53 protein-coding genes and 3 pseudogenes (2 of these 56 only partly in view) are annotated in these 56522 nt (G+C 65.3%); 21 read left to right on the forward strand and 35 right to left on the reverse strand.

The annotated features are described in order from the left end of the window. The 3 genes in view from AK36_RS04465 to AK36_RS04475 are tightly spaced (at most 45 nt apart) and all read right to left on the reverse strand, a layout consistent with a single transcriptional unit that may run on beyond the window. Positions 1 to 317: the start of a threo-3-hydroxy-L-aspartate ammonia-lyase gene (locus AK36_RS04465; protein ID WP_011882283.1), read on the reverse strand. It extends 661 nt beyond the left edge of the window; 317 of the gene's 978 nt are visible here — the first part of the coding sequence; its start codon is at positions 315 to 317; the stop codon falls past the left edge of the window. Positions 318 to 362: 45 nt separating this feature from the next. Next, complete coding sequence (locus AK36_RS04470; RefSeq protein ID WP_045577953.1) at positions 363 to 1001, reverse strand: helix-turn-helix transcriptional regulator; 639 nt, start codon at positions 999 to 1001, stop codon at positions 363 to 365. After that, positions 998 to 1519, reverse strand: coding sequence for a YbaK/prolyl-tRNA synthetase associated domain-containing protein (locus AK36_RS04475; RefSeq protein ID WP_011882281.1), 522 nt, complete (start codon positions 1517 to 1519; stop codon positions 998 to 1000). Before AK36_RS04475 ends, AK36_RS04470 begins: the two co-directional genes overlap by 4 nt. A 396-nt stretch (positions 1520 to 1915) precedes the next feature. On the opposite strand from AK36_RS04475, the gene AK36_RS04480 reads away from it, so the two are divergent. Then, the gene (locus tag AK36_RS04480; RefSeq protein ID WP_011882280.1) at positions 1916 to 3502 is read left to right on the forward strand and encodes an isocitrate lyase; all 1587 of its coding nucleotides are present in this window, start codon (positions 1916 to 1918) and stop codon (positions 3500 to 3502) included. A 680-nt stretch (positions 3503 to 4182) separates the two neighbouring features. After that, positions 4183 to 6048, forward strand: coding sequence for a phosphoenolpyruvate carboxykinase (GTP) (locus tag AK36_RS04485; RefSeq protein WP_045577954.1), 1866 nt, complete (start codon positions 4183 to 4185; stop codon positions 6046 to 6048). Between the two features lie 166 nt (positions 6049 to 6214). Here AK36_RS04485 and AK36_RS04490 read toward each other — a convergent pair whose 3' ends face one another. The 5 genes from AK36_RS04490 to AK36_RS04500 form a co-directional block, all read right to left on the reverse strand. Then, positions 6215 to 7879: an acid phosphatase gene (locus tag AK36_RS04490; RefSeq protein ID WP_034195090.1), complete on the reverse strand. Its 1665-nt coding sequence runs from the start codon at positions 7877 to 7879 to the stop codon at positions 6215 to 6217. A 660-nt stretch (positions 7880 to 8539) separates the two neighbouring features. After that, the gene (otsA, locus tag AK36_RS04495; RefSeq protein ID WP_045577955.1) at positions 8540 to 9946 is read right to left on the reverse strand and encodes an alpha,alpha-trehalose-phosphate synthase (UDP-forming); all 1407 of its coding nucleotides are present in this window, start codon (positions 9944 to 9946) and stop codon (positions 8540 to 8542) included. Positions 9947 to 10090: 144 nt separating this feature from the next. Further along, on the reverse strand, positions 10091 to 10393 hold the full coding sequence (locus AK36_RS32595) for a hypothetical protein (protein ID WP_144410625.1): 303 nt from the start codon (positions 10391 to 10393) through the stop codon (positions 10091 to 10093). Between the two features lie 6 nt (positions 10394 to 10399). Beyond that, the gene (locus tag AK36_RS33665; protein WP_155121973.1) at positions 10400 to 10561 is read right to left on the reverse strand and encodes a hypothetical protein; all 162 of its coding nucleotides are present in this window, start codon (positions 10559 to 10561) and stop codon (positions 10400 to 10402) included. Positions 10562 to 10780: 219 nt separating this feature from the next. Then, the gene (locus AK36_RS04500; RefSeq protein ID WP_045577956.1) at positions 10781 to 12802 is read right to left on the reverse strand and encodes a TonB-dependent receptor; all 2022 of its coding nucleotides are present in this window, start codon (positions 12800 to 12802) and stop codon (positions 10781 to 10783) included. A 474-nt stretch (positions 12803 to 13276) separates the two neighbouring features. On the opposite strand from AK36_RS04500, the gene adhP reads away from it, so the two are divergent. Continuing rightward, entirely contained in the window at positions 13277 to 14305 is a 1029-nt protein-coding gene (gene adhP, locus AK36_RS04505) for an alcohol dehydrogenase AdhP (protein WP_014724850.1), read from the forward strand. Between the two features lie 67 nt (positions 14306 to 14372). On the opposite strand, the gene AK36_RS04510 is transcribed toward adhP, so the two are convergent. From AK36_RS04510 to AK36_RS04520, 4 genes are all read right to left on the reverse strand, one after another. Next, complete coding sequence (locus AK36_RS04510) at positions 14373 to 15857, reverse strand: sialidase family protein (RefSeq protein WP_080938646.1); 1485 nt, start codon at positions 15855 to 15857, stop codon at positions 14373 to 14375. Positions 15858 to 15953: 96 nt separating this feature from the next. Next, positions 15954 to 16292, reverse strand: coding sequence for a hypothetical protein (locus AK36_RS32600; protein ID WP_144410626.1), 339 nt, complete (start codon positions 16290 to 16292; stop codon positions 15954 to 15956). Further along, on the reverse strand, positions 16289 to 16720 hold the full coding sequence (locus AK36_RS04515) for a MarR family winged helix-turn-helix transcriptional regulator (RefSeq protein WP_011882272.1): 432 nt from the start codon (positions 16718 to 16720) through the stop codon (positions 16289 to 16291). The genes AK36_RS32600 and AK36_RS04515 overlap by 4 nt, the downstream gene beginning before the upstream one ends. Further along, complete coding sequence (locus tag AK36_RS04520) at positions 16717 to 17634, reverse strand: alpha/beta hydrolase family protein (protein ID WP_045577958.1); 918 nt, start codon at positions 17632 to 17634, stop codon at positions 16717 to 16719. The genes AK36_RS04515 and AK36_RS04520 overlap by 4 nt, the downstream gene beginning before the upstream one ends. A gap of 299 nt (positions 17635 to 17933) precedes the next feature. Here AK36_RS04520 and AK36_RS04525 point away from each other — a divergent pair, with 299 nt between their 5' ends. Next, on the forward strand, positions 17934 to 18899 hold the full coding sequence (locus AK36_RS04525) for an ABC transporter substrate-binding protein (protein WP_080938647.1): 966 nt from the start codon (positions 17934 to 17936) through the stop codon (positions 18897 to 18899). Positions 18900 to 19174: 275 nt separating this feature from the next. Here the strand turns inward: AK36_RS04525 and AK36_RS04530 are convergent, their stop codons facing one another. The 16 genes and pseudogenes from AK36_RS04530 to AK36_RS04600 all read right to left on the reverse strand — a co-directional run bounded on the left by AK36_RS04530 (position 19175) and on the right by AK36_RS04600 (position 34567). Further along, entirely contained in the window at positions 19175 to 20107 is a 933-nt protein-coding gene (locus AK36_RS04530) for an ABC transporter substrate-binding protein (protein WP_045577959.1), read from the reverse strand. A gap of 34 nt (positions 20108 to 20141) precedes the next feature. After that, a complete protein-coding gene (locus AK36_RS34590) occupies positions 20142 to 21926 on the reverse strand; it encodes an amino acid ABC transporter permease/ATP-binding protein (RefSeq protein WP_080938606.1) in 1785 nt (594 codons plus the stop codon). Positions 21927 to 21993: 67 nt separating this feature from the next. Then, positions 21994 to 23352 (reverse strand): LLM class flavin-dependent oxidoreductase, encoded by a 1359-nt coding sequence (locus AK36_RS04545; protein ID WP_034195085.1) that lies wholly within the window; start codon positions 23350 to 23352, stop codon positions 21994 to 21996. Positions 23353 to 23359: 7 nt separating this feature from the next. Continuing rightward, positions 23360 to 24409 (reverse strand): LLM class flavin-dependent oxidoreductase, encoded by a 1050-nt coding sequence (locus AK36_RS04550; RefSeq protein ID WP_045577960.1) that lies wholly within the window; start codon positions 24407 to 24409, stop codon positions 23360 to 23362. 35 nt (positions 24410 to 24444) lie between these two features. After that, positions 24445 to 25386: an ABC transporter substrate-binding protein gene (locus AK36_RS04555; protein WP_011882265.1), complete on the reverse strand. Its 942-nt coding sequence runs from the start codon at positions 25384 to 25386 to the stop codon at positions 24445 to 24447. A 67-nt stretch (positions 25387 to 25453) separates the two neighbouring features. Beyond that, the gene (locus AK36_RS04560; RefSeq protein ID WP_014724858.1) at positions 25454 to 26014 is read right to left on the reverse strand and encodes a GNAT family N-acetyltransferase; all 561 of its coding nucleotides are present in this window, start codon (positions 26012 to 26014) and stop codon (positions 25454 to 25456) included. Positions 26015 to 26385: 371 nt separating this feature from the next. Continuing rightward, on the reverse strand, positions 26386 to 27069 hold the full coding sequence (locus tag AK36_RS04565; RefSeq protein WP_045577961.1) for a hypothetical protein: 684 nt from the start codon (positions 27067 to 27069) through the stop codon (positions 26386 to 26388). Between the two features lie 65 nt (positions 27070 to 27134). Then, positions 27135 to 28169 carry a succinylglutamate desuccinylase/aspartoacylase family protein gene (locus AK36_RS04570; protein ID WP_011882262.1) on the reverse strand — a complete coding sequence of 345 codons (1035 nt, stop codon included), beginning with the start codon at positions 28167 to 28169 and terminating at the stop codon, positions 27135 to 27137. Positions 28170 to 28376: 207 nt separating this feature from the next. Further along, on the reverse strand, positions 28377 to 28652 hold the full coding sequence (locus AK36_RS04575) for a hypothetical protein (protein WP_045577962.1): 276 nt from the start codon (positions 28650 to 28652) through the stop codon (positions 28377 to 28379). A gap of 246 nt (positions 28653 to 28898) precedes the next feature. Further along, the gene (locus tag AK36_RS04580; RefSeq protein ID WP_011882260.1) at positions 28899 to 30452 is read right to left on the reverse strand and encodes a sensor domain-containing diguanylate cyclase; all 1554 of its coding nucleotides are present in this window, start codon (positions 30450 to 30452) and stop codon (positions 28899 to 28901) included. A 536-nt stretch (positions 30453 to 30988) separates the two neighbouring features. After that, a complete protein-coding gene (locus AK36_RS33895; RefSeq protein WP_014724861.1) occupies positions 30989 to 31141 on the reverse strand; it encodes a hypothetical protein in 153 nt (50 codons plus the stop codon). 429 nt (positions 31142 to 31570) lie between these two features. Beyond that, a pseudogene (locus AK36_RS32605) lies at positions 31571 to 31654 on the reverse strand (peptidoglycan-associated lipoprotein); the annotation flags it as partial. Positions 31655 to 31748: 94 nt separating this feature from the next. After that, entirely contained in the window at positions 31749 to 32894 is a 1146-nt protein-coding gene (locus AK36_RS04585; protein ID WP_371464382.1) for a porin, read from the reverse strand. Positions 32895 to 33481: 587 nt separating this feature from the next. After that, positions 33482 to 33676, reverse strand: a complete 195-nt coding sequence (locus AK36_RS04590) for a hypothetical protein (protein ID WP_045577964.1) — start codon at positions 33674 to 33676, stop codon at positions 33482 to 33484. A 193-nt stretch (positions 33677 to 33869) separates the two neighbouring features. Beyond that, on the reverse strand, positions 33870 to 34094 hold the full coding sequence (locus AK36_RS04595; RefSeq protein ID WP_011882255.1) for a hypothetical protein: 225 nt from the start codon (positions 34092 to 34094) through the stop codon (positions 33870 to 33872). A gap of 269 nt (positions 34095 to 34363) precedes the next feature. Next, entirely contained in the window at positions 34364 to 34567 is a 204-nt protein-coding gene (locus tag AK36_RS04600; protein WP_006485974.1) for a cold-shock protein, read from the reverse strand. 224 nt (positions 34568 to 34791) lie between these two features. Here AK36_RS04600 and AK36_RS32610 point away from each other — a divergent pair, with 224 nt between their 5' ends. The 5 genes from AK36_RS32610 to AK36_RS04620 all read left to right on the forward strand — a co-directional run bounded on the left by AK36_RS32610 (position 34792) and on the right by AK36_RS04620 (position 39054). After that, positions 34792 to 35076: a hypothetical protein gene (locus AK36_RS32610; RefSeq protein WP_124259677.1), complete on the forward strand. Its 285-nt coding sequence runs from the start codon at positions 34792 to 34794 to the stop codon at positions 35074 to 35076. After that, on the forward strand, positions 35073 to 36002 hold the full coding sequence (locus AK36_RS04605) for a TauD/TfdA dioxygenase family protein (RefSeq protein WP_034195078.1): 930 nt from the start codon (positions 35073 to 35075) through the stop codon (positions 36000 to 36002). The genes AK36_RS32610 and AK36_RS04605 overlap by 4 nt, the downstream gene beginning before the upstream one ends. A gap of 43 nt (positions 36003 to 36045) precedes the next feature. Beyond that, positions 36046 to 37101 carry an ABC transporter substrate-binding protein gene (locus AK36_RS04610; protein WP_011882253.1) on the forward strand — a complete coding sequence of 352 codons (1056 nt, stop codon included), beginning with the start codon at positions 36046 to 36048 and terminating at the stop codon, positions 37099 to 37101. Positions 37102 to 37174: 73 nt separating this feature from the next. Further along, positions 37175 to 38170, forward strand: coding sequence for an ABC transporter ATP-binding protein (locus AK36_RS04615; protein WP_045577965.1), 996 nt, complete (start codon positions 37175 to 37177; stop codon positions 38168 to 38170). After that, complete coding sequence (locus AK36_RS04620; protein WP_045577966.1) at positions 38167 to 39054, forward strand: ABC transporter permease; 888 nt, start codon at positions 38167 to 38169, stop codon at positions 39052 to 39054. The genes AK36_RS04615 and AK36_RS04620 overlap by 4 nt, the downstream gene beginning before the upstream one ends. A 294-nt stretch (positions 39055 to 39348) precedes the next feature. Here the strand turns inward: AK36_RS04620 and AK36_RS04625 are convergent, their stop codons facing one another. After that, positions 39349 to 40758 (reverse strand): aminotransferase-like domain-containing protein, encoded by a 1410-nt coding sequence (locus AK36_RS04625; protein WP_045577967.1) that lies wholly within the window; start codon positions 40756 to 40758, stop codon positions 39349 to 39351. A gap of 212 nt (positions 40759 to 40970) precedes the next feature. Here AK36_RS04625 and AK36_RS32615 point away from each other — a divergent pair, with 212 nt between their 5' ends. The 11 genes and pseudogenes from AK36_RS32615 to AK36_RS34715 all read left to right on the forward strand — a co-directional run bounded on the left by AK36_RS32615 (position 40971) and on the right by AK36_RS34715 (position 50460). Further along, positions 40971 to 41153, forward strand: coding sequence for a hypothetical protein (locus AK36_RS32615; protein ID WP_059474881.1), 183 nt, complete (start codon positions 40971 to 40973; stop codon positions 41151 to 41153). A gap of 123 nt (positions 41154 to 41276) precedes the next feature. Further along, entirely contained in the window at positions 41277 to 41657 is a 381-nt protein-coding gene (locus tag AK36_RS04630; protein ID WP_224383340.1) for a LysE family translocator, read from the forward strand. Between the two features lie 194 nt (positions 41658 to 41851). Beyond that, a pseudogene (locus tag AK36_RS04635) lies at positions 41852 to 42031 on the forward strand (hypothetical protein); the annotation flags it as partial. 1340 nt (positions 42032 to 43371) lie between these two features. Beyond that, complete coding sequence (locus AK36_RS30245; RefSeq protein ID WP_140993534.1) at positions 43372 to 44181, forward strand: hypothetical protein; 810 nt, start codon at positions 43372 to 43374, stop codon at positions 44179 to 44181. Between the two features lie 147 nt (positions 44182 to 44328). Then, positions 44329 to 44739 carry a group II truncated hemoglobin gene (locus AK36_RS30685; RefSeq protein ID WP_059559668.1) on the forward strand — a complete coding sequence of 137 codons (411 nt, stop codon included), beginning with the start codon at positions 44329 to 44331 and terminating at the stop codon, positions 44737 to 44739. A gap of 732 nt (positions 44740 to 45471) precedes the next feature. Continuing rightward, positions 45472 to 46266, forward strand: a complete 795-nt coding sequence (gene tetH, locus AK36_RS04650; protein ID WP_045577970.1) for a thiosulfate dehydrogenase — start codon at positions 45472 to 45474, stop codon at positions 46264 to 46266. Positions 46267 to 46436: 170 nt separating this feature from the next. Continuing rightward, positions 46437 to 48485 (forward strand): c-type cytochrome, encoded by a 2049-nt coding sequence (locus AK36_RS04655; RefSeq protein WP_052691542.1) that lies wholly within the window; start codon positions 46437 to 46439, stop codon positions 48483 to 48485. Positions 48486 to 48976: 491 nt separating this feature from the next. Continuing rightward, complete coding sequence (locus AK36_RS04660; protein WP_249175894.1) at positions 48977 to 49201, forward strand: YgaP family membrane protein; 225 nt, start codon at positions 48977 to 48979, stop codon at positions 49199 to 49201. Positions 49202 to 49293: 92 nt separating this feature from the next. Further along, on the forward strand, positions 49294 to 49641 hold the full coding sequence (locus AK36_RS04665; RefSeq protein ID WP_045578425.1) for a carboxymuconolactone decarboxylase family protein: 348 nt from the start codon (positions 49294 to 49296) through the stop codon (positions 49639 to 49641). A 208-nt stretch (positions 49642 to 49849) separates the two neighbouring features. After that, positions 49850 to 50161: pseudogene (locus tag AK36_RS04670) on the forward strand (chloride channel protein); the annotation flags it as partial. An 89-nt stretch (positions 50162 to 50250) separates the two neighbouring features. Beyond that, the gene (locus AK36_RS34715; RefSeq protein ID WP_371465928.1) at positions 50251 to 50460 is read left to right on the forward strand and encodes a BspC domain-containing protein; all 210 of its coding nucleotides are present in this window, start codon (positions 50251 to 50253) and stop codon (positions 50458 to 50460) included. Between the two features lie 273 nt (positions 50461 to 50733). On the opposite strand, the gene AK36_RS32620 is transcribed toward AK36_RS34715, so the two are convergent. The 4 genes from AK36_RS32620 to AK36_RS04685 all read right to left on the reverse strand — a co-directional run bounded on the left by AK36_RS32620 (position 50734) and on the right by AK36_RS04685 (position 53464). Then, positions 50734 to 51126, reverse strand: coding sequence for a hypothetical protein (locus AK36_RS32620; protein ID WP_140994548.1), 393 nt, complete (start codon positions 51124 to 51126; stop codon positions 50734 to 50736). 159 nt (positions 51127 to 51285) lie between these two features. Continuing rightward, the gene (gene petA / locus AK36_RS04675) at positions 51286 to 51912 is read right to left on the reverse strand and encodes a ubiquinol-cytochrome c reductase iron-sulfur subunit (protein ID WP_045577973.1); all 627 of its coding nucleotides are present in this window, start codon (positions 51910 to 51912) and stop codon (positions 51286 to 51288) included. Positions 51913 to 52009: 97 nt separating this feature from the next. Continuing rightward, positions 52010 to 52444, reverse strand: a complete 435-nt coding sequence (locus AK36_RS04680; RefSeq protein ID WP_045577974.1) for a hypothetical protein — start codon at positions 52442 to 52444, stop codon at positions 52010 to 52012. A gap of 51 nt (positions 52445 to 52495) precedes the next feature. Beyond that, positions 52496 to 53464: a trypsin-like peptidase domain-containing protein gene (locus tag AK36_RS04685; protein ID WP_080938607.1), complete on the reverse strand. Its 969-nt coding sequence runs from the start codon at positions 53462 to 53464 to the stop codon at positions 52496 to 52498. Positions 53465 to 53931: 467 nt separating this feature from the next. Here AK36_RS04685 and AK36_RS04690 point away from each other — a divergent pair, with 467 nt between their 5' ends. Next, positions 53932 to 55191, forward strand: a complete 1260-nt coding sequence (locus AK36_RS04690; protein WP_045577975.1) for a cation:proton antiporter — start codon at positions 53932 to 53934, stop codon at positions 55189 to 55191. Positions 55192 to 55195: 4 nt separating this feature from the next. On the opposite strand, the gene AK36_RS04695 is transcribed toward AK36_RS04690, so the two are convergent. Then, positions 55196 to 56053 carry a F0F1 ATP synthase subunit gamma gene (locus AK36_RS04695; protein WP_045577976.1) on the reverse strand — a complete coding sequence of 286 codons (858 nt, stop codon included), beginning with the start codon at positions 56051 to 56053 and terminating at the stop codon, positions 55196 to 55198. Beyond that, positions 56050 to 56522, reverse strand: the end of a protein-coding gene (locus AK36_RS04700) for a F0F1 ATP synthase subunit alpha (RefSeq protein WP_045578427.1). It continues 1060 nt past the right edge of the window; 473 of the gene's 1533 nt are visible here — the last part of the coding sequence; its start codon lies off the right edge, out of view; its stop codon occupies positions 56050 to 56052. Before AK36_RS04700 ends, AK36_RS04695 begins: the two co-directional genes overlap by 4 nt.

Genomic DNA, 56522 nt, shown 5'->3' on the forward strand with positions numbered 1-56522 from the left:
TCCTGCGGCATCACGATCGTCGCCGGGATGCCGAGCATGCGCGCCGACAGCGCGATCGCCTGCGCGTGGTTACCCGACGAGAAGGTGACCACGCCGTTGCGGCGCTGCGTGGCGTCGAAGCGCGACAGCGCGTTGAATGCGCCGCGGAACTTGAACGCACCCATGCGCTGCAGGTTCTCGCACTTGAAGAACACCTGCGCGCCGAGCGCGTCGTCGAGCGTGCTCGACGTCATCACGGGCGTGCGGTGCGCGTGGCCCTGCAGGCGCGCGGCGGCGGCCGCGACGTCGTCGTAGGTGGGAAGGGTCGGGTTGGTCATCGGTGGCTCTCGTCGATAGGGCGATCATCGGGGCGGGCGTGCCCGTCATTTTGCATCGTTGTATACGGTGGCGCGCGATACGCCGAGGTGCTGCGCGACGATTTCCATCGCGCGGCGCACCTCGAGAAAGCCGTCTGCCTTCAGCATCTGCATCAGCTCGCGCCGCTGGTCGGTCTTCAGTTCGCGCGGCGTGGACGCGAGACGCGTCGCGAACGCATCGATGCGCTGCCGGATCGCGTCGGCGCCGGCCGGATCGAGCGTGTCGGCGACCGGCGCGCCTTCGACGCTGCAGAACTGGTTCAGCATCCCCTGGAAGCCGCGGAACAGCGTGACGTCCGCGTTCAGGCACAGCGCGGCCACGTAATGGCCGCTCGAATCCTTGATGCCGATCGACGTGCTTTTCGCGGTGCGGCCGTCGGCGAAGCGGTTCGCGTAGTTCGCGAGCACCTGCGGGAAGTCGTCGTCCGCGATGCGCGCGAGGCCGAGTTCGGTCGCGGGATCGCCGACCGCGCGGCCCGACAGGTTGTTGTGGATCGCGAGGATCGCGTGCTCGGGCGTGCGCAGGTCGTGCACGACGACCTCGGTGAACGGCGCGAACATTGCGCCGAGCCCTTCGGCGATGCGCAGCACCTGTTCGATCAGCGATGCCTGTTCCAGCTGCGGCGTCGGGCGGGAACGGTTCATCGCGCGGCTTCGAGCGCAGGTGCGTCGGTGGTCTCGGGACGCGTGATGTCGGCGAGCAGCGGTCGGGCGATCCGCACGTAATCGGACGCGTCGAGCACGATCGAGCGGTCGAGGCGTCCGGCGTTGAACGCGATCGCGTCGTTGCGTTCGACCAGCGCCGGATCGACGACGAGCGTCACGCTCGCGTCGAACACGAACGGCGGCACGGCGCCCATCACGCAGCCGGTGACGGCGGCCGCGCGCTCCGGCGGCGCCAGCGTCGCCTTGCGACGGCCGAGCGCGTCGGCGACCTTGCGGAAGTCGATCTTCAGATGACCGGGGATCACTGCTAGCGCGGTCGCATCGCCGCCATCCTTGAACGTGCAGAGCATCGCCTTCGCGCCCTGTTCGGGACGCGTGCCGCGAATCGCGGCGATCACGTCGGATTTGCCCTCTGCGGGGTGCTCGAGCACGCGGAACCGCGCACCGTTGCTGGTCAGCAGCTCGCACAGCCCGTTGAAGACGGGGTATTCGGTCATGTCGTGGCAGGCCGTAAGAGTGCGCGCGTAGCGCGGTCGAAATAGATGAATCATCCAAGTATAGACGTTTTGTCGCGCCGCAGACAGAAAAGGGCGTTGGGCGCACGGCAGGCAAGGCGCGCGCACCGTGTACCGAAAGGCCATTTCATGTTGCGAAATGGCGTGGGCGCTTTCGTGCCGCCTGTCTTTCCGTGCCTTGAAAAAGTGTTTTGCATCGCAAAAACTCGGACCTATCTCATTGAAAATTTACAGAAATTTATATCTTATGTCTTATATAAGAGTTGGCCGAAAGCGCGCCGTGCAGCGGTACTATTAAGTCCATGCAGTTCGCTTCGTCAGACGCGGCGGACACGCGGAACCCTTTACTCAAATGCGCTTCGTTCCCAGGAGATTGACATGTCCCAATATCAAGACGACATCAAGGCAGTGGCTGGCTTGAAGGAAAACCACGGCAGCGCGTGGAATGCCATCAATCCCGAGTATGCCGCTCGCATGCGCGCCCAGAACAAGTTCAAGACGGGCCTCGACATCGCCAAGTACACCGCGAAGATCATGCGCGCCGACATGGCTGCGTACGACGCGGATCCGTCCAAGTACACGCAGTCGCTCGGTTGCTGGCACGGCTTCATCGGCCAGCAGAAGATGATTTCCATCAAGAAGCACTTCAACAGCACCGAACGCCGCTACCTGTACCTGTCGGGCTGGATGGTCGCTGCGCTGCGCTCGGAGTTCGGCCCGCTGCCGGACCAGTCGATGCACGAAAAGACGTCGGTCAGCGCGCTGATCCGCGAGCTGTACACGTTCCTGCGCCAGGCCGACGCCCGTGAGCTCGGCGGCCTGTTCCGCGAGCTGGATGCCGCGAAGGACGCCGCTGCGAAGGCCGCGATCCAGCAAAAGATCGACAACCACGTGACGCACGTCGTGCCGATCATCGCCGACATCGACGCCGGTTTCGGCAACGCTGAAGCGACCTATCTGCTGGCCAAGCAGTTCATCGAAGCGGGCGCATGCTGCATCCAGATCGAGAACCAGGTGTCGGACGAGAAGCAGTGCGGCCACCAGGACGGCAAGGTCACGGTGCCGCACGAGGACTTCCTCGCGAAGATCCGCGCGATCCGCTACGCATTCCTGGAGCTGGGCGTGGATGACGGCATCATCGTCGCGCGCACCGACTCGCTCGGCGCCGGCCTGACCAAGCAGATCGCCGTGACGAACGCGCCGGGCGACCTGGGCGACCAGTACAACTCGTTCCTCGACTGCGAAGAACTGTCGGGCGACCAGCTCGGCAACGGCGACGTCGTGATCAAGCGCGACGGCAAGCTGCTGCGTCCGAAGCGCCTGCCGAGCAACCTGTTCCAGTTCCGCGCCGGCACGGGTGAAGCACGTTGCGTGCTGGATTGCATCACGTCGCTGCAGAACGGCGCCGACCTGCTGTGGATCGAGACCGAAAAGCCGCACATCGCGCAGATCGCCGGCATGGTCAACGAAATCCGCAAGGTGATCCCGAACGCGAAGCTGGTGTACAACAACAGCCCGTCGTTCAACTGGACGCTGAACTTCCGTCAGCAGGTGTACGACGCGCTGAAGGCCGAAGGCAAGGACGTGTCGGCATACGACCGTGCGCAACTGATGAGTGTCGAATACGACGACACCGAACTGGCGAAGCTCGCGGACGACAAGATCCGCACGTTCCAGGCCGATGCGTCGCGTGAAGCCGGCATCTTCCATCACCTGATCACGCTGCCGACGTACCACACGGCCGCATTGTCGACCGACAACCTCGCGAAGGAATACTTCGGCGAACAAGGCATGCTCGGCTACGTGGCCGGCGTGCAGCGCAAGGAAATCCGCCAGGGCATCGCGTGCGTGAAGCACCAGAACATGTCGGGTTCGGACATCGGCGACGATCACAAGGAATACTTCAGCGGTGAAGCCGCGCTGAAGGCAGCGGGCAAGGACAACACGATGAACCAGTTCTCGTAATCGTCATAGCCGCGGCACACGACGCCAACCCGTTGTTCACGGGTTGGCGTTTTTTTTCAGTCGCGCTCGGTCGTGAGGCAGTCGCAGCTCACCGTCGTAGCGGCCGTCGCACGTGTTCGCCCGAATTGCAGAAAGCGCGGTTTTGAGCGGTGCGTAGGCAGCGCGCTCGCAACAGATGTTTGTGTGCGCAACCTGATTCAGGGTTTGCCTGAGTAGCGAAAACACGGATCCGCGCAACGTGCGCTTGCGTACGTGGGCCACGCGAGGCGCCGACCAAAATTGCCGCTGGCGCGCAACCCTTGCACTGCAAAGCGCCGGGCCGTTTCGTCCGCGCGGAGCATGCAGCGAACCAGTAAAAACAACCCCTCTGCAAGCGACATGCCCGACCCATCGTCACGGTTGTTTCTTGTTGCAACGCAACGCCCGCGCAATATCGGCGATGGTATGCTGGCCTGCATGGAGTTGGACGGCAGGTTGTTCGCATGGCGAAACTCGCGTTCGTACACTCACGCGATCGTTCAGATAGTTCACATACGCTCGCCCGCATCGCGGCATCGACGCGCGCTCCGCTCGCGCGTCGCGCGCTGCGTGTCGCTTCAGTCTGCACGCCCACCGCAATCCCGATCTCGCGGGCTCGCCCCGCATCCTGTATCCCCGTCCAATAATCTGGAGACACCCCCATGTCGCAAAACTCATTGGCCGAAGCGACGCACGGCCCGCTGATCGCTCCTCCGGCATTCGTCAAACATCGCAAGCTGATCGACTGGGTGTCGCGCATCGCGGCGCTCACGGAACCCGAGCGCGTCGTGTGGTGCGACGGCTCGCAGCAGGAATACAACGCGCTGTGTCAGGCGATGGTCGATCAGGGCACGCTCAAGCGTCTGAATCCGGCGAAGCGGCCGAACTCGTATCTCGCGCAATCCGATCCGTCGGACGTTGCACGCGTCGAGGATCGCACCTTCATCTGCACGGACTCGCCCGACGACGTGGGGCCGACCAACAACTGGATCGCGCCGGATGAAATGCGCGAGACGCTGAACGGCCTGTTTCGCGGCGCGATGCGCGGCCGCACGCTGTACGTGGTGCCGTTCTCGATGGGCCCGCTCGGCTCGCCGATCGCGCACGTCGGTGTCGAGCTGTCCGACAGCCCATACGTGGTGGCCAACATGCGGATCATGACGCGCATGGGGCGCGACGTGTACGACGTGCTCGGCGAGGACGGCGCGTTCGTGCCGTGCGTGCACAGCGTCGGTCATCCGCTCGAAGCAGGGCAGCAGGACGTGCCGTGGCCGTGCAACCCGGTCAAGTACATCGTGCATTTTCCCGAGACGCGCGAGATCTGGAGCTTCGGCTCCGGCTACGGCGGCAACGCGCTGCTCGGCAAGAAGTGCTTCGCATTGCGCATCGCGTCGACGATGGGCCGCGACCAGGGCTGGCTCGCCGAACACATGCTGATCCTCGGCGTGACGTCGCCGGCCGGCAAGAAGTATCACGTCGCGGCGGCATTCCCGTCCGCGTGCGGCAAGACCAACTTCGCGATGCTGATTCCGCCGAAGGGCTTCGATGGCTGGAAGGTCACGACGATCGGCGACGACATCGCATGGCTGAAGCCGGGTCGCGACGGCCGCCTGTATGCGATCAATCCGGAAGCCGGCTTCTTCGGCGTCGCGCCGGGCACCGGCGTGAAGACGAATCCGAATGCGATCTCGACGCTGACGGAGAACGTCATCTTCACGAACGTCGCGCTGACCGAGGACGGCGACGTGTGGTGGGAGGGGCTGACCGACACGCCGCCCGCGAAGCTGATCGACTGGCAGGGCAACGCGTGGACGCCCGAGCTCGGCAAGGAAACGGGCCGCAAGGCGGCGCACCCGAACTCGCGCTTCACCGCGCCTGCGTCGCAATGCCCGTCGATCGACGCGGACTGGGAAGATCCGGCCGGCGTGGCGATCGACGCGTTCATCTTCGGCGGGCGCCGTTCGACGACCGTGCCGCTCGTGACCGAAGCGCGCGACTGGATCGAAGGCGTATACATGGCCGCGACGATGGGCTCGGAAACGACTGCGGCGGCGGCGGGCCAGCAAGGCGTCGTGCGACGCGATCCGTTCGCGATGCTGCCGTTCTGCGGCTACAACATGAGCGATTACTTTGCGCACTGGCTGAAGCTCGGCAAGCAGCTCGAAGCGAGCGGCGCGACGCTGCCGAAGATCTACTGCGTGAACTGGTTCCGCAAGGACGCGAACGGCAAGTTCGTGTGGCCGGGCTTCGGCGAGAACATGCGCGTGCTGAGGTGGATGATCGAGCGCCTCGAAGGCAACGGCGGCGGCGAGGATCACGTGTTCGGCGTGACGCCCGCGTATGACGACCTGCACTGGGACGGGCTCGACTTCACGCGCGAGCAGTTCGATGCGGCGACGTCGATCGACGCAGCCGAGTGGCGCGACGAGCTGAAGCTGCACGCCGCGCTGTTCGAAACGCTGAAGTTGCGCCTGCCCGCCGAGCTGACGGAGACGATGAAGAAGATCGAGCAGCGTATCGGCAACTGAAGCGCGGTGTCTGCATGACGTGCCGCGCCGGCATGCGTTGCCGGCGCGGGACGTTTTCGTTGGTGCGCGCTGCCCGTGCGTCGACGCGCGGCATCGCACTGCATCGTGCGGCTGCTACACCGGTCGCAAGCCGCACGTCGTCGCTTCGACGAACCTCAGTGGGCCGTCAACCGAAATCGAGCGCGTTCGTCAGATCGCCCGGCGGCGGCGCGCCGCGCGAGGCGAACGCACGGTCGCGCGCGGCGACGCCGTCGAGCGGCGCGAGCCCATGCACGCGGCCGATGAAGCGCAGGATCGAGTTCGTGTCGTACATCGTGTGATCGACGTGGCCCTTCTTCGCGAACGGCGAGATCACCAGCGCGGGAATCCGCGAGCCCGGCCCCCAGCGATCGCCCACCGGCGGCGCGACGTGATCCCACCAGCCGCCGTTCTCGTCGTGCGTCATTACGATCACCGTGTTCGCCCACTGCGGGCTACGGCGGATGTGCTCGATCACGTTCGCGATGTGGCGATCGCCCGATTCGACGTCCGCGTAGCCGGCGTGCATGTTGAGGTTGCCTTGCGGCTTGTAGAACGTCACGGCCGGCAGCTTGCCCGCGTCGACCGCGGCGAGGAAGTGATTGGTCGAAGGATCGTCGCCGACGCCCGCGTCGCGCAGATGCTTGCGGCGCGCATCGGTGCCCGGCGCGTAGTTCGCAAAGTAGTTGAACGGCTGGTGGTGATACTGGAAGTCGGGCACGCTCCCCGTGTCGCGATGCTCGAGCGCGTATTGCCACGCGCCGCTGTACCAGGCCCAGTCGACGTCCTTCTCCGACAGGCGATCGCCGATCGTCGCGTGAGCCTGCGGCGGCATCACGCGATGGTCTGCCGGGTCCGCATACGCGGCATTGCCGGGGTCCGCAGGCGGCACGTAGCTCGGCTGGTACGGCGGGGCCATCGTATTGACGCCGTAGCCGTCGGGCGTGAGGGCGCCGTCGGCTGCGAACTTCGGCGGGCCGTCGAGCGCCGACGCGGGCGAATTGGCGGCCAGCGCGAGGCGCGTGCCGGCCGGATCGTCGCCGTCCACCTTCGACAGCAGCTTCGTCGCCTGCGGATGCTTGTGTGCGTCGGGGTAGACCGGCGGCTGCGCGGAAATCAGGAACATGTGGTTGAGCCACGATCCGCCGAATGCCGCCATGAAGAAGTTGTCGCACAGCGTGTACTGCCGCGCGAGGTTCCACAGGCGCAGCGTGTCGGCGGAGTTGCGGTAGTGGCCCATCACGAGGCCGCCCGAATCGGCCCATGCGGCGAACTGGTTGTTGCGGCCGCCGGCGATCTGCATCTGGTTCTGATAGAAGCGGTGCCACAGGTCGCGCGTGATCACGCCGTTGGGTAGCGGCTTGCCTTGCGCATCGGCGAGCCGGAACGGCGCGTTCGGCAGCTTGTCGATGTCGCGTTCGGCGATCACGTAACGCTTGCCGTCGACTTCCTGCGCCTGCGGCACGAGCCCGCCCCAGATTTTCGGGAGCACGGGCAGCGGCGTCTTACCGTCGCGGTCGAGTTGCTGTGCCTGCTCGGGCTTCACCGCGCTCAGCGGATACTGCACGCCCGGGAAATCGCCGTACAGATTCGCGAAGCTGCGGTTCTCGGCAAAGATCACGACGATGTGACGCACGTGTCGGCGCAGTGTTTCGTCGAGCTGCAGGTCGGCGGCCGTGCGCGGCGCACGTCCCGACGTGATCTCGCAGCCGCCTAGCGCGACGCCCGCACCGAGCGTGGCGAGGCCACCGAGCACACGGCGGCGCTCGGCATCAACGGGAAGATCGTCGGGGCGGTCGGGGGTGTCGGTCACGTCGTGGTCTCCTCGAATGGGCGATGGTCGTTCGATGTGGGGCGCGCTGGGTGGTGCGTGCTGGCGCGCGCGCAGGTGCACGAGAGCCGGCGTCGTGCGGGCTCACGGCGGTAAGCTTCGCGCTGTCACGAAAATGTCATGCACGCGACTATAGCGCGGTCGGCTGGGGCGATGAAAGGGATTTGTCGGAGCTATGCGCGACGATGGGCGCGGGGGCGGGAATCGAGGGTGGTGGGGTGGCAGGGCGGTTCGTGCGAGCAACATCCGCTTGTGGTGCGCTGCGTCATTCATCCGATTGAGCGACGTGGCGAGATGCGGGCGCGGTGGCATTTTTGTCTGCGTGGCTGCTCGCGTTTTGCGAATGGCGCGCACGCGTGCGCGGCCGGATGCGCGATGCGACTGATCGATACGATCTGAAGAAACGCCTTCGACAGGACCGGACTACGCAGAATTGCGGATCACGGCGGAACGTTCGCGGCGTCGGTGCTGTCGCGCGCGAACGATGCGATGCGATGCGATGCGATGCGATGCGCAATCGCACCTCGCCCGCGATCGTCAGTCAGGACGCAGCGGCCGCATAGACTTCGATCGCTTCGGTCGGCGTATCAAGAAAGCGCATGCGCTACCCACGTCGCATAACGGCGTACCCGCGAACGCAAATCAGGACGCAGCCGCCGCCGCAACTTCGGCCGCTTCGGTCAGCGCATCGAGAAAGCGCGTGCGCCACCAGTGCACATCGGTCTTGCGCACGATCGCCATCAGCGCGTTGTGGCGCTGGCGGCGCTCGTCGAGCGGCATCGTGAGTGCGCGTTGAATCGCCTGCGCGGTGCCCTGCGTGTCGTACGGATTGACGAGCAGCGCGGGCTTCAGTTGCTCGGCTGCGCCGGCGAAGCGCGACAGCACGAGCACGCCGGGATCAGCCTCGTCCTGCGCGGCAAGAAACTCCTTCGCGACCAGGTTCATCCCGTCTCGCAGCGGCGTAACGAGCGCGACACGGCTTGCGCGATAGAGGCCGGGCAAGCGCTTGCGCGCAACGGTCCGATGAATGTAGCGCATTGGCATCCACTCGAGCTCGCCGTAGTCGCCGTTGATCGCACCGCACAGACTGTCCATCTCGCGCCGCAGGTCGTCGTAGGCGCCGAGATCCTCGCGGCTCGGCGCGGCGATCTGGATCAGCGTCGCGCGGTTGCGATTCTCCGGATACTGTTCGAGCAACTGACGGAACGCATGCACGCGTTGCGGCAGGCCCTTCGTGTAATCGAGACGATCGACGCCGACGAGCAATTGACGGCGCGAATATTCATCGCGCATCCGCTCGAACATGTCGATGCCGTCGCGATTCTCCGCCAGCGCCGCGAATTCGTCGACGTTGATGCCGATCGGAAACGCGCCGGCCGACAGCGTGCGGCCGAACGCACGCAGGCGACCGTCGGGCAGACGCGCGGCGCCGGCCTCGGCCTCGACGTAGTGCTCGAAGTGCAGCAGATCGGATTCGGTCTGAAAGCCGACGAGGTCGTACGCAAACAGCGCGCGCATCAGCCATTCGTGCTCCGGAATCGCGGCCATGATCGGCGGCGGCGGCATGGGAATATGCAGGAAGAAGCCGATCGGATTCGTGCAGCCCATCGCGCGCAGTTCGGCGGCGAGCGGAATCAGTTGATAGTCGTGAACCCAGATGGTGTCGTCCGGCCGCAGCAGCGTGCTGAGCTTGCGCGCGAACAGCTGGTTCACGCGTCGGTAGCCGTCGGCGAAGCGGCGGTCGAACTGCGCGAGATCGAGCCGGTAGTGGAACACCGGCCATAGCACGTTGTTCGAGTAGCCGAGATAGTACGCGTCGTAATCCTGCGGATCGAGATCGATCGTCGCGAGCTGGATCCCGCCGACGTTCTGGATCTGCACGTCGTCGCCCTGCGCGGGTCGCTCGCCCTCGCTGCGCAGCCTGCCGCTCCAGCCGAACCAGACGCCGCCCGATTCCTGCAGGCTGTCTTTCACGGCTACGGCAAGGCCGCCGGCGGCGGCTTTACGGGGATCTGCAATGCGATTGGATACGACGACGAGTCGGCTCACCAGCTCTCCTGCGAATGGTTGGGGAAGGTTCGTGCGGCCAGGGCGCGAGGCGGACGCCGCCACCGACGCGAGGCGCGATGGGGCCGCGGTACGATCGGCAGGGAATCAGGGGCTGCGATTCGCCGTCCGAACGTGGAGTGCTTTTTAAGCATACTCGTCATTCGCCTGATTTAAAAGTGCGCGTCCGGGTTGAACGGAATGGCGCGCGGTCGCAATATGCGTCGTGTGCCGTATCGGATCTTCGGGAATAAAAATTGCGCATCGAGCCGATAAAAACGCGCAAGCGCTGTTCGTGCGTCGCTGAATCGCGACCGCGATTGAGCCGATGGCCGGTGCCAAGTTGTACTCGGTTGCGTAGCGGTCGATGCACGCCTGCGCGATCACGATCCCGCGCTCGTACGTGCAGGTTGCATCTGCATCTTCCGCGCGAACAAGTTGCGCGAGCAACTGTCTTCAGAAGTCGTCGATATCGGCGCTCGCTTCGGCTTGCTTGCTTGCCGGCCCGTGCGCGAGTTCGACGATGTCGCGCTCGACGGATTCGTAGTCGGCCGCGCTCCACACGATCTCGGCGACGCGTTCACGTGCGCGATCGGTCGTGTCAGCCGCGCTCGCCATCGTGTCCTTCAGCTGGCGAGTTGATCCTGCGGATGCTGGTGCGCCTGTCGGACTTCGGTCAGCGTGAGCCCGCTGTCGGTGGTGTGCGTCCGGACCTCGTGACCACGCACTCAGTGCGCGAGACGCGCGAACGCGCAGTTTCCCGCCGCCGACCGGCCCGCGACCTGCGTCGCGGACCGGTCGGCAGTCAGAACGTCAGAACGTCAGAACGTCAGAACGTCAGAACGTCGTACGCAGGCCGGCCATCACGCTGCGGCCGCCTTGCGGCGCGAAGCCGCGCACGACGGACGTAGCGTAGCGGATTTCCTGGTTCGTCAGGTTATCGCCGCGCAGGAACGCGAGCCAGTGCGTCGCGCCGACGCGGAACTTGTAGCTCAGCAGCACGCCGAGCGACGTGTAGCCGTCCGTCGGGAAGTCGTTGTCGGGCACGCGATGCTGCGCCCACGCACGCGTGACCTGTGCGCGTGCGCCGAACGGGCCGTAGCCGTAGTCGGCGGCGAGCGTCGCGCGCAGCGGTGCGATGCGCGGCAGCGGCTGGCCTGTGTCGACGTTGCGCGCGTGCGTGTAGTCGGCGGTGAGTTCCAGGTCGATCGTGTGGCCGCGCTGCGCGAACGCGCGCCACTTGCCGTCGAGCTCGACGCCATAGAACTCCGCGCGCACGCCGCGGTAGATCGCCTCGTCGAGCGCATCGGCGGTGCCGGGCGCGACCGGGTCGCCGTGGTCGTCGACGATCCGGCCCGTGTTGTACTCGGCCAGGTAGTTGGAGAAGCGGTTGTAGAACACCGCGACGCTGCCGCGGTTCGGGCCGCTCGCATAACGCAGCGACAGGTCGGTCGATACGGCCTTTTCCTTCGACGCGTTCGGGTTGCCGATCAGGAACTGCCCGGTCGCATCGTGCGGGCCGTTCGAGTAGAGCTCGTAGAAGGTCGGGGCGCGTTCCGTGTACGCGACGTTTGCCGCGACAGACCACACGGGCGTCAGCGACAGCAATGCGCCGGCCGACACGCTGCCGGCGTTGAAGTCGCGCGCTCGCGCGTCGGCGAACTTCGCGATCCCGGCCGGATCGGGATCGACCTGCACGTGCTCGAACCGTCCGCCGACGCTCAGCTTCAGCGCCGGGTCGACCTGCCATTCCTCGAGGCCGAACAGCGCGACGCTGTTGGTGCGCGTCGACGGCACGAGCATTTCGTCGCCGAGCGCGGAGAACGTGTTCTGGCCGAACTGCACGCCGAGTGCGCCTTCGAACGGGCCGATGCGCCGGTGCCGCGCTTCGATGCGCGCCTCGTAGCCGCGGTTGCGGAACACGGTCGCGGTTTCGCCGTCGTCGACCTCCTTGTGCCGATAGTCGGTGTATGCGAAGTCGAATTTCAGCTTCGTGAACGGGCCGTCGAGATTGCGCATCTCGGACGCGAACGCGACGCGCTCCTGGCGCATCCGCAGGCGGACGCCGTCCTCCGCGACCGAACCGTAGTTCGATTCGTAGCCGCTGTACGACAGGCCGGCGAAACCGTCGGCCCACGTGTACGCGCTGCCGACTGCGCCGCCGTGCACGCGGCCGTCGCTGTTCGGAACGCTCCCGTAGGGTTGCGGCGTGTCGGCGTCGTCCGTCGAGCGCAGTGCGCTGCTGCGCGCATAGCCGGGAATCCGCAGCTTGCCGGCCTCGCGATCGAACGCGTCGACGTGAAACGCGAAGTGGCCGTTGCCGGCTTCGACCTGGGCGGCGCCGGCGCGCACTGCGTTCGCGCCGCCGTAGCGCGCGTCGAGCGCGCCCGTCACGCCTTCGATCGCTTCGCGCGGAATGCGGTTGTCGATCGTATTGACCACGCCGCCGACCGCATTGCCGCCGTACAGCAGCGCGGCCGGCCCGCGCACGATCTCGATGCGCTCGATCGACAGCGGGTCCTCCGGCACCGCATGGTCGTACGACAGCGACGACGCATCGTAGGCGGCGACGCCGTTCTGCAGCAGCCGGATCCGGTCGCCGTCCATGCCGCGGATGATCGGCCGGCCGACCATCGGCCCGTAAGTCGTGGTCGACACGCCGGGCAGGCCGTCGAGCGTTTCGCCGAGCGAATCGGCCTGGCGGCGCGTGAGCGCGTCGCCGCTCAACTGCGTGGTGGCGGCGATCGGGTCGGTGTCGCCGAGCGGGTTCGCGGTCACGAATATCGGCGCCAGCGGCGCGGGCGGCGACGTGGCAGGCGGGTCGGCCGCATGGGCGGGCGTGACGGCGGCGAACAGCATCAGAGAGACGGGCTGAAGCCGGCGAAGCGGTAGACGGCGAAGGTCGCGCATGAGCGGTGAAGACATTGGGAGTTGTGTAGAAATCGGATCGGAATGTCAGCCCGGCGAGCACACATCGAAACGATATATTGTTTCATCGCGTGCGCGCACCGACCCGCTGCGGATCCGATCCGGCGGCGCCCGGCCGTGTCGATAACGCACCATGACGACGGACGAGCATCGAGAATGATACGTTATATCATTTCTGATTCAAACCGGGACGATGCCGCCCATGCGCCGACGTACCGCTTCATCGGCGACGCCGGCCAACGGCCCGAGGCGGTGCTGCGAGCGTGCGCACGGCCGCGCAGCACACGACGGCGCGCTGCGAACCGGCCGCAATCGCGTGCGTTTCCCGTAGCGTTGACACGTATCAAGTCGTTGCGGTCTCGAGCCCGGATACTGGCCCGGTCATCGACCAGACAGGAGCAGGGCATGACCCAAACCATGAAAGCGGCCGTCGTTCACGCATTCGGCGAACCGTTGCGTATCGAGGAAGTCCCGGTGCCGACGCCCGGCCCCGGCCAGATTCTCGTCAACATCAAGGCGACGGGCGTCTGCCATACCGACCTGCACGCCGCCGACGGCGACTGGCCCGTGAAGCCGACGCTGCCGTTCATTCCCGGCCACGAAGGGGTCGGCATCGTCGCGGCAGTCGGCGCGGGCGTCACGCATGTGCGCGAAGGCGATCGCGTCGGCGTGCCGTGGCTGTACACGGCGTGCGGCCATTGCGAGTACTGCCACACGGGCTGGGAAACGCTGTGCCACGGACAGGAGAACACGGGCTACTCGGTCAACGGCAGCTACGCGGAATACGTGCTGGCCGATCCGAACTACGTCGGCCATCTGCCGGCGCAGGTCGCCTTCGACGAGATCGCGCCGATCCTGTGCGCGGGCGTGACGGTCTACAAGGGCATTCGCGTCACCGATACGCGTCCGGGCCAGTGGCTCGCGATTTCCGGCATCGGCGGCCTCGGCCACGTGGCCGTGCAGTACGCGCGGGCGATGGGCCTGCACGTCGCGGCCATCGACGTGTCGCCGGCGAAGCTCGAGCTCGCGCGGCAACTGGGCGCGGAGCTGACGATCGACGCATCGGTCGACGATCCGGCGAAGGTCATCCAGAAGGAAATCGGCGGTGCGCACGGCGTGCTGGTCACGGCCGTATCGCGCAGCGCGTTCGCGCAGGCGCTCGGGATGGTCCGGCGCGGCGGCACGGTCGCGCTCAACGGCTTGCCGCCGGGCGATTTTCCGCTGCCGATCTTCTCGACCGTGCTGAACGGCATCACGGTGCGCGGCTCGATCGTCGGCACGCGCCGCGATCTGCAGGAGTCGCTCGATTTCGCTGCGGACGGCCTCGTGCGCGCGCATATCCATCGCGACCGGCTCGGCAACATCAACGACATCTTCACCCGTTTGCGCGAAGGGAAGATCGACGGGCGCATCGTGCTGACCGACATGCAGTGACGCGCCAGCGTCGGATGCGCAGCCGCGACGCGCGAAACGTCGCGGCTGCGCTGCGCTTACGTGCGCATCACGGCGCGAAGAACACGTCGGTGCGGTTCGTCAGGTTGCCCGCGTTGGTCTGCACGAACAGCGGGTGGAACGACGAAGACGGCAGCACGTCGAGCCCTTGGTAGTCGCCGATGAAAAAGCCTTCCGCGTTCGGCGCGAGCTTCATGTCGAACGGACCGCCGACGCGCCGCTCGTCGGCGAACGTCGCACCGCCGTCGTGCGAGATCTTGCGCCAGAATCCGGTCGGCAGCGTCGTCGTGTTGCCGGCCGCGAGGTCGCGGAAGTCGTAGTAGGTGACCATCACCGCCCCGGCGCTGTCGACCCGCACCGACGGATTGAACGCCGCACGCCCGGTCGGCGTGTTTACCTGCAGCGGCGCGCTCCAGCTCGCGCCGCCATCCTTCGACGTCGATAGCGCGATCTCGTCGTAGTTGCCGCCGTTGAATCGACCGTCCTGCCAGACGACGTAGAGCTGTCCGGACGCGGCATCGATCGCGGGCTCCGGAATGATGTCGCCGGTGCGCACCGGTTCGCCGGTGTTCGGGTCGGTCACGCCGGCCGTCTGCAGCGCGGCGATCACCTGCGGCTTGCTCCACGTCGCGCCGTCGTCGCTCGACTTGATGAACGCGACCTTGCCGGCCGCCTTGTTGAACGGCGGCTGGATCAGATCGAAGAAGTCGTACAGCGTGCCCGTCTTCGGATCGACGACGATCTGGTTGCCGATCGTCTGCTGGCGCGACGGCACGTCGACGATCACCTTCGCCGCGCTCCAGGTCTTGCCGCCATCGGTCGTCTTCGAGAAGAACGTCGGCCCGCGGTACGCCTGCGTGTGCAGGTTCGCATACGGGTTGCCGTTGGGCAGCTCGAGGCGGTCCCACACCGCATACGCGGTGCCGGCCTTCACCGGGTTCGCGGTGACCGATTCCTTGTCGTTGAAGAACTGCGTCGTCGGTTCGTCGTTCGCGATCAGCACGGCCGGGCGGCTCCACGTTTGCCCGCCATCGGCCGACACGGACGCCGCGACCGCGTTGCTGTTGTTCGACTGATTGAACGAGATCGACACGGAGTACGCGGTGCCGTCCGGCCCGAACGACACCCACGGATCGGACGCGCGCTCGTACTTCAATCCGCCCGGCGCGCAGGCGCTGAACGGTTGCGGCGTGCGCGCCCAGGTCGAGCCGCCGTCGAACGTGTAGCCGGCGACGAGCCCGTGCGCGCCGCCGTTCGACCAGCGGTCCTGTTGCCATACCGCGATCATGTTGGTCGGATTCGCGGGGTTCACCGACAGCCAGGGCTCGACCTCGGCGTTCACGTAGTTCGTGCCCGGGCCGCCGATCGTGCAGGCCGCGAACGGGCTGGGCCCCGACACGACGACCGGGTCGGCATGGGCCGCGGTCGCGACGGCGGCCATCGCCAGCGCGCCGGAGAGTCGGCTAAATCGGCTGAGTCGAGTCAGGCGGGTGAGGCGGGTGACGGGCGAGTGGAACTCGATCTGGCGTCGCATGGACTGCTCCTCGTTGAGGTGCGGCAGCGATGGCATGGCGAGCCGACACGAACCGGCGCACGGCAACGGATGCCGTGCACGAGACGGATCGGGCGATCAGGAAGCCGCTTCGGTCATCGCAAGCCGCAGGTGCTGGATCCCGCCAGCACGTCGGTGAGACTCCGCTTCGTTTTCATTGCTTTTCGTTGCTTGGTCGGCGCCTACGACGAATGCATCGAAGTGGAATGGAATGTAGGTGATCCGTATGTGGCGCGGGGGGCAATTTTTTGTAACAGAGCGTAGCCGGAAAGCGTTGCCGAAACGGCTCGCGCAGGCGCGCAAAATTTTCCTTCGAAAAACTTCGGAAGCCGAATCGAAGCGCGAATTGGAATCGCTATCGATTACGTGCGGAACGCGGTGCACGCAGCCGATGCGGCGCGCCGCGCCGGCAGTCAACGCTCGGCCGGAAAGCGCTGCTGCAAGGCGTTCAGCCAGCGCGCGACGACGTCGAGTTCGTCGTCGGAGAAGCCGTCGCACAGCTTGCCGTTCAGCTCGCGCAGCAACACGCGCGCGCGCTTGAGCGCCGCATGACCTTCGTCGGTGAGGAACAGACGCGTTGCGCGCCCATCGTCCGAATCGGCGTGGCGCGTGAGCAGGCCGGCCTTCGCCATCCGGTCGGCGAGCCCCGTCATCGCGGACGGCGCGAGTTGCAGCGCCGCACCGACTTCGCCGATCAGCGCGCCGTCCTGCTTCGCGAGAAAGAACAGCACGCCGGCCTGCGCGGCGCTCGCGCGCGCGTCGGTCTCGGCCTTGCGGTCGACCCAGCGCTGTACGCGCCGCTGGCCGATGTTCAACAGAAAAAACAGTCGTCGATGTTCGCTCAAGTTCGGTTCCCGGCTGCGATGGAAAGGGATGGGCGGTCGGCGTCGCGGCGCGCGTCGAGCGCCTGCGCGAGCCAGTCGGCGACGCCCGGCCACAGCACGGCGCCCGGCCGGCTGCGGAAGAAGCCCATGTGCCCGACCGGGCCGGTGCCCGCCGCGTGCGGATCGATCTGCCGGCGTTCGACGGCCGCTCCGGTCAGGTAGCTTACCAGCAGGTCGATGGCGCGCCGATTGGCCCACGGATCGTCGTCGAAGCCGACCGCGAGAATCGGCAGCCGCTGTTTCGAAAAGCGCTCGGCCGCGCCGAGCGTCGGATCGTCGAAGAAGTAGTGCGGCAGCGTGGTCCAGCGGCTCCATTCGCGGAACACGCCGGCCGGCAGATCCTCGCCGAGCCCGAGCCGCTTGCCCGGCACGTAGCCGAGCAGCGCCGACGCGAGCGGGCCGAGCACGTGCAGGATCAGACGCACCTTCAGGCGTTCGGCCGCACTTTCGATCAACCGCGTGCTGCCCGCGTGGGCGGCGACCAGCACGGCGGCACGCAGATGCGCGGTGCCGGCCGACAGGCCGACCGCGTGGCCGCCGACGCTGTGCCCGACCGCCAGCAGCGGCACTGCGCGGTGCGTGTCGCGCGCCCACGCGATGGCCGCGCCGACGTCGAGTTCGATCCAGTCGCGCATGCGGGCCTGCAGTTTGGTGAGCCGCGCGGGCCGCGATGAACCGATCCCGCGATAGTTGTAGGTCAGCGCCGCGAAGCCGCGCGTCGTCAGAAAGCGTGCGAAGCCGGCGTACAAGCGCTCGGGCACGGCGGTCGCCGGGTGGATCAGCACCAGCGCGCGCGGCGGCGCGTCCGGCGACCAGAGCGTGCCGCGCAGCGCATAGCCGTCGGCGGCGGAAAACGCGATGGGTTCCGATGTCATGTCCGTCCTCGTTCAGAAAGGTAATTTGCATGCGAAATATAGTTCTCGGTGTATTTCGCGTACGAAATATCTGTCGAGGATGTCCTCGAACGGCTTTCCCGTGGCGCGTTGCAACATCGGCATGCGCGCCGTCCTGCCATCGAAGATTTGCGCCTTTCGATAGCAGAATATTGCGTTTGTTCGATGCCGGCGATCGACGTATCGTCGACGGTTTCATGGCGTGCGCCGTGTGCTTCGTTCGATGCGCTATCCGGCGCTGCTGCGATGCGCACGCCAGTCAACTACCGGAGAAAATCACGTTGTCGAGCCGAATCGTCACCACGCTGCTGCTCGCGCTCGCCGCGCAGCCGGGCATCGCGAAAGACACCGTCACGCTGCGCGTCGGTGAACAGAATTACTTCAACATCCAGGCGTCGATGGAAGCGTCCGGCGTGCTGAAGGACGTGCGTTACGCGATCGAGTGGAAGCACTTCCAGGCCGCCGCGCCGGTCGCCGAAAGCCTGAGCGGCAATGCGATCGACGTCGGCTTCCTCGGCGATTCCGCGCTGCTCACGCTGGCCGCACGCGGTGCGCCGGTGAAAGTGGTGGCGGTGTCGCGGCAGAGCCTCGACGGCGTCGCGATCCTCGTACCGAAGAATTCGCCCGTGCGCACGGTGGCCGACCTGCAGGGCAAAACCATTGCGGTGTGGCGCGGTGCGTGGAGCCAGCAACTGGTGCTGCGTGCGCTCGAACACGCGGGCCTGCGGATGGATTCCGTCAAGTACGCATACCTGATGCCGATCGACGCGACCAATGCGCTCGCGAACGGCTCGGTCGACGCCGTGTCGTTATGGGAGCCGTTCGTCAGCACGCTCGCGCTGCGGCAGGGCGCGCGGCCGGTGACGACCGCGCAGGGGCTGATGCCCGCGCTCAGCTTCGTCGCCGCGAACGACGAGGCCGCAGCCGGCAAACGCGCGGAGATCACCGATTTCCTGAAGCGCGTCGCGGCGGCGCGGCAGTGGGTCGACAGTCATCCGCGCGAATACGCGCAGCTGTGGGCGAAGCGTGCGCAGCTCGAGCCGGACGTCGCGTATCGCTGGCTCGGCAACGCGCACCAGCGCGTGGGCCCCGTCGACGACGCTGCCGCGAAGGACGCGCAGAATACCGCCGACTTCCTGCACAAGGCCGGCGTGATCCCGGTTGCCTACGACACGACGAAACTGCTCGACCGCTCGTATGCGGGCGCGTTTGCGGCCCCCGCGCAACAGACGGCTGCCGCGCGGTGACGATGTCGCCGCGATCGGTGATCACCTGTGAACGGCGCCAGCGCGGCGCCGCATGCGCATCGACCTCATCGTGATGGTTCATGCGCATTCGCCGCGCGGCGCGCTCTGTGTGGCATTGCGCACGCGCCTGAAGCCGCCGGCAGCGCGGTTCGACGGTATGCCGATCAAGCGCACGAGCCGATCTATCGAATTTCGCGGAAGACGCGCAACCCGAACCGCGCCACGTTACCCGCGCGGCCGATAGCACGCGACGGCAGCCGCACCGTCGCACCGAATCAAAATGACGGCAGCCCCGGCGGATTCGTTTCGGCGCGCCCGAGCGCCTCGCTCTGCAATCCCCAGCGTGCCAGCGCCTGCGCATAGCGGCCGTTGTCGATCAGCGTGTTGGTCGCGAGCGTCAGCGCCGGCGCCAGCCCGCTGCCGCGGCGCGTCGCGATCGCGACGTCCGCCTTCACCGGCCATCCCGCGTTCACGACACCCACTCGACGGATCTTGCCGTCACGCGCGGCCTCGTACGCGAGCGACGCATTCGGATTCAGTTCGGCGTCGGCGCGACCGGACAGCAGCGCGACGCGCGCTGCCGCATCGTCGTCGAAATAGAGCGGCTCGGTCGCCTTCAGCCCTTGTGCGACATTGCGCCGGCTCCATTCGAGCAGGATGCGCTCCTGGCTCGTTCCCGCGCCGGTGATCACGCGCAGGCCCGCGATGTCCTTCGGTTCGGCGATCTTGGCGATCGGGCTCGCGCTGCGCACGTAGAACCCGTGCAATCCGAGCCGATAGGTCGTGAAGTCGAATCTCTCCTTGCGCTTCTCGGTCACGCCCACGTTCGAGATCACGGCGTCGTACTTGCCGGACGCGAGCCCGAGCGGCCAGTCGGCCCATGCGATCGGTACGAGCAGCAGCGCGCGGCCCAGTGCATCGGCGACGAGCTGCGCATAATCCGGATCGGCGCCGACCACCGTGCGTGCGTCGGTCGCATAGGTCGACACGGGCGGCGCGTGCGGCGCGATCGCGACGGTGAATGCGCCGTCGCGCACCCAGCGATAGTTGCCGGCCGCGCGGATCGCGGCGGCGTCGCGCGCGGCGCGGATGCGGCCGGCCTGGCGCGGGTCGAGGTCGGCCGTCGCGGCTTCGGCGAATACGGCGTGCGAGCGCAGGCTCGCGACGGCGGCCAGCGCGGCGGTGATGAACAGGCGTCGGTCGGTCATCGGTGCAGGCCTCGCAGCGGAAGGGCGGCGCGCATCACAGGACGCGCGACAGGAACGCACGCGTGCGCGGATGCGCCGGCGCATCGAGGACGACCTCGGGCGGCCCCGATTCGACGATGCGCCCGCGTTCCATGAACAGCACGTTGTCGGCGACTTCGCGTGCGAAGCCGATCTCGTGCGTAACGATTACGAGCGTCGTGCCGGAGCGCGCGAGCTCCGTGATCACGTCGAGCACTTCGTTGACGAGTTCGGGATCGAGCGCCGACGTCGGCTCGTCGAACAGCAGCACCTTCGGACGCAGCGCGAGCGCCCGCGCGATCGCGACGCGCTGCTGCTGACCGCCCGACAGCTGGCGCGGATACGCATCGGCCTTGTCGGCGAGGCCCACGCGTGCCAGCAACGCGCGCGCGGTGCGCTCGGCCGCATCGTGCGCGACGCCGCCGACGGCGACCGGCGCCTCGATCAGGTTCTCCAGCACGGTCAGATGCGGGAACAGGTTGAAGTTCTGGAACACCATGCCCACCGCCGTGCGGCGCTTCAGCACGTCGCGCTCGTTGAGCTCGTACAGCACGTCGCCTTCACGTCGATAGCCGATCAGCTCGCCGTCGATGTCGATGAAGCCGTCGTCGACGCGTTCCAGATGATTGATCGTGCGCAGCAGCGTCGACTTGCCGGAGCCGGACGGCCCGACGATTACCGTCACGCTGCCGCGCGGCGCGACGAACGACACGTTGTCGAGCACGTGCTGCGGCCCGTACTGCTTCGACACGTTGTGCACGGCCACGTCGCCGCCGACGAGCGGCGGCGCAACGGCTGCAGCGTCGCCGACGGCAACCGCGCGCGCGGTCGCGTTGCGTGCCGCGGTACGCCGCCACAGCGCGCGGGCGAGCGCCAGCACGAAGGTCAACGCCGACGGCGGCGGATTGCGCAGCGCGCCGCGCGCATAGTGGCGTTCGACCTGCACCTGGATCGCGGACAGCACGGTCAGGATGATCAGATACCAGACGGTCGCGACCATCAGCAGCGGGATCACGTCGAGGTTGCGGCGATAGATCACCTGCACCGTATAGAACAGCTCGGGCATCGCGAGCACGTACACCATCGACGTGCCCTTGGCGAGCGTGATCAGATCGTTGAACGCCGTCGGTAGAATCGCGCGCATCGCCTGCGGCAACACGATCCGCGTGGTCTGACGGCCGCGCGGCAGCCCGAGCGCGGCGGCCGCTTCGAGCTGGCCCTGATCGACCGCAAGGATGCCGCCGCGGATCACTTCGGCGGAAAACGCCGCGTGATTCAGCGTGAGGCCGAGGACGGCCGCGAAGAACGGGGAGATCAGGTCGGTGGTCGGTGTGTCGAACCAGACGATGTCGGTGAACGGCACGCCGAGCCGCACGTGCTCGTACAGATAGCCGAGGTTGTTAAGGATCAGCAGCAGCACGATCAGCGGAATCGAACGGAACAGCCACACGAACGTCCACGCGCTCGCGGCGAGCAGGCGCGAGCGTGACAGCCGCGCGAGCGCGACCAGTGCGCCGAGCGCGAAGCCGAACACCGCACCGAGCACGGTCAGCACGAGCGTGCGCGCGAGCCCCGACAGCACCGGCGGCGACAGGAACCACTCGGCGAACACCGGCCAGCCCCATTGCGGATTGCCGAGGATCGAATATAGCGCCAGCGCGATCAGCACGAGCGCGAGCATGGTGCCGGCCAGGCGCGACCGGTGCCGCGCCGGCACGATGCGAAGACGCGCGTGCGCGCCTTGCGCGTCCGGGGAAGGCAGCGGCGCCAGCGCGCCGCCGAGATGGGTCGTGTCGCTCATGTCGGTGAGAGTCCTCGATCGGGTCGTCGGTGGTAAGCGCCGCGCTCGACGCGGCGGCGCAGCGGCGTCATGCGTGCGCTTCGGCCGCGTCGCTCTGCTGCTGCACGGCGTCGCGCGGCGCGTAACGGCTCGCCTTGCGCGGCAGGCCGAGGTGATCGCGCAGCGTGCTGCCCGGCAGGTCGCGGCTGTAGCGGCCGCGCGCCTCGAGGATCGGAATCACGAGGTCGACGAAGTCGTCGACGCCCTGTGCCTGCACCGGGAAGCCGAGGATGAAACCGTCGCCTGCCCCGGCGTCGTGCCAGCGGATCAACTCGTCGGCGACGTGCTCGGCGGTGCCGATGAAGTTCGGCCGCGGCGTCGCGACGGCGAGCGCCGTCTCGCGCAGCGTAAGGTTTTTGCGCTTCGCGTCGGCCTTGATGCGGTCGGTGGTCGAGCGGAAGCTGTTGCGGCCGATCTCGCCGAGTTCGGGGAATGGCGCATCGAGCGCGTACTGCGTAAAGTCGTGGTGATCGAAGTAGCGGCCTAGATACGCGAGCGCCTCGTCGATCGTCAGCAGCGCACGGATCGCCTGGTATTTGTCTTCGGCTTCGGCCGCGGTGCGGCCGACGATCGGGCCCACGCCGGGGAACACCTTCACGTCGCCCGGCTGGCGCCCGTGCTCGACCGCGCTTTGCTTCACGCGGCGCGTGAATGCGGCGGTTTCGTCGAGCGACGGCGAATGCGTGAACACCGCGTCCGCATACTTGCCGGCGAGCCCGATGCCGGTGTCGGACGAGCCGGCCTGAAAGATCACCGGCTGCCCCTGCGGCGAGCGCTGGATGTTCAGCGGGCCGGCGACCTGAAAGAAGCGGCCGTGATGGTCGAGCGTGTGGAGCTTGTCGCGATCGAAGAAGCGGCCGCTCGTACGATCGCGCACGAACGCGCCGTCGTCCCAGCTGTCCCACAGCCCTTGCACGACCTCGAGATATTCATCGGCGATCTCGTAGCGCAACGCATGCTCGGGATGCACCTTGCCGAAATTCTTCGCCGTGCCTTCGAGCGGCGTCGTCACGACGTTCCAGCCCGCGCGGCCGCCGCTGATCGCATCGAGCGACGCGAGCTGGCGCGCGACCGTGAACGGCTCGCTGTACGACGTGGAGATCGTGCCCGCGAGCCCGATCTTCTTCGTCGCGACCGCGAGCGCCGACAGCACGGTCAGCGGCTCGAAGCGGTTCAGGAAATGCGGGATCGACTTCTCGTTGATGTAGAGGCCGTCGGCGACGAACGCGAACGCGATGCCGGCGGCCTCCGCCTTGCGCGCGATGCCGATCGCGAAGTCCAGGTTGATGCTCGCGTCCGGCGGGTTGCTCGGATGCCGCCACGCGTTCATGTGGCTGCCTGCGCCTTGCAGCATCAGGCCGAAGGGGATCGATCGTCGGGTCGTCATGGGCGTGTCACGCGTTGTGGTCGGGGGAAGGGGCGCGTTCGGCCGCGACGGCCGGTTGCGCGCGGCTGATCGACTGCGCACCGCCCAGCCATTCGGTCGACGCGAGCCGCGCGGCGTAATCGGTCACCGGCGAGTCGATCACGAACGCATCGACGTCGAGCCGGCGGCTGAGCGCGTCGAGCGCGCGATGGATGCGCTCGGGCGTATCGGCCAGCACGGTCGGGCGCAGTTCGTCGATCCGGTAATCGGACGCGCCGCTTTGCCGCGCGAATTCGGCGGCGGCTTGTGCGCTCGCGAGGTTGAAGCTCGAGCCGCCGGCGAATTGCAGCTTGAAGATCCTGAGCGCGCCGATCAGTCGTTCCGCTTCGTCGCGGGTCGCGGCGGCGACCGCGTACAGCGCGACGAGCGGTCGCGTGCCGCCCGCATCGCGGTATGCGGCGAGCGAGCGTTCGAGGTTCGCGTCGTCGCCGTTGAAGTGGCCGGCGTAGCAGAAGCGCCAGCCATGGCGGGCGGCGAGCGCGCCGCTGTCGGGCGAGCCGCCGAGCAGGATGCGTTCGGGCGCGTGCGGCGGCACCGGCAGCGCGACCGCGCCGGCGAGCGGATGATCTTCGGCGACACCCCAGCCGAGGAATGCGTCGAGCGTCGCGAGCCGTGTCGCGAAGTCGGGTTTGCGCGCGTGGTCGTGGCCCCATTGGAGCGCGCGCGTCGTCAGCGGCAGCCCGCCCGGCGCCTTGCCGATGCCGAGATCGACGCGGCCCGGCCCGAGCGCGGCGAGCAGCTTGAACGTCTCGGCGACCTTGAACGGGCTGTAGTGCTGCAGCATCACGCCGCCCGAACCAACGCGGATGCGCGACGTATGCGCCAGCAGATGCGCGACGACGATCTCGGGCGCGGAACTCGCGAGGCCCGGCGCGCCGTGATGCTCGGCGACCCAGAAGCGCTCGTAGCCGAGTTGTTCGGCGCGCTGCGCGAGCGTCGTCGTGAAGCGCAGTGCGTCGGCCGCGCTCGCGCCTTCGGCGATCGGACTCTTGTCCAGCAAGGAAAGCGAATATGACATGGGCGTTCTCGCGGGGGCGTCAGGGAAGGGGCCGCTCAGCTCTTCGGCAGGCCGGGCGGATTCGTGCGCGACTGGTCGATCGCTTCGGCCCCGAGGCTCCAGCGCTCGAGGACCTGCCGGTAGCTGCCGCTGCGAATCAGCCCGTTGAGCGCGACGGTCAGCGGATCGGCGAGGCCGCTGCCGCGGCGCGTCGCGATCGCGATGTCGGCGGTGCGCGGCCAGCCGCCGCTGATCGCCCCGACCGCGCGCGTCTTGCCCTGCTGCGCGCTCTGGTAGGCGAGCACGGAGTTCACGCTGAACACGGCATCCGCGCGGCCCGACTGTACGGCGACGATGCGCATCGCCTGGTCGTCGTAGTACTGGACCTGCACGGGCTTCAGGCCATGCGCGACGTTCTCGCGGTCCCACGCGAGCAGGATCTTTTCCTGGTTGGTGCCGGCGTCGGTCACGATGCGCAGCCCGGCGACGTCCTTCGGCTCGCGGATCGACTGGATCTTGCTGTCGTTGCGCACGTAGAAGCCGACCTGGTCCTTGCGGTAGGTCGAGAAATCGAACTTCTGCTTGCGCTCCTCGGTGACGGTCACGTTCGAGATCACCGCGTCGACTTTCCCGGATTCGAGCGCGAGCGGCCAGTCGGCCCACGCGAGCGGGACGATCTTCAGCTTGCGGCCGAGACTGTCGGACACGAGCTGGCCGATGTCCGCGTCGAAGCCGATCACCGTGCGCGCGTCGGTGGCGTAGGTACTGATCGGCGGCAGGCTCGGCGCGATGCCGATCGTCAGCGTGCCGGCCTCGGCGAACTTGAACGTCGGCGGCACCGCGCGTTGTACGGCCGCATCGGCCGTGCCGCGCGGGCGGCCGTGCTGCTCGGGGCTCAGGTCGAAGGTCGCGGCCGCCGCGGCGATCGCGGTCGCGCCGATCAGCGCGGCCGCCAGCGTGCGCACGGCGCGCGGCGTGAAAGGAACGGCTCGTTGCATGAATGCATCCTGGAGTTGACGGTTTTTCTGGGATGGAGTCGGAAACGCTTGCGACGACGCAGCGCGTTCAGCGCGGTAAGGCCGGTTCGGGCAGCGGCGCCCACAGGTCGGCGAGCGTCGACGTGCGCGACGGATCGACGAGGTCCTTGCCGAAGCGCAGATGGAAGTACGCTTCGGGGTCGATCGACGCATCGAACAGCCGCGTATAGCCGGCGCGGTCGTACAGCGCCCACGCCTCGGGTTGGCGAAAGCCGGTGGTGAGGTAGACGCGCCGATAGCCCTGCCGCGCGGCGCGCTGTTCGAGCGCGTCGACGATCGCGCGTGCGAGCCCCTGGCGGCGCAGGTCCGCGCGCGTCCAGATGCGTTTGAGCTCGGCGGTCTGCGCGTCGTAGCGCTTGAATGCGCCGCCGCCGATCGTCTCGCCGTCGCGCAGCAGCAGCACGAACGCGCCGTCGGGCGGCGCGAACAGATCGGCCGGGTAGCGCGCGAGTTCGTCGCGCGCGGCCGCGCGGCTGTCGGGGCGGTACGCGTCGTAGCGCGTCGCGTATTCGTCGATCAGCGCGTCGATCAGCGGCTGAGCGCGGACGTCGAGCGGCGTCGTGTCGATGATGCGGTCGTTCGTGGCCATGGGCATCGCGAGGGGCGTGCGATGCGGACGTTCCGTTCGAAGGCCGGGCATGCGGCCCGTCCGGTCAGTGCCGTTATCGCGACGCGGTTGTCGTGATGGCGGCGGCCTCAGTGCTCAGTGCGTGCTGCGATGCATCGGGCGTGCCGCCGCCGTTCCGAACACGTTAGCGGCGCGGCGCGCAAAGGCGAACGAAGCAATTTCGATAAGGATTTCGCGGCGCAAGTCAGAAGGCTTGCAGCGGGCATGGAGTGTGCGCGTTGCGCGGCCGTGATCGCTCGGCCTGCATGTGAAGCAGATGCAGGCGGCCCACGCGTCGGTTGTCTCGCAGCTCATGCGCATCGAACCAAGGATGGCGATCAGGCGCGCAGCGCTCAGATATTGCAGAACACGACCGCGGGCTCGGCGCCTTCGATCGCCGAAAACAGCGTCTTCAGGTGTTTGGCCGCTGCGCTCGACGGACGCTCGACCAATCCCAGCAGGTGTTCGCCCCAGAGCGTCATCCCGAGATGGCCGGCCGCGAATTCGTAATTTACCGAGCGCCATTCGGACACCGGCGTGATCGAATCGCACGACGGGCAGCGTAGCCGCGCCGACTCCGGTTCTCGGCACCACGCGTCGAGCGCCTCACCGAGTTCGTCGCTGCCGTCTGCGCCGAGTTCGATCGCCGCTCGGCAGTACGGGCAATTGACGCTGAAACCGCCGTCGTAGTTCATGAACAGGCCGTTATTGTCCGCAGAAGCCACCAGTTCCGGCCGCCCCGTTGCGCCGGTCTGCCAGCCGTGACCGGTCACGTCGATCTCAATCGCCGTGATGCGTGTGACGACGGGACTGTAGGCATCGACTTTCCGCTCGGGCGAACCCCAGCCTTCGAGATCGTCCAGCCCGCGGAAGTCGGCGCGCAACGGAAAGGCGGGCGCGCCCAGCGACAACCCGCTGCGGAGCTCGGGAACGATGACGCCGCCCTCGACGAGACGCGCGTAGAGCGCACGTGCCGCGTTCGGCGCCGACGCGCGCGATATCTTCGTGTCGATCAGCGCGGTGGTCGCGTCACCCATGAGCGTGTCCCGGAAGGTTGGGCATGGCGTTGCGGTCGGCGATATGAGGGGCGGCGAACGGCGAACTAGCCGATGACCGTCGGCGGCGTCGATGCTTCGGCGAGCTGAAACAGGCAGTCGCCGCGCTGCACCTGCGCGGGCACGCGCTTGCAGACCACTTCGCCGTCGCCTTTGAAGCGATGCAGCACCGGTTCGCGCAGCGGCGTATCGGGGAAGTGCACCCACGCGGCCGGCTGGCCGGCCGTCACGCGCTCGCCGAGCTCGACGAGCGGTTCGTACAGCCCGCGCTCGTATGCATAGACGAAGTGGCGATCGCCGTCCACGCGCAGGAAGCGCGTGACGGTCGGCGGCGCATCGGGCACGAGTGCGCCGTGCAGCAGCCCGACATAGCCGAGGTAGTGCAGCAGCCCGTGGCGGCCGAGCCGGATCAGCGCCGGATCGGCCATGCCCGCCCCGCCGAGTTCGGTGACGATCGAGATCGCGCGCTGCCGGCGCGCGGCCGACGCCGAATGCACGGGGTTCGGCGCATGCAGCAGCGCGTTCGGCAGCCCGAACGCGACGAGCAGCCCGTGGAGCTTCGCCGCCTCGTCGGCATCGAGCGGATCGATGGCGAGCATGTTGCCACCCTGGTACAGCAGCGAGCTGCCGCCCGAGTGCAGATCGACGAGATACTGCGCGCGCGACAGCAGCGCATGCTCGATGTAGTCCGCGATCATCTGCGTCGGCGTGCCGGTCGGGTCGCCGGGGAAACTGCGATTCAGGTTGCCGCCGTCGAGCGGCGACACGCGCTGGCCTGCCTCGGCCGCCGGAAAGTTCGCCATCGGCAGCAGGATCAGTTGCCCGCTGACCATCTCCGGCTCGATCTCGCGGATCAGCTGCGACACGATGATCTGGCCTTCGTATTCATCGCCGTGGTTGCCGGCCATCACGAGCACGACCGGCCCTTCGCCGTTGCGGATCGACGCGATCGGAATCGGCAGCCAGCCATACGCGGAGCGATGCACGGAATGCGGCAAGCGCAGATAGCCCGCGTGCTTGCCTTGCGAATCGAGGTCGATTTCGCAATGGATCGGATTTCGGTGGGACGGGGAAGCGGTCATGGCGGCATCGTTCGATGAACGGAATCCGCCATCTTATCGGGAAACGCGTGGCAAGGCGGCGGCTCGATCGGCCGCCGCCCGGCAGTGCGCGTGCTGCACGCGCCGCGTGTTGCAGTGGTGAATCACCGATCGACGAGCAGCGGGCTGCCCACGCGCGTCGGACGAGGCCGCAGCCGCGCCGCGCGTGCCGTTCGACCGGCGGCCGCGTCAACGGCCGGCTGTTTCAGCTTCGATACGGCCTTCTTCCCACAGCGCCCAGAAACGGCTGCCCGCGCGATACGGATTCGCGCGGCGCGCCGCGTGATCGGCGACGCCCTGGCGAAATGCGCCGTACAGCGTCAGCGGCGGATTGTCGACGCACGCGGCTTCGCGGGCGGCGGGCGTGCGGCGCTCGGAAACGAGCCGCCGAATCAGCGAGGCGCCGTCGATCACGTCCGCTCGATCGACGGTTTCTGCGCGGCTGATGACTTCGACGGTATTCATGTGCGGGCTCCCTGACGTTCTGTTTTCCAGTCAAGGAGCAATAAGGGTGCCAAGCTCGAAAACCCGCGTGCGGCCGCGATCGTGCAGGCTTCTGCGGCGAACGTGCGGCGCGCGCGCCGGCGATGTTACGGAACACGTCACGTGACACGGGCGGCTGCCGCGAAACACGCGCACGCGCGCGGCGGCGCGCGATGCGTTGCAGAAATGAACCGCGGGATAGGCGCGAACGCGCGGACAGGCTACCGTTCAGTTCGCGGTGGCCGGGGCGATGGGGCGGTGGCTGCCTGCCGAATAGAAGCGATAGATGCCCTTGCCGGCCGACTTCGCGTCGTACAGCGCGCTGTCGGCCTGCCGGATCAGCTCGTCCGGGTTGCCGTGGCCGTCGTCGAGGGCGATGCCGATGCTGATCCCGAGGCTGACGGTCACGCCGATCGACAGCGTGTAGGGCGCCGAGATCTGGCCGATGATCCGCGTGGCGAGGAGCGAGCTTTCGTGCATCGTGGTGTCGTCGAGCGCGACGATGAACTCGTCGCCGCCCACGCGCGCCGCCAGCGCGCCGGGCGGCAGTGCGCGCGCGAGCCGCTCGGCGACCTGCATCAGCACTTCGTCGCCGGCCTGATGGCCGCAGCGGTCGTTGATCGACTTGAAGCCGTCCAGGTCGAGATACATGACCGCGAGCGCGGGACTCGGCAGGCGCGGCCGCTGCGAGAGCATCCGCTTCAGGGCCGCATGCAGTTCGTGACGGTTCGGCAAACCGGTCAGCGCATCGTGTCGCGCGAGGTGCCGGATATGCTGCTCGGTCTGGCGGCGGGCGGTGACGTCCTCGACGATGATCACCGCATTGCCGTCCGGCACGCGATGGCGCGTGAGCTCGAGCTGGCGGCCGTCGGCAAGCTCGATGTCGAGCGGCACCGGCTCGTCGTGGCTCAGCCAGACGTCGCATTGCGCCGCGAGGCCGGCGCCGTCGGAATCGGTCGACGCGTTCGCGCCGAGCGCCGCGATCACGTCGGGCAGCGGCGTGTCGAGCATGATCTCGCGCGGCGAGCCGAACAGCTGCGCGGTGCGCCGGTTCGCGACGATCACGCGGCTGTCGCCGTCGATCATGCACAGGCCGTGCGGCATGTAGGTGAGCGCCGCGTCGAAGCGCGTGACGAGCTCGGCGTTGCGCTGACGCGCCGCGATCAGCGCGACCAGCACGCGGTAATGGCGTTGCACGACCGTGCGCATGGCGGCGAGATAGATCGCGAGCGGCGGCAGCAGCAGCCACGCGCCGGGCCGCTCGACCAGCAGCGCGCCGATGGCGATCGGCACGACGCCGAGCGTGACCTGCGTCATCGCGAGCCGCGGCAGCGCCGAATTGCGCGATGCGATCCCGCCGAACACGCCCCCCGCGACCATCACCGACAGCGTGCCGAGTTCGATGTCGGGCGAATCGAGGCAGCCCATGACGCCGAGGCCGAGCACGAAGCACGCGGCGAGCGACACCGGAGCATAGCGCAGCGCCCAGTATTCGGGGCGGCCTTCGCCGGCGGCGTCGTGCACGACATAGGCGCGGGCAATGGCGAGCCGCGCGGCGAGCAGGCCGACGTCGACGCACAGCCAGATCAGACACCAGAGTTGCTGCAGCCGGATCAGGGCGATCGCCGCGACGAAGCCGCTCGCGATGCCGGACAACGCCATTGGGCGGACGTCTTCGAACAGCGTGACGAGCATCGACGGGCGCAGCGCAGCCGTCACGTGGTGATTGCCGCTGGGCGGCGTGGAGAGAACGGCGTTCAGCAGGCGGGCCTTGACTGCCATGGTTGTTTTTGACCTGGACACGAGGCGGTTTCCAACCGGTCGCCGGCGCGCGGCAGAGGGTGGGATGACCGGTGAGTCGGATGCGACGACATTACCATGAAACATCGCGCGTGCGAGCCTCGCGGATTCCCCGGTGCGGCGCCGCGGTTATGGCGCGTGGGACGCTCCGGACGACGGCTCGCGACTGGTCGTCGCGCCCTGCGGCGAGGCCGTCATCAGGATTTCAATAAGTATTTCATGTGGAAGGCGCGCCAGGGCTTATATCCGAACGATGTCGGGTGCGGGCCGTGCCGCGCTTCGGTTCGCGGGCGGGGAAAGCGCGCGGCGGATGCCGAGCGTCGCGCGCGTGCTCGGCGGCGGTGATCTCGCTCGTCGTCTGGGAATCTGTATGCAGCTAGCGGCGCGCCCGCGGCGCCACACCGACCGACGTGAAGGCATTTATGCGGACGTGGGCTGAACGGGGCGCCGCTCGCGATGCGGCAGCGTTACGGCGGCGCCCGCGCACGACGCTCCGCCCGCAAACGGCCGACGATGCTTCAGTAGCTACCGCCTCCGCCTGTACCGCCTGCGCCGCCGTATCGGCTCATGCCGGAACCTTGCGCAGCGCCGCCGTCCGCCGACGTGCATCCGGTCGTCAGCAGCAGCGCCAACACCGCGATCAGCGCCGCGGTCGCTCGTGCCGGTTTCATCTCATCCTCCTTTCGCCGCGCAGATCGCTTGACGAGCCATTTCGTACGAGCGCGCGCAACGCAATGCAACACGTATCGCGAGCGCCGCTTATTCCATGCTTTTTGCATATCGGGTTCAGCGCGCGATCGCGCGCACGGCTGCGGTCATCGGAGATTGATCGGGGCAAGCGCTGGTTCTTGGGTGGCGCGTCCCTGGGTGGAGAGGAGCGGATTGCTTTCCCTGGGCGCGCACGCGTCGTCACGCTTGACCGGCTTCACCCACATGACCGGCCGCGCGCCTCGTATTCGCGGCTGACGAGCCGCACGTGGCGCGTGCAGGTGCGCCGACGGCGATTGCGTCGCGCGGGAGATCGGGGAGGATGGTGGTAGGCGCATCGGGCGTCGAACGCGGGTGACGTAGACGCCGCGTCGGCCGCGGCGTCCAGCCGATCGGCGATAGACGAGATCGGCCCTGCGGTTCTGCGCCCACGACGCTTCGTCGTGGGCGAGCGCCAGCGGCTTTCCCGTAGCGAGGAAAAATGTCGCGGTGCGACCAGCTTCCCGGCCGCCCCAGCACGGGCAGCGCGGGAAGGTTCCAGTGCTGCGCATGACGCGCGGCAGCACGGCATCAGAACTTGTGGCGCAGCCCCAGCGCGACGACCACCTGGTTGCTGTTGGCCGACGGCGTCAGCGTCCAGACGGTGGCGTCGAACGCGTGATTGCCGTGGCCGCCGCTGACGCTTTGATAGACGCCTTCGAGATACGCATCGGTGCGCTTCGAGAACGCATAGTCGACTTGCGCGACGACCTGGTTCCATTTGGGGCGCGTCTGGCCCGTGCGCGTGTCGAAACGCGCCATCGTGTACGTGTACGCGGCCGACAGGCTCAACGCGGACGTCGCCATATAGCGGCCGTCGACCGAGAAGTTGTCGAACACCAGCGACTCGCCCTTCAACGGAGTGATACCGCTGCCTTGCATCACGCCGGTCACGCCGTCGGTCGCCGAGTGCGACCATGCGGCGCCGACCGAGTGCGGGCCGAACGAATAGCGTCCGGCGAGTGCCCAGATCTGCTGGTTGCCGCCGGTGATCGTCGCCGAGCCGTCGATCGTGCTCAGCGCACCGTCGGGGTTCGGCGCATTGCGATCGCGGCTGATCTTCAGGTAGCCGGCGCCGAGCTTCAACGGCCCGTTTTCGTACGACACGCCCGCGCTCCACGCGGCGTTGTTCGAGAACTGGCCGGCGGCGTTGGAGAACGCGTACATCGCGCCGAACCTCAGCCCGCGATACGTCGGGCTCACGTACTTCACCGCATGGTTGATGCGCAGGTTGCGGTTCGAATCGTCGTTGTCGTACGGATGCACGGCCAGATTGCCGCCCCAGCCCGGACCCGATGCGCCGAGCGGCGTGACGAAGTCGATGATCAGGTCGTACTGGCGGCCGAACGTCAGCGCGCCGGCCGAGTGCGAGCTCAGGCCGACCCACGCCTGGCGGCCGAACATGTCGACGCCTTTCTGCGACAGCTTGCCGTTCGTACCGGAGAAGCCGTTTTCGAGCGCGAATATCGCGGCCATCCCGCCGCCCAGATCCTCGCGGCCGCGCAGCCCCCAGCGCGATGCGTTCAATGCGCCGCTCGTCAGCCCGACGCTGCCGCTGCCGTGCGAGCCGGCGCCGCCGGCGCGCTGGCTGGTTGCGTAGGTGATCGACGTGTCGATCAGGCCGTACAGCGTCACGCTGCTCTGCGCGTTGGCGGAGGCCGGAAGGAAGCCGGCCATGCAGGCGACGACGGCCGTCCCCGCGGCCGTGCCCGCGCGGCGCGCGCGTTGGGTGGATTGCAGCGCGGCGATGCGAGCGCGGGCCTTTCGTTTGGTCGTGGAATGCATAGGAATATTTATCATTAGCGCGGCAGAACCGCCGTGCGGGCCGCGTCGGCCCCCCCGGCCGACGAATCGAGCGGCAATTATTGGAGATCGCGCAACGGTCGATTAAGTCGCTGCACAGTAAAGGTCTTCTGCGAAATCGGATGGAATCGGTGGGCGGGAAGGGGATGGGCGCGGGCGGTGGGGCTCGCATCGGGGGAGCGGCGAAGACGATCCGTGCGTCGAGTGCGCTGGAGGGTCGCCGAGCATGCGCCGAGCTCGTGGCCGGGTGGGGAAGGTGATGAAAGCGGCGTCGGTCGACGCCGGAAGGCGGAAATTGCAACGACTCCGCAAAAGGCACCGCGTCGTCGTGGATATCAGCAAGCGCGTGACGCTGTGCCGCCCAAGTGGATGCGGCGCTGTCGCCGGGCGTTTCGCCGTTGCGCGCCCGCATCGCGGGAAACGGCGCGCTGCCCGTCGGGCAGCACGCCGTTTCCGCAGGCTCACTGCTTCGTGCCCGAGTCGGACGGTTTCACTTCCGACAGGTCGTCTTCGCGGACTTCGGCTTGACGCACCGTCGTGCCGTCGTCGCCGGTTTCCGAAATATCGGTTTCGAAGGTCGGCTGAGCATCGTTACGTTGTTCGTCGGGCTTCGTGTCGCCCGTCGACTTGCCTGCGTGTTGCTGTTGACGTGTCATATCGCTCTCCTGGTCGCAACCTGAGAATGTTGCGCATCCACGGCGTGAGCAAGGCGTGGGCCACGTGCTTGTGTTGTCGCGACAAGCCGGCGCGGCGTGCGGTTTGGCTGCGCCATGCGCGGCCGAAGTCGTAGAGCGAGGATTGCTATCTCGCGTTCCGCCGCGAACGAACGACGCCCGCGCGGTGTTGCGTTCAGCCGCGCGTATCGACCCAGTTGCGGGCCCAGCGAGCCGAATGCTGCAGCGCCTGCCGTTCGCTCGGGAAGTAGTCGAGCGAATAGAACTGGTAGCGGCGATCGGCGCAGCGGCTGTCGATCGGCTCGAGCAGCAGGTTGGATGAATAACTGCCGTCGGGCAAGCGATGCGCCGAAGGCTGGATGGCATAGCCGTTGTACTGTTGTGTTTGGTTGTGTTGCATTTTGATTTTAATAATATTCGAGCGCGCGCATGCCGTGCTGAACGGGCGCGGATTTACAGCCGTTACTAGCTGAATCCGGCGCAATAAGAGCGCGCAAAAGAGAGTCACCGGCCGACGAAAGCGCGAGACGCAACGACGCATGCGACGCGTGGCAGGCGGTCGAATCAACGGCCGCAGCCTGGCACCGAGCGCGTGCGCTTCAGGAAGACGACGTGTCGTGGAGGGGCGCTGCGCCCCGCGTCCGTTCCCGGACGTCGGGCGCTTGAGACTTACAGAGGCTTGATGTTGGCCGCCTGCAGACCCTTCGGGCCTTGCTTCGTTTCGAAGCTCACTTTTTGATTTTCGGCGAGCGTTTTGAAGCCGTCGGCGCGGATTTCGGAGAAGTGAGCGAACAGGTCGTCACCGCCATTGTCCGGGGTGATGAAGCCGAAGCCTTTGCTGTCGTTGAACCATTTGACGATACCGGTATCCATGATGAATCCTTGAGCAGTAAATAGGAGATTTGCTCTGTTGTAGAGCGTTTGAAGCGTCAAGGAGAGAGAGGACAACGAATACCGCTGAGGGGCGAGACATTGATGAACAGCAATCGGACTTCTTGGACTTCGGTGCGTACACTAACCGCCGCGAATGCTTGAGTCAACGCTTATCTTGTAACTGTGTCGCCGGGCCGTCCGTTTTCGCTGCGACGCGATGTGGCATGTCGCATCGCGCACGCGTCGGCGGAGCGACAAACGCTTCGACCCTCGGCCGTCCTTTCAACCGAGAGCACACCGAAGGCGTGCGTCGCACGATCGCTGCATATCGACGCGCGCCGACATCCGACAGTCGGCCGCATGACCTGATTTCCTCGTCCGACAGGCCCGCCGCCCGAGCGCCGATCCTTATCGCTGCGGCAGATAAACGTATCGAAATCGCTTCGTTGACGCCGTCCGGCATGGGCTCGAAGATTCGCCTTTTCATCGAATCAGGGGCGCTATCGTGACGACTCCCGCCATCCACGCCGCAACAGCGGCGCGCGTCGGCCATCAGCCTGCACCGTCGTTCGAGGCCGCCGCGCAGCGGTTCGACATCATCCCGCTCGATGCGCCGGTCGGCGCAGAAGTCGTCGGGATCGACCTGTCGCAACCGCTGGACGCGGCCGCTTTCACACGCATCCATCGCGCGCATCTCGACCATCACGTGCTGGTGTTTCGCGACCAGCGCATCACGCCGGAACAGCACATCGCGTTCAGCCGCCGCTTCGGCCCGCTGCAGATCCACGTGCTGCACCAATTCGCGCTGGCCGGGCATCCGGAAGTGCTGATCGTGTCGAACATCGTCGAGAACGGCAAGCCGATCGGGCTCGGCGACGCCGGCCATTTCTGGCACTCCGATCTGTCGTACAAGGAAAAACCGAGCCTCGGCTCGCTGCTGCATGCGCAGGAACTGCCGGCCGAAGGCGGCGACACGCTGTTCGCCAACATGCATCTCGCATGGGATACGCTGCCGGCGCACCTGCGTCGCGCGGTCGAAGGGCGGCGCGCCGAACATACGTATCTCGCGCGCTATGCGGAGCTGCAGGCACGCAACCGGTGGCGGCCCGTGCTGTCGGCAGAGCAGCTTGCGCAAGTCGAAGCGGTGGTGCACCCGATCGTGCGCACGCATCCGGAGACGGGCCGCAAGGCGCTGTTCGTGAGCGAGCATTTCACGACACGCATCGTCGACCTGCCCGCCGACGAAAGCCGCGCATTGCTCGACGAACTGTTCGCGCACAGCGTGCGGGACGAGCACCTGTATCGCCATCGGTGGCGCGATCACGACCTCGTGTTCTGGGACAACCGCTCGCTGATGCATCTCGCGGCCGGCACGCCGGACCATCTGCGCCGCAAGCTGTACCGCACGACGATCGAAGGCGACGCGCCGTTCTGAGCGCCACGTTTCGTCCCGACGCCTCGTTTCTGCTGGAGTTCCGATGTCGTTTCCTGTTTCGCCGGCCCTGCGCCGCACGACCCGTTCTGCGCGCCGCGCCTTGGCCGTCACGCTCACCGCCGCGCTGGCGTTCGTGGTCGCCGGCACGCCGCGCCCCGCACACGCGGAAGGCCGCATCCGCATCGCCGAGCAGTTCGGCGTGGTTTACCTGATGCTGAACGTCGCGCGCGACCAGCAACTGATCGAGAAGGAGGGCCGCAAGGCCGGCGTCGACATCAAGGTCGACTGGGTGCGGCTGTCGGGCGGCGCGGCCGTGAACGACGCGCTGCTGTCGGGCGCGGTCGATATCGCCGGGGCGGGCGTCGGGCCGCTGTTGACCGTATGGGACCGCACGCGCGGGCGGCAGAACGTGAAGGGCGTCGCCTCGCTCGGCAATTTCCCGTACTACCTGGTCAGCACCAATCCGAACGTGAAGACGATCGCCGACTTGAGCGCGAAGGACCGTATCGCGGTGCCGGCCGTCGGCGTGTCGGTGCAGTCGCGCGTGCTGCAGTACGCGGCCGCGAAGCAGTGGGGCGACAAGCAGTTCGATCGTCTCGATGCGCTGACGCAGGCGATCCCGCACCCGGATGCAACGGCCGCGATCCTGGCGAACAGCAATGTGATCACCGGGCACTTCGGCAACCCGCCGTTCCAGGATCAGGAGCTCGCCGGCAATCCGAAGGCGCACATCGTGCTCAATTCCTACGATGTGCTCGGCGGCCCGAGTTCCGCGACGGTGCTGTATGCAACGGAGCAATTCCGCGACGCCAATCCGAAGACGTATCGCGCGTTCGTCGCGGCGCTCGCCGACGCCGCGCGCCAGATCGCAGCCGACCCCGAGCGCGCGGCCGACACGTACCTTCGCGTGAACGGTTCGAGGATCGATCGCGCGTTGTTGCTGAAGATCCTGCGCAATCCGCAGGTGCAGTTCAAGACGGCTCCCGAGAACACGCTGAAGCTCGCGCAGTTCATGTATCGCACCGGCGCGATCCGCAACGAGCCGAAATCGTGGCGCGATTACTTCTTCGACGATCCGGCGACGGCCGGCGGTAGTTGATCCGACGCCGAGCCGACGCTGCCGCGTCGCGATCGCCGCTTATGCGGCTGCGCGGTTTCGATATGCGCAATCGTTGGTTGGGCCGTGCGCCACACCGCCGTATGTTGATGATTTACCCGCGAGAGTTTCCATCGTGAACGCCACTTCTCCGTCGATCGGCTTGCCGCCGTACGCGATGCGCGGTGCGGCCGCATCGGCCGTCCATCCCGTCACCGACGCGCGCGACGCGTCCGCGCCTCAGGCCGCAGCGGCCGGCGCGCCCAGCAAGCGCCTGCTGGCGATCGAGCGCGTGAGCCTCGAATACCGGGCGGGCGCACGCATCGTGCGCGCGACCCATCAAGTCAGCTTCGACGTGTACGGCGGCGACCGTTTCGTGCTGCTCGGTCCGTCCGGCTGCGGAAAATCCACGTTGCTGAAGGCGATCGGGGGCTTCATCGAGCCCGTCTCGGGTTCGATCGCGCTCGATGGCCGGCCCGTGCACGGCCCGGGCCCCGATCGCATCGTCGTGTTCCAGGAATTCGACCAGTTGCCGCCGTGGAAGACGGTCGTCGAGAACGTCGCGTTTCCGTTGCGTGCTGCCGCGAAGCTGTCGCGGGCCGAAGCACGCGAGCGTGCGCTGCACTATCTCGACAAGGTCGGGCTCGCCGCGTTCGCCGATGCCTATCCGCATACGCTGTCCGGCGGCATGAAACAGCGCGTCGCGATTGCGCGTGCGTTGGCGATGCAACCGCGCGTGCTGCTGATGGACGAACCGTTCGCCGCGCTCGACGCGCTCACGCGGCGCAAGATGCAGGAAGAACTGCTGCGCCTCTGGGACGAATTCCGCTTCACGCTGCTGTTCGTCACGCATTCGATCGAGGAGGCGCTCGTGGTCGGCAACCGGATCCTGCTGCTGTCGCCGCATCCGGGACGCGTGCGCGCCGAGCTCAACAGCGACGAGCATTCGTTCGACAGCGTCGGTAGCGGTGACTTCCGCGCGAGCGTCGCCCGCATTCATCATCTGCTGTTCGATGCCGACGCGTTGGGCGAAACGCACGCCGCATCGACCACGGAGGCCACTGCATCATGACCACGATCGATCCTGTCCTGCCGCCGTTGCCGCCCGTTCGTGCCGAATACGTGCGCACGCTCGACGCGCTGCCCGAAGCCGCGCGTGCCGCGCCCGCGCCCCTGTTGCGCCGTATCGCCGGTGCGAGCGGCTTTCGCCGCGCGGTGATCGCGCTGGTGCTGATCGCCGTATGGGAAACCGTCGCGCGCATCGTCGCGAACGATTTGCTCGTACCGACCTTCGGCGCGACGCTCGTTGCGTTCGTGCAAGGCATCGCGTCGGGCGAACTGCTGGTGAAGACGGCCATCTCGATGTCGGTGCTGTTGCGCGGCTATGCGCTCGGCGTCCTGTTCGCGTTCGTGCTGACGTCGCTCGCAGTGTCGACGCGCGTCGGTCGCGATGTGCTGTCGATGCTCACGTCGATGTTCAATCCGCTGCCGTCGATCGCGTTGCTGCCGATTGCGTTGCTGTGGTTCGGGCTCGGCACCGGCAGCCTGCTGTTCGTGCTCGTGCACGCGGTGCTGTGGCCGCTCGCGCTCAGTATGTATACGGGCTTCGCCGGTGTGCCGGCCACGCTGAAGATGGCCGGGCGCAACTATGGGCTCAGCGGCCTGCGGCAGATCGCGCTGATCCTCGTGCCGGCCGCGCTGCCGTCGATCCTGTCCGGGTTGCGCGTCGGCTGGGCTTTCGCATGGCGCACGCTGATCGCGGCGGAACTCGTGTTCGGTGCGAGCGCCGGGCAGGGCGGGCTCGGCTGGTACATCTTCCAGAACCGCAACGAGCTGTATACCGACCGCGTATTCGCGGGTCTCGCGGCCGTCATCGTGATCGGGCTGCTCGTCGAGCATCTCGTCTTCGATACGCTCGAGCGCGTGACGGTGCGCCGCTGGGGCATCGCGCACTGACACGCATCGATCCGAGCGGGCATTCGCTGCGCCGGCGTCAACGCATGGTTGGGAACCGTGTCGGTTACCGACAACACGGCCGAGCTGGCCACATCGGCTTGCCCGAAACGGCGACGACGGCGTCGGGTCATGCAATCTGAAGTCCGGCTGCGAAATCGGCAGCGACGTATCGTCGATCGCACGGACCCGCAAATGACGACGTGTTGTCGCGCAGCTGACCGGCCGTCCGCGACCGGCGCGGCCGTCGGAAGCCGGCCGCGTTTGCATCGCATCACATCCGCGCAAGACGGTCCGTCACGTGTCTCGAGCGAGGCCGGGGGCCGCGTCGATGAACGGCTCGGCAAGCGGATCGCTCGCCGCTGCGACGTTGAGCCGTACCCACGGCGTCGCCTCGCCGTTCGGCCGGTATTCGCGCCCGGGCGCAAGGTCGAGCCCGAACGTGCGCGCGGTGTCGCACAGCAGCGCGGAATCTTCCACGCCGGGCACGCGCGCCCACACGAACATGCCGCCGCTCGGCTGTTCGAACACTTCCCAGCCCGCATGGCGTAATCGCGCCACCGCGTTGGCCGACGCCTGCGCGAGGCGCCGGCGCAGCCGTTCCAGATGCTTGCGATGCGTGCCACGCTCGAGCAGCGACGCGACGATGCTTTCCGCGAGCCGCGCGCCACCCATGCTCGTGAGCGCCTTCAGCTCGACGAGCGGCTTGATCAGCTCGGGCCGCGCGGCCAGGTAGCCGATCCGCAGCGACGACGACAAAGCCTTCGAAAACCCGCTCAGATAGATCACCCGTTCGAACTGATCGAGCGTCGCGAGCCGCTGCGACGGCGCCGCTTCGAAGTCCGCGTAGACGTCGTCCTCGACGAACGTGAAGTCGTGCCGATGCGCGAGCTGCAGCAGCCGGAACATCACCGGCGGCGCAATGTTCGTCGCCGTCGGGTTGTGGAACGCGGTATTGACGAAGAACAGCTTCGGACGATGTTCGCGCAGCAGCGCCTCGGTGATCTCGACGTCGGGCCCCGTCGCGCGGCGCGGCACACCGACGAGCTTCACGCCGTGCAGCTTCAGCAGCCCGAACAGGTTGAAGTAACCGGGATCCTCGACGAATACCGTGTCGCCCGGCTTCAGCATCAGGCGCACGACGAGATCGAGCGCGTGGCTCGCGCTGTGCGTGACGAGAATCTGCTGCGGCTGCGCGTGGATGCCGAGTGGCGCGAGATACCCGCTCAGGTACTGCCGCAGCAGCGGGTCACCTTGCGGCTGCGCATAGTCGACCAGGCTCGCCGCGTCGCTGCGCACGACGTGCCGTATGGCCTGGGCGATGCCGTCGACGTCGCGCCACGCAGCCGGCATGAAGCCGCTCGACAGCTTGAGGCGATCGTCGGTCGACGCGAATTGCTCGAGGATGTGGCCGGATTCTTCCTCGGCGATCTGCGGATCCGTGCCGCCGACCGGCGCGCTGCGGTCGAACCGGTCGGTCACGTAGAAGCCCGCGCCGTGACGCGGCTGGATCAGGCCGCGGGCCGCGAGCGTGTCGTATGCCTCGATGACGGGGAAGCGGCTGATCTGCTGGTCGGCCGCCATCTTGCGGATCGACGGCAGTTTTACGCCGCTGCGCAAATGTCGCGAGCGAATCATCTGTTCGAGCTGGCGAGCGAGTTGCTCGTTGAGCGGGACGCCGGTCGTCGTATCGAGCGCGAGTTTCATTTGACACCTTCGTCAGGAAGGGCGGGCAAAGTGTTCGGCGAAATGCCCGAACACTTTGATGGTGATTGTTCGGTTGTGTTCATTCCGGTGAGCGGATTCTAGTCGAATAATCGCTACCGCAGGCGTTCGGTGGGGCCGCTGTCGAACCGTAGCGGCTAGGGCGATCACATGCGCGAAATCGGGCTGTTCCGAATGGAAAAGGCGGTACGCCCATGCGCCTCGGTAACACCCATGTTTTCAACGTCGCGATGAGCGTGCCGCTGGTCGTCTCGCGGGTGCCGGCACTGCACGGCGTCGTCGTGAAGGAGGGCGCGACGCCGCCGCTCCGCATCGGTTCGGCCAGTCATCGGGCCGTGCGCTGCCTCGACCGAGAACGCCGGGACGAGCGCCTGTAAGGGCGGCGTGAGCCGCGGAGGTGGATTTCCGACGGGAAGAAAACTCGATCACGGTTGTTTCACACGAGCACGGCGGCGCGCAGCGGAACGGCCGCGCGTGGCGATGAGCACAAGGACCCTTAGATGAATCTCGCGCACTTCTCCAGCTTCGGCGTCGCGGTCGCCGTCTACCTGATCGGCACGGCGATGCCTGGGCCGGGCAACCTGTCGATCGCGAACGCGTCGCTCAACTACGGACGCATGCCGGGCCTCGCGACGGCGGCCGGCGTGATCTCGGGCTCGCTGTGCTGGGGCGTGACCGCGGCGGCCGGCGTGTCGGCGATGCTGTTGTCGTACCGGCCGCTGCTCATGTGGCTCAAGATCCTCGGCGCGCTCTATCTGCTGTGGCTCGCGCACAAGGCGGTTCGGACGGCGTTCTCGTCGCGCGATCCGATGAAGGCGGCCACGCAGACGCGACGCGGCGGCGCGGCGGTGTTTTATCTGCAGGGACTGGGGTCCCCTTGATTTCAGTGCATTTTTCCGGGGTAGGCCGATCTAGTCGCGACAGGGCATGGCGTTCCGCTCCTAAAATAATTCTCAGTCGAATCAATCACTTCCTGATGGATCGGTGAGTGGCGCCACTCTTGCAGCGCCGCTATGGATGAGCTAAGTCTGCACGATCAGACTGCCTGTACCCCAAATCTTCAGGAGGCAACGGCATGCTCTCGCCTTTCGACCGCCCGACTTCGCCCTGGCTGAACAAGGTTCCTGACGTCGCGCTCTCGTTCTGGATCATCAAGGTCATGTCCACGACGGTCGGCGAGACCGGCGCGGACTTTCTCGCTGTCAATGCCGGCTGGGGCCAAGGCGCGACGCGTGCGCTGATGACCTCGCTACTCGGTAAGCCAGCTCGCACTCACGTATCGGAACCGCGGTGGAGGAGGGAATGGCTAGATCCGTAGGCGGAATACTCCGGAGCGCACCACCGTCTCCTCGAGATGCTCCACTATCTTCCGAAGGGCAGCGAACTTCGACGTTGCGCTTCGGGCAACATCACGGTGTCGAGATCCGCGCGCTTACCGAATCAGAATCCTATGCTAACAAGGCTGATCTGCGCGCGAACGGCCATCGTTAGCTATACTTACAAACTTTCAATGGCAGCCAAGACTTCGTATGCATATGCGGCACCGTGTCGCGCATCGTCCAGCACCACGGTCAAACTATACTATTGCATAGTTGCGATAATAGGCAATTGATAAGTTGCTGTTAACCCACCTCAATGCAAGATCACATCATTCGGCCGCCAGGCGAGCTTGTCGCACGGCCTAACACTGTGCCAATTCTATGTCTGCGGCGTATCGGTCGGAGGGGGATGTCGCCGTGGCAGAGCGCGCCGCTGGATGCAAAGCATTTCGATGCGTGACGGTCGGGATCTGCATGAACAGGTTTGTGTCATTCATGAGCTTTGCTCGACGTATCATTTCCCGAATTAATGTCGACCAACTGAAAGTATTTTGGCACTTTCGCGTCGCGACAGTCGGCGCGATTCGTGCGACCTTGCTCTTTACCATCGGCGGCTTCAGTGTCGCGCATCCGCAGATGCCACGGGCTCGACCATTCTCCGGTGTCAAGCCTCGCGCTGGGTTCGGTACAGCAGGGCGCCGTGCCGCCTGGCGGTGCGCGGCGTGACAATTTGCGCGCGCATGCGGTTCTGGCGCTTGCCCCCGAACTGGGCCTGCCGACATGCAGCTCGACCTGCTTGCGACCCTCGCTGACTGTCCGTTGCTCTCATGGTGGCGCATCGCGCCAGCGATCGGTACTGCAAGCGCAAGCCTGTTGTTACTTCTGATGTCATTGTCGAGCCCCCTGCGAGAGCCGGACTATCGGGAATGCCGCGTCGCGCTGCGAACATCTTGACCTGGACGGCAGCATGTGTCGGCGTGTTCATTCTCGCGTAGATGAGCTGGCGACTTCACATAATGCGCGGCAAGGTCAAGGCGGAGCACGACGCGTCGAGGTGGCGTGGTGGTCCGGGATTACGGCGCTTGGTATCTCTCGTGGTTGATTCACGCGGCGATGATCGGGCTGTTTATGGCGGCGCATGGCTTGCTGGCCGCCACGCAGCAAAGGCGAGTGGTGGTCAGAGAGCGGCTGAATGTGCGGATGGCGGACCCGCCGGGAAGGGCCTTTTCCGCTTTGTGCGTTATCCCTCCGGTGCACATCGAACATGCAAACGCTCATGAAAGTCTCCATTGCGCCCCTTCCTGCATGCTGGTCCCGTGACGCAGTGACGAACTTCTACGATGCCGTGGCGTTGTCGTCCGTGGACATCGTGTATATCGGGAACGTCCTGTGTTCGTCGCGCCCCGTCGTTCAACGTCGGGAGCGGCTGGCAATTGCTCGCGAACTTGCGTCGAGCGGAAAGGAGGTCGTGTTGTCTGTCCGCCGATCGAGCGAGGAAGTCGCCGCCGACAGCGCTACAAAGTGGATCAGAGAATCCGGGTTCCGGATCGAGGCCGGGGATGCGAACTCGCTGGCGTTGCTGGCAGGGAATGCGTCTTTCGTCGCAGGGCCCGAGATTCCATGCGACGGCGCGAGCACACTACGCCGACTTGTCGAGTGGGGGGCCACGCGGTGGGTCATGAATGCGGTGTGCGCGGGCGACGCTATGCAAGCGCTTAAGCATGCGCGCGGCGCGGCGTGCGAGATCGAACTGCCGGTGCTGCACCGCCGGCAGGTTTCTGATTCGCAATGCCCGATCGTCAATTGCGTGCACGGGGGAGAGAGCATTTGCCGCTTGATGGGTTGCGATCATGCCGGGCGAGCGCAGCTCGGTCCGCCCGACTGGCCGTCCGGGATAGATAGGCTGCGTGTGGGCGGAGTCTCGATTCTGCGCGTAGTTCCTCGGACACCGCGCGAAATCAATTTGGCTCAGATGCTGAGCGAACTAGTGCGTGTCGAAATCGGCGCAGGACGCCAGCTGCCGGTAGGCGGTCGCGCTACAGGGGGCGTCATGCGCTCGGCACTATCGTGGAGCCGCAAAAAATAATGTTGGAGCGAATCGATGAAAGCGTGCACAGCTCGCTCGCGGCATCGCCACCGCCCCTGACGTTCTTGTTTATTTTTTGAGACTTTCGCCATGCCGGCATATGAACCTGGCTCCATCATTTCTGCAATTTTCATAAGGATTTCCTAAATGGCTGATTTACCTCACGAAGATATCGAGCAAACAACGGCCTTCCATCTCATTGGGGGGGAGGTACGAGTGCGCGAGCTCGTCGACCGCTTCTATGACCTGATGGATCTCGAAGCCAAATTCAAGCAGCTTCGCGCGATGCATCCGCCAACGCTCGACGACACGCGAAATAAGTTGTTCTGGTTCCTGTGCGGCTGGCTCGGTGGTCCGGATCACTACGTTAGCCGTTTTGGCCATCCCCGCCTGCGTGCACGGCATATGCCGTATCCCATTGCATCAGCGGACCGAGATCAATGGGTCGACTGCATGACAATGGCGATGAGAGAAATCGACCTGCCAAAGGAACTGCGCGAGCGGCTGCTCCACTCCTTCGGTGAAACCGCGGACTGGATGCGTAATCGTGCAGACTGAGGCACGCGGCTGTCTGCCGGGCAATGCATCGGTGGAACGACTGCGTAAGCGGGTAAATCAGGCGCCGGCTGAACTCCTGCGATCCTACTTGAGCCCGCTGACGACTGCGGCGCCGGCTCGAGAGGGGCGTGACGGGCAGGGCGCTCCATGTTCGTGGCAATCGTCCCGCCGATGTGGCGTACCAAAACAGCGACGCCGTCGTCGTGGGCGATTTCCCGTTCATGCAGAATGTCGGCACGGCTCTCTGCGACGTTTCAGAGGGCGGCATACACGAGCTAGATCGCTCTATCCATAGACTGTTGGCTTTGCTGCTTGAAACACGGCTCCTCACGTATCACGACTATCCGCCCGAAGGCCCAGAGCACGGAGGCCACAGTGCGGATCGGACGAGAGGTGGCCTCACTAGCACTCGGGTACGCGATCTGTCTAGTGGCGTGTCGGCGAAAGCTCGGCGCCGCACGCGCGGTCTGTGCTGAAACGCCGGTCGGCGGGATCGCCACATGGACCACACCAAACACGGAATGCGTTCATCGCATTGCGCCGAATTGACGCACGGCACGTGCGAATTCTAAATTGCGAATTAGAATATGCTTATTCCTTTTTGGAATAAGCGGCCTACGTCGAGCGGGCGGGCGGGCCGAACGTTCGGACGGAGGCATCCAGCGAATTTTCTGCAAAGCGGGGGCCGAGGACAAGCGGGTCGAATAGACCATACCAACGGGAGATCATTACATGTCGGAGACCACCACACGACGCGCGACGCTCAAGACGATCGGCGTCACGGCGGGCGCGGCATTGCTTGGGGGGATCAGCCACCCGCGCGCGGCGCGTCCGGCTGAGCTGTCTGCGTCGTTGCCGGAGGGAGCCTCGACGCTCAGGCACTTGACGCAGCACTTGGCTGATGCTCCGCGACGCCGATCATTCAAGACCGTTCCGATGATCCTGGAGCGTCCTCAACAGTGGGATGATGAGGCGCTCGCCGAGGTCATCGCGTATCGTGGCGGCCCTCGTCAAGTATGGGACAACACGGAATTGGCCGGTCCCTGGCTGAATCTCATGCGCAATGCGCTGAATGCGCAGATCTGGTCCTTCAAACATCCGGATTTTCTGGTCGTGTCGGCCACGCACGGCACGGCGCATCTTGCATTGTTCGATCAGGCTATGTGGGACAAATATGAACTTGCGAGACTGACCGGTGGCAAGTTCGCATCCAACGCCTTCATCAACGAACGTGCTGGAGCGACTGCAGATGCGACCGATCAAGAGATTCTCCGCGGGGTCTTGTCGCCACATGACACTAGCATCCCCGTGCTGCAGCGACGGGGTGCCGTTTTTCTGGGCTGTCATAACTCCATCTGGGAGACCGCCCAGAAACTGATCGATGCCGGAACGAACCCAGACAAACTGTCGCTCGAGGCACTCGCCGCTGAACTGACCAATCACGTACTTCCAGGCGTGATTGTTACACCCGGAGCGGTCGCGACGCTCGTGGAGCTTCAGCAATCCGGATTCCATTACGCAAAATAGCCGCAGTCTATGCCGACTTTCAAGTAATTTGAACCGGGTGAGTACGCGGCGCAGTAGAGGGCGGCCGTCGGAGAGATAACCGATCCCATCCGCTGATCTTTAGAGGCTCGACAGAACCTCGCGCAAGGCTTGCGTCGGTCCCACAATGTGCCGACAGATACCGATACGACATGAATTATCGAACGCTCACACGTTGGATTGTCGCCGCGTTGGCGACATGCGGCCATTACGCAGGGGCTGCTCAATCAGACTCTCCCAAGGTATCGAATGCCGATCTTGTCGCGCATGGGGCTTATGTCGCCCGCCTCGGCGATTGCGTCGCTTGTCATACCGCATCTGATGGCAAACCGATGGCCGGTGGTCTGCCGCTCAATACGCCGTTCGGCGCCGTGTATTCAACCAATATCACGCCCGACGACGCGACGGGCATCGGTCGTTATACTTTCGCCCAATTCGAGCGGGTCATGCGAAAAGGTATCGCCGCGGACGGTCACAATCTCTATCCCGCGATGCCTTATCCGTCGTACGTAAAGATGACCGACCAAGACATGCGCGCGCTGTTTGCATATCTGAAACACGGTGTCGCGCCGGTGAGTCGTGCGAACAAGGCTCCCGACATTCCGTGGCCGTTCAATATGCGCTGGACGCTCGCTGTCTGGAACGGGCTCTTCCTCGACGACAAGCCTTACATCCCCGATCTGAAGCACGATGCCATCTGGAACCGCGGCGCGTACCTCGTGCAGGGCCTGGGCCATTGCGGTGCATGCCATACACCGCGCGGTATCGGGTTTCAGGAAAAAGCCCTGTCCGATGCGGGCAGTGATGGCAGCGCCTATCTTTCCGGGGCGACGGTCGATTCTTGGCGCGCCGTCAATCTGCGCAGATCGTGGACCGCCGCTGACCTCGTTGCGTTGCTCAAGACCGGGCAAAACCGCTATACCTATGCAGCAGGTGGCATGAGCGACGTGGTTCGTCATAGCACGCAATACACGAGCGATTTGGATCTCAGTGCGATCGCGATATATCTGACATCACTGCCTGCGAATTCGCCTGGCGAGGAGGCGAAGCGGGCATCCGGTGCGCAACACACTACCAAGGAACCCACGGGCCTGTTGACGACCCGCGGCGGTCTCGCCTATCTCCAGTTTTGTGCCGCTTGCCATCAGGTCGACGGTCGTGGCTTTTCCGCCGTGTTTCCGCCGCTGTCGGAGAACCCGGCCGTGCTGTCTGCCGATCCAGTTTCGTCGATTCACGTGGTGCTGACCGGTTGGCAGACCCCGAAGACCGCCGCCCATCCGAAGGTCTATACGATGCCGGCCTTCAACCTGTTGTCCGACCGAGAACTGGCCGATATCCTGACCTTCGTCCGCACTTCGTGGGGCAATCGCCAGGCTCCAGTAAGCGCGTCCGATGTGGGCAAACTGCGTCGGGAACTGGGAGTAAAGACGCCCACGCCATCGGCGTTCGAGACGCCGCGCTTCGCTGCGATGCTCGATCAGCCGAATGCGGCGCAACTCGTGCGCGGCATGCAGTTGCATCTGGAAACGAAAGCGCTTTTGCCGGGCAACGTCGGCAATTCGCTCAACTGCGCCAGCTGCCATCTCGAAGGAGGGACCGTTGCGCACGCATCGCCTTTTGTGGGCGTTTCCCCGCAATTCCCGAGTTATTCGTCGCGCGCGGGGAAGGTGATTTCGTTGGCGGAGCGCATCAATAGCTGCTTCCAACGTTCGATGAACGGCAAGCCGATACCTGTCGATTCCGCGGATATGAAGGCGATGATCGCGTACTTCGACTGGATGAAGGACGGAGCCCGGCCAAACGAAAAGGTACCGGGGCGCGGTGTGGGGAAGATCGACACGCACCTGACACCTGACGTGGCCCACGGCAAAGCGGTGTATGCGGCGCAATGCGCGTCGTGCCACGGTGCGAACGGCGAGGGGGCGATAGGGTCGGAGAGGCAGTACATTTATCCGCCGTTGTGGGGCGAGCAGTCGTTCAACGTCGGGGCGGGCATGGCGCGACTTTATACTGCTGCCGCCTTCGTCAAGCACAACATGCCGATCGGATCGCACAGCGGCTTTCCACTAGCACAGGGCGGCTTGAGCGATCAGGATGCCCTCGACGTCGCAGCGTATTTCACACAGCAGCCGCGCCCAGACTTCCCTGGGAAGATTCGAGACTGGCCCGTGGGCGGCAAGCCGGCTGATGCCCGCTATTGAATCGCGTAACCGATTTGGGCGATCAACCGGCAACATTGCGACACATATCGCCACTTGCGCATTCCATGCAGTCATTGAGCTTCGCGCTTGGTGTCGTGGATGCGGGCCGGCTATGGGGGAGGGAATACGTCGGCGCGACGGTCGGTGTATCGAGACGCTCGCGCATAGAGATGGCTGGCTCTATCGAACTGTTGATAAACGTCCGGGGAGGGCTGCGTCGAAGTTTACAGACTTCTTAAACACCCCACGCGCCGCTTACGCGACTTGTACGACCGGCAACGCACCCGTGAATCGGGGGGTAGGCGCCGTCATAACAATTTTCCGGCAGCCTGCTATGGAAGCGCGAAGGGTGCGATTCGTCGTTTCACTCGAAGTTGAGTTACATCATGGCGAAACGCTGGTCAAAACCCAGAATGTGCAAAGAATGGGGTGAATCAAGAGCCAGCCGTAAGGGGCCGCAAACTCATTCAGTTAAGAGAACATGCCACCTCATGATCACCGAGGAGTCTGTTGTGAAAGCAAATGTTGGAAATATCGACCGCGCCCTGCGAATATTCATTGGGCTGATATTGATCGGATTGACCGTAACAGGGCACGTTGGCTTGTGGGGCTGGCTTGGCATCGTGCCACTCCTGACAGGCATCGTGCGCATCTGCCCTCTGTACAGCGTTCTGGGCGTGAAGACGTGCTCGGCGTCGAAGACCGACGCTAAATAATTCGAACTTGGCCGGTCGCAAGTCGCCCGGCTGCTCGCGCGCATCAGCGTCACGTGACGTTTGCTTCGCGATTGATCAAGGAGAGCAACTTTATGAGCGGGATACCCGATTTCAAAGCGGTCGTCAACGACGTATCGGGCCTCATGCGTCACCTGCGCGGGTCCCAGCCTGAGTTAATGACCGCATTCGGTCAATTGGCTGCAGCCGGCACCAAGGATGGCGCACTGAGCAAGAAAATGCGAGAGTTTGTTGCGCTCGGCATCGCAGTCGCGGACCGATGCGATGACTGCATTGGCTTTCACGTCCAAGCTCTCGTCAAGCTGGGCGCCACACGCGCCGAACTAGAGGACGTGCTAGGAACCGCCGTTTATATGGGAGGTGGTCCCTCGATGATGTACGCCATGCACGCGCTCGCTGCATTTGAACAGTTATCGTCCTGATCCGGGCTTGAATGGCTTGGTCCGTCCGCAGTTCAGGTCGAGCTGTCGCCGGGCGGTAAGCCGCCACGCCTGATTGCCCGAAACGAACCTCGGAACGGCTCATCCGAGTTGTCGCTCGATTATCACGACGTCTGCTATGCTGTGATGACTTGTATCCTTGGCACGGGCTGAATCCTCATTACATGATCGACATCGGCGACTGCCCCAACTTCCCGGAGCACAGGGTGGCCTGTTCGCACCGTCTCTGGCGATCGGTGCGAGCATCGGCAATACGCTGCACATCGTGTTTTCGGGAATGCAGTTGCAGATGCTGATCGCGCTCGGGCTGGTCGGCTATCTCGCCGCGGTTACGCAGAGCCCGATCACGGCGTTCGTGATCGTCATCGAGATGATCAACGGCCATGCGCCCGTCATTTCGCTGATGGCCACGGCCCTGATTGCCAGCCGCGTGTCGCGATTCTTCGCTCCGCCGCTGTATGAAGCGCTTTCCACGCGTTTTTTCCCCGGAGATCACCGGTGACCTCGAGGGCATCGGTTCGCGGTACAGGACATGATTAACCTCGTCCGGTACTACTCATGGAGGGGCCGCTCATCTTTCTCTCCGCGTTGATGCTTCTGTTTGCGTATGCGGCACGATGCAGCGCTGACGATACGATTTCAGAGGATTATCGTTATCTGGCGCGTATTAATGTTCGTCCGGTCGTCATCGATTGCGTCGCGGAAATCGACCGATGGATTCGAACCTCGTCGAAATACGACATGTATCTTGCACCTGACGGTCGTCAGCTGAGGGCAAAGTTCGCGCGTTTCGCGCGATAGACGGGAGTGCCGACAATGGACTGTCTGTGCATTCAACGGGAACTATTCGCGCTTCCGCACGCCTTCGACAGCGTGCTGCCTGGCTTCCCGTGAAGGCAAAGTGCGACATCTGGCGCACGCATGTGGCGGGTATTGCAATGAAGCCGATGGAATGAGAGGCCGGCCGCCTCGCGCATGGCGAGCCGCGACTGACGCGAGCGGTGAGCTTAAATTGTGCGCAGGTGCTGTCAAACGATCGAGCCGGATCCCGAGCCTCGTGCGTCGCGCGGCCTGTCATGATCGCGGAACGGCCGGCGTGCCGGCTGTGCCACGGATCACATCGGGACGCAGGCATCCGCGCACCATCGACCCGTACAGCGGGTCTGTACGGCGCCGGCGGAAGTATTCGACGCGGGAGTGCCGTCCGTCAGTCAAGACGCGCAATCCGATCGGCACGCCGCGGAAGAATGATTCGGCACGAAGCAGGATCGCCCCGGCACCTTCCGCGCGATGCAGTTGCCGCGTACTTGATTTCCAGCGATGGACGACGCAGTTCGCGACCTCGGACGCAGATAGGCTCGATTGCTCCGCGAATACGGGGGATAGGGAGAAGACGCCGTCTCGGCGCGAACACGCCACAAGCAGTACACAGAACCCTGTTGCAATCGCCATCTGCCAATTGTTCATCGGTGATCTCCGTGTCGATGCGGCCCGAGGTGGGATCCGTTGACGAAATTGCATCGCAGTGTGGCACAAGAGTACATCGACGGCGCAGGGTTGAGCGTTCGCCCTGGCGGATTTTTGTTTCGATCGATATGCAGCGTTCCGGCGCATCGTCTCGGAAGGCTACGCGGCCCCATGTTCGTCCTGACCGATCAACAGTTCGGTCGGCGACAAGAACATGTAACGTGGCACGTCGAGGTTCTGCGGTGCTGGCTTGTCGCGGAATACCCGTCCGGCAAGATCGTAGGTCGAGCCGTGGCAGGGACACAGGAAGCCGCCTGGCCAGTTATCCGGCAGGTTTGGCTGAGACCCTGGTTGAAACCGAGGTGTCGGTGTACAACCGAGGTGCGTACAGACGCCAACCACGACCAGAATGTTCCGATGGTCCGCTCGCGAGCGAAAGGTGTTTTGGCAATAGAGCGGCAATGGCATTGAGAAGGCGTGGCGCGAGTCAGGATCAGCGACGAGCGGAGTCGCCTTGATGACGCTTTCAAGCATAGCCGGCGAGCGGTCGACGATGAACACTGGCTTCCCGCGCCATGCAACGGTCAACATTGCGCCTTCGGTCAAGCGGCCGATGTCGACCTTGACCGGTGCGCCAGCGGCCAGCGCATTGGCGGGTGGTGTCAGGGAATCAACGAAAGGGATGGCGGCTGCGATGCCGCCGATGCCGCTCGCGACGGATGTCGCGATCAGCCAACGGCGACGCTTGATGTCGGGCCCCACCGGCTCGGTCGGATTCTCGTCCATGTCGACTCCTTCGATGCAGCCGTCTCTCATGCTTTCCGGGTCGCTGCCATGCCCGACACCTTGGCCGAGCAGATGGGGCAGGCTCCTAGAGGTCGAGCTACATTGTCCAGACGAACATCGAGTGGGCATGGGACGATTCACGTACGTCGACACTTCGCCGCATGGTCTGCCTGTTATAGGTGGCCGACACGGTATAGCGCCCGTCGGGCATCGAGACGAGCAGGAATGGCCCGGTGGTTCGTGTCGAAAGCACGGTCTTGCCATGTGCATCGACGATCTTGACAGGAACATCGGCCAAATAGTCGTTCCCGCTGCTCGTATGCCCCGCAAACTCGAGCACGAGCGGATACTTGCCCATCTGCTGTTTGATTGCGGCCGATTGATCACTACCGATGCCGCCGGATAGATAGGTCACGTTGCCAGCGTGTTCGGGCTGCGGCAGTGATGCCTGCTCGGCGGAAAACGCGTCATGGGTGAACACGGCAATCGTCACGGCGACGACGCCGAGCGCTGTTCTGGACGAGTACGTCATGACCGACTCCTTGAATGTGCGCCATACCGAGCTGCCGGCAGCGAAACTTGCTCAACCTGCGTCCGTGACTCGATCGTTTGGCCGCATCGGCCGGGACGCCTTGGCAAGCGGGGGCGTCTCCTCCTTCGCCGAGACTCCGAGTTGTCCATGCACGGCCTTGCCATGCAACTTCAACTGGCGTTCGACCTTCATGGCCTTGTCGATGGGTATCGCAAAGGCGAGACCCTGATACACGTTGCCGTCGTCCGGAGGTGGCGTTTCGATACCGACGACTTCACCCTTGAGGTTCAGGAGCGGGCTACCGCCGTCCCCGGAGTGTTCCGTAAGATCGGTCTGGATCAACGGAACGTACGATTGATCGGGAAGCAGACGGGAGAGGTTGCTGACGACACCTTTGACGATCGAGGTTCCCAGCCCGTAGGGCGAACCGATCGAGGCGACCCATTCGCCGGCCTTAAGCATCGCAGGTGATCCGATCCGGGCGACAGCCAGACCCGTCGCATGAACATGAAGCAGCGCGACACCACTCGCCGGATCGCTGCCGATCAACCGTGCGTGGTACGTTTGCCCGTCGGCGAGGGTAACGGAGATCCTCGATGCGCCCGCAACGTCGCCGGCATCGGTGAGGATGTTGCCGTCCGACGAGATGATGAAGCCGCTGGCGTGCCGCTGTGCCAGGGCACCGCGATCGGCGCCGGGTGGAGGTGAAAATTCCTCGAAGAAACCGAGGAACGGCACGTTCGCGCTGCCTGGCGGGGGCCACAGTTGCCGCACACTCGGTATTGTGTCGGTCCTGGACACCTTGACGGTCACGACGGCGGGGCCGTCGATTCGCGTCATGTTCTCGAAGTCGGACACGATTCCCGGGTAGGCCGTGAAACCCGGGCTTGCGGACAAAACAGCCTGCGGAGCGCGTGGCGCCGTTGCAGGTGACAGTGATTCCTTCCCCATGCAACTCGCGGACACGGCTGCAATGGCCAGACTGGTAAGCCCGATACGCTTGAACCCGATGCTTGCCATGACTACGCTCCCATCGCGCCGTGCCGAACGCACTGCGCATAGCCGCCCACACGGCTATTTCATGACACGACCATTCCACCGTAGGTCGCCAGAATTAAATTTTGCTTAAAAGTCCGGAATCAGTGTGTCCGTTCAAAGGAGCGAGCGTTGCGGCTCCTCGAGCTACAAGGGCGTCATGGCCGGGCAGGCGAGAGTGCGCGCCTACGCAAGCCAATGAACGGAGGAATGATTGGCAAGACGATCAGTTTCGATCGCAGAAAAGTCGAGACGCTGCCCAGCCATCCCCATTGAACGGCGCATTCGGAAAGGGCGAACATCCGGCCCGCTTTCTCCGTGATGCCGAAGGTGCCTGCAAAGCGCAACATTCGCCATCCCGCTCCGGGCAGCATGGTATTCCTGTCACACTGTGACCTTTCTATTTCGGCGCGCGGCAGCACACCGTTCGGCCGGCCATCGGATCGATTGACATGACGTTCTTCCACGCGCTGACTGCATTGATCGTCCTGGCGGCATTGGGCAGCTACGTCAATCATCGCGTTTTCCATTTGCCGCCGACGATTGGGGTGATGACGATCGCACTGGTGGCAACCGTCCTGCTCGTCATATTGGGCGAATTCGGCGCAATCGACGTGACGCGCTTCACGCGGCTGATTCCGGAGATCGACTTCAGCGAACTCCTGTTTCACGGCTTCCTGCCGTTTCTTCTGTTTGCCGGCGCGTTGCATGTCGATTTTCACGATCTCCGCCAGGTGAAGTGGACAGTCGGCGTGCTCTCGACCGTCGGCACACTGATCTCCACCGTGTTCGTCGGTACCGCGTTCTGGTATGCGTCATGGTGGCTGGGCGTACGGATCGGCTTCATCTATGCGTTGCTGTTCGGCGCGCTCATCTCGCCTACCGACCCGATTGCCGTGATGAGCATCATCAAGAAGGCGGGTGCTCCAAGGGAATTGGAAACCCGAATTACCGGGGAAAGCCTATTTAACGACGGGGTGGGTGCGATCGTTTTCCTGACGCTTCTGAGTATCACAACTGCGGCTCGCGAACCCGGTGTCTTCGACGTCACCTTGCTGTTTCTCCAACAGGCGGTCGGCGGCGCATTGGCAGGATGGCTGGCTGGGTGGATCGTATCCCGTCTGGTCGCAAGTATCGACAATCATCACGTCGAGATCCTGCTATCGATCGCGCTCTGCATGGGATCCTACGCGTTGGCGGAACTTGGCCGTGCATCGGGACCGATCGCGGTGGTCGTGGCCGGGCTGTTCGCCGGCAACCACGGGACGATGAAGACCGTTTCCGGCCAGACGGGGGAGTATCTGAGCATGTTCTGGGAGATCGTCGACGAGATGATGAACAGCGTGCTCTTTCTGCTGATTGGTCTTGAAGTCCTCTCGATCCATCAGAGCCGGACGTATCTGATAGCCGGGATAGTTGCAGTCGGCTGTGTGCTGGCGGGACGTACGGTCAGCGTGGCCATTCCGCTCGGGGTGATCGGTCTGCGGATCCGGTTTCCGAAAGGCACGACCAGGCTGCTGATCTGGGGAGGCTTGCGCGGTGCCATCTCGCTTGCGCTCGCGCTTTTGCTTCCCCATGGGCCCCAGCGGGAACTGATCGTGACCGTAACCTATGTCGTCGTCGTCTTTTCCGTACTGACTCAGGGCACCACGTTCGGATGGCTGTTGCGGAAGTTGACATCGCCGCCCGAACCGACCATTACGGCACCGTAGCGGTTCATGAAGCGAGCGTCCCCTCGACGGTCGACAATTCAACGATTTCGGCAGTGATCTGCTCCTGCCTCAAGCGGTGATAGTCCCGGTTCAGCCGCTGTGCGGTGTCGTCGATATTGCGTTTCGCCGCGATCATCGCGCGCATTCGCGCTTCGTTCTCCGCAGCGAACGACAGAATGATGGCCTCGCATACCTGGGTGTAGACGTATTCTTCGGCCAGTCTTTCCTGCAGTTGTTGTATCGGGAGCGTGACGACTGGCGGGAAGGGCCGTCTGGCCGGTTCGAACCGCCGGAAATCGAACGGCAGCAGCGAAGTCGACTGTACAGCCGATTCGCCAGCCGTTTGCGGCGCTCCGTGGACGAGCGTGACGTGCGAGGCGTTACCGTGACGCAGGCGGCCGTAAAGCGCATCGATGATCCTGGCTGCGAGATCGGACACCATATCGGCGTGACCGATCATTTCCGACGACCAGGTGACCGGCAGATTGAGCGCGTCGGCAGCGGCTCTTGCGCGATCACCTACCACGAAGTACTCGACGGCAACATTCGCAGGCGCACAAATCGACTGGAATACGCGTTGGTTGTAAGTGCCCACGAAGCCGTGCGCCGCGCCGATGACGATAAAGACGTGAGTGTCGGCCGGAACGGGCGGCCCTCGGCTCTCCGATGGGCGGTGGGCGGCAATGCCCATTGCGTCTGCGATCGCAAGGCCGATCAGGTTGGCGCAAGCCCGGATGCCCGGCAGGCGGGAGAGCGCTTCTCGCGTCCGTGTCGCTGCGATACCGCGCATTGCACGTACCACGGATTCCAGTTCGCGGACCGTACCCAATCGATTCTGGACTTCGTCGAGCCGATTGCTCATCGACCGCTCCTGATTTCCGCGGACTGCGGAATGAGGTCGTGGACAATCCGAACAAGCGCCGACCGGTCGTCGGATGACACTTTTCCGCCGGCAACGAGGATTGGACCCAATCTTGTTGCGATGCCGGTCGAATCTAGACGGGCGGGAAGCGCGACTCGCACGGCAGCGATCGTCGACAGTGCACACGCATCGAATACACCGTCGGCCAGCGCAAACAGCAACGCAATCTCGCCAACCGGGCGTAGCGGCGCAAATCGCGGCTGCGCAATCAATGTCCGAATACGCTCTCCACGAGCGATTTGCGCCTTGATCCTCGTGTCGCCGAGACCGCCGAAGCGCGTGAACATCTCGAGCTCGAGAAACTGTGCATAGTCGAGCCGCAACCTTCCCGAGGCGGCTCTCAATGCGGGCAGTTGTGCCTTGCCGCCAACCCGGCTGATGCTGAGTCCGACATCGATCGCGGGGCGCT

The organism is Burkholderia vietnamiensis LMG 10929, assembly GCF_000959445.1.
GTDB classification, from domain to species: Bacteria; Pseudomonadota; Gammaproteobacteria; order Burkholderiales; family Burkholderiaceae; genus Burkholderia; species Burkholderia vietnamiensis.

Excerpts from the sequence above, each read along its gene's own strand:
- AK36_RS04550 (WP_045577960.1), bottom strand. The coding sequence starts at position 24,409 with ATGTCATATTCGCTTTCCTTGCTGGACAAGAGTCCGATCGCCGAAGGC.
- AK36_RS04555 (WP_011882265.1), bottom strand. The coding sequence starts at position 25,386 with ATGCAACGAGCCGTTCCTTTCACGCCGCGCGCCGTGCGCACGCTGGCG.
- AK36_RS04500 (WP_045577956.1), bottom strand. The coding sequence starts at position 12,802 with ATGCTGTTCGCCGCCGTCACGCCCGCCCATGCGGCCGACCCGCCTGCC.
- adhP (WP_014724850.1), top strand. The coding sequence starts at position 13,277 with ATGACCCAAACCATGAAAGCGGCCGTCGTTCACGCATTCGGCGAACCG.
- AK36_RS04690 (WP_045577975.1), top strand. The coding sequence starts at position 53,932 with ATGACGTTCTTCCACGCGCTGACTGCATTGATCGTCCTGGCGGCATTG.
- AK36_RS33895 (WP_014724861.1), bottom strand. The coding sequence starts at position 31,141 with ATGAAACCGGCACGAGCGACCGCGGCGCTGATCGCGGTGTTGGCGCTG.
- AK36_RS04485 (WP_045577954.1), top strand. The coding sequence starts at position 4,183 with ATGTCGCAAAACTCATTGGCCGAAGCGACGCACGGCCCGCTGATCGCT.
- AK36_RS32620 (WP_140994548.1), bottom strand. The coding sequence starts at position 51,126 with ATGAACAATTGGCAGATGGCGATTGCAACAGGGTTCTGTGTACTGCTT.
- AK36_RS04655 (WP_052691542.1), top strand. The coding sequence starts at position 46,437 with ATGAATTATCGAACGCTCACACGTTGGATTGTCGCCGCGTTGGCGACA.
- AK36_RS04530 (WP_045577959.1), bottom strand. The coding sequence starts at position 20,107 with ATGACCGACCGACGCCTGTTCATCACCGCCGCGCTGGCCGCCGTCGCG.
- petA (WP_045577973.1), bottom strand. The coding sequence starts at position 51,912 with ATGGACGAGAATCCGACCGAGCCGGTGGGGCCCGACATCAAGCGTCGC.
- AK36_RS04600 (WP_006485974.1), bottom strand. The coding sequence starts at position 34,567 with ATGGATACCGGTATCGTCAAATGGTTCAACGACAGCAAAGGCTTCGGC.
- AK36_RS04565 (WP_045577961.1), bottom strand. The coding sequence starts at position 27,069 with ATGGGTGACGCGACCACCGCGCTGATCGACACGAAGATATCGCGCGCG.
- AK36_RS04580 (WP_011882260.1), bottom strand. The coding sequence starts at position 30,452 with ATGGCAGTCAAGGCCCGCCTGCTGAACGCCGTTCTCTCCACGCCGCCC.
- AK36_RS04685 (WP_080938607.1), bottom strand. The coding sequence starts at position 53,464 with ATGGCAAGCATCGGGTTCAAGCGTATCGGGCTTACCAGTCTGGCCATT.
- AK36_RS04570 (WP_011882262.1), bottom strand. The coding sequence starts at position 28,169 with ATGACCGCTTCCCCGTCCCACCGAAATCCGATCCATTGCGAAATCGAC.
- AK36_RS30245 (WP_140993534.1), top strand. The coding sequence starts at position 43,372 with ATGAAAGTCTCCATTGCGCCCCTTCCTGCATGCTGGTCCCGTGACGCA.
- AK36_RS32610 (WP_124259677.1), top strand. The coding sequence starts at position 34,792 with ATGTCGCATCGCGCACGCGTCGGCGGAGCGACAAACGCTTCGACCCTC.
- AK36_RS33665 (WP_155121973.1), bottom strand. The coding sequence starts at position 10,561 with ATGGCGAGCGCGGCTGACACGACCGATCGCGCACGTGAACGCGTCGCC.
- AK36_RS04520 (WP_045577958.1), bottom strand. The coding sequence starts at position 17,634 with ATGACATCGGAACCCATCGCGTTTTCCGCCGCCGACGGCTATGCGCTG.
- AK36_RS04475 (WP_011882281.1), bottom strand. The coding sequence starts at position 1,519 with ATGACCGAATACCCCGTCTTCAACGGGCTGTGCGAGCTGCTGACCAGC.
- AK36_RS34715 (WP_371465928.1), top strand. The coding sequence starts at position 50,251 with ATGCTTCTGTTTGCGTATGCGGCACGATGCAGCGCTGACGATACGATT.
- AK36_RS04630 (WP_224383340.1), top strand. The coding sequence starts at position 41,277 with ATGAATCTCGCGCACTTCTCCAGCTTCGGCGTCGCGGTCGCCGTCTAC.
- AK36_RS04595 (WP_011882255.1), bottom strand. The coding sequence starts at position 34,094 with ATGCAACACAACCAAACACAACAGTACAACGGCTATGCCATCCAGCCT.
- tetH (WP_045577970.1), top strand. The coding sequence starts at position 45,472 with ATGTCGGAGACCACCACACGACGCGCGACGCTCAAGACGATCGGCGTC.
- AK36_RS04585 (WP_371464382.1), bottom strand. The coding sequence starts at position 32,894 with ATGGCCGGCTTCCTTCCGGCCTCCGCCAACGCGCAGAGCAGCGTGACG.
- AK36_RS04610 (WP_011882253.1), top strand. The coding sequence starts at position 36,046 with ATGTCGTTTCCTGTTTCGCCGGCCCTGCGCCGCACGACCCGTTCTGCG.
- AK36_RS04660 (WP_249175894.1), top strand. The coding sequence starts at position 48,977 with ATGATCACCGAGGAGTCTGTTGTGAAAGCAAATGTTGGAAATATCGAC.
- AK36_RS04590 (WP_045577964.1), bottom strand. The coding sequence starts at position 33,676 with ATGACACGTCAACAGCAACACGCAGGCAAGTCGACGGGCGACACGAAG.
- AK36_RS04680 (WP_045577974.1), bottom strand. The coding sequence starts at position 52,444 with ATGACGTACTCGTCCAGAACAGCGCTCGGCGTCGTCGCCGTGACGATT.
- AK36_RS30685 (WP_059559668.1), top strand. The coding sequence starts at position 44,329 with ATGGCTGATTTACCTCACGAAGATATCGAGCAAACAACGGCCTTCCAT.
- AK36_RS04665 (WP_045578425.1), top strand. The coding sequence starts at position 49,294 with ATGAGCGGGATACCCGATTTCAAAGCGGTCGTCAACGACGTATCGGGC.
- AK36_RS04575 (WP_045577962.1), bottom strand. The coding sequence starts at position 28,652 with ATGAATACCGTCGAAGTCATCAGCCGCGCAGAAACCGTCGATCGAGCG.
- AK36_RS04695 (WP_045577976.1), bottom strand. The coding sequence starts at position 56,053 with ATGAGCAATCGGCTCGACGAAGTCCAGAATCGATTGGGTACGGTCCGC.
- AK36_RS04545 (WP_034195085.1), bottom strand. The coding sequence starts at position 23,352 with ATGACGACCCGACGATCGATCCCCTTCGGCCTGATGCTGCAAGGCGCA.
- AK36_RS04560 (WP_014724858.1), bottom strand. The coding sequence starts at position 26,014 with ATGGCCACGAACGACCGCATCATCGACACGACGCCGCTCGACGTCCGC.
- AK36_RS04510 (WP_080938646.1), bottom strand. The coding sequence starts at position 15,857 with ATGCGACGCCAGATCGAGTTCCACTCGCCCGTCACCCGCCTCACCCGC.
- AK36_RS04620 (WP_045577966.1), top strand. The coding sequence starts at position 38,167 with ATGACCACGATCGATCCTGTCCTGCCGCCGTTGCCGCCCGTTCGTGCC.
- AK36_RS04470 (WP_045577953.1), bottom strand. The coding sequence starts at position 1,001 with ATGAACCGTTCCCGCCCGACGCCGCAGCTGGAACAGGCATCGCTGATC.
- AK36_RS04480 (WP_011882280.1), top strand. The coding sequence starts at position 1,916 with ATGTCCCAATATCAAGACGACATCAAGGCAGTGGCTGGCTTGAAGGAA.
- AK36_RS04625 (WP_045577967.1), bottom strand. The coding sequence starts at position 40,758 with ATGAAACTCGCGCTCGATACGACGACCGGCGTCCCGCTCAACGAGCAA.
- AK36_RS32615 (WP_059474881.1), top strand. The coding sequence starts at position 40,971 with ATGCGCCTCGGTAACACCCATGTTTTCAACGTCGCGATGAGCGTGCCG.
- AK36_RS34590 (WP_080938606.1), bottom strand. The coding sequence starts at position 21,926 with ATGAGCGACACGACCCATCTCGGCGGCGCGCTGGCGCCGCTGCCTTCC.